This window comes from Aeromonas sp. QDB17, from assembly GCF_027705305.1.
Taxonomy (GTDB): domain Bacteria; phylum Pseudomonadota; class Gammaproteobacteria; order Enterobacterales; family Aeromonadaceae; genus Aeromonas; species Aeromonas caviae.
Window position 1 is genome coordinate 56,305 of the sequence record NZ_JAPDBP010000016.1, and the last position, 54,496, is coordinate 110,800.

Below are 54,496 nucleotides of genomic sequence, written 5' to 3' on the forward strand. Positions count from 1 at the left end.
TATTGATGTACCTTTTCGAGACCTACATCCACAGCGATGCAGATGTGATGGTCGAGCAGGATGAACTCACCGACGAACTGAGCCGGGCCGGTTTCGACAAGGACGAGATCGAGAAAGCGCTCAACTGGCTGGAGCGACTGGCCAACCTGCACGACAGCGAGCGGGAAGTCTATGTCACCGCAAGCCAGCAGGGCTCTATGCGGATCTATGCGCCGCAGGAGCTTGTTCGCCTCAGTACTGAATGTCGCGGTTTCCTGCTGTTCCTGGAGCAGGCGCAAGTGCTGAATGCCGAAACCCGTGAAATCTGCATCGAACGGTTGCTCGAGCTGGACAAGCCGGACATCGAGCTGGACGATCTGAAGTGGGTCGTCATGATGGTGCTGTTCAATGTGCCAGGCAGCGAAAACGCCTACCAGCAGATGGAAGAGCTGGTGTTTGACGAGTCGGACGGCGTCATCCACTGACAGCCCGGTGCCGCGCTGGTAGAATTCAGGCCATCTGGATTTCAAGGCGCGGCCCATGTCAAAGATCGATCACCACCTCTTCTCTGCCCACGAACATGCCTTCGAGCGCGAGCCGTGCCCGCAATGTGGTGCTGAACTGGTGATCCGCCAGGGCAAACACGGTCCCTTCCTTGGTTGTTCAGCCTATCCCGCTTGCGATTACATTCGCTCCCTCACCCCCTCTGGCCGCGATATAGAGAAAGTGCTCGAGGGGTCGTCCTGTCCGGATTGTGGCCATCCACTTGCCATCAAGAAGGGTCGTTACGGTCTGTTTGTGGGATGTACCCAGTACCCGGCCTGTCAGCATATCGAATCCCTTCAGGAGAGTGACGATACCCAAATCCTCTGCCCGGAGTGTGGCAAAGGTCATCTGGTGAGCCGCACATCCCGTTATGGCAAACAGTTCTACTCGTGTGACGCCTATCCTCACTGCAAGTATGTGGTGAATGACAAGCCGGTTCCCATACCCTGTCCCGAGTGTGGCTGGGGCATCATGGTCGAGAAGAAGGTGCGGGGAAACCTGCGCTGGGTCTGCCCGCAAAAGAAATGCTCCCACCAGATTGAGCGGGTATAATCTCGCCGCCCGTGATCAGGCAGGCGGATTGCTGGTCAGCGTGAGGTTGTGAGCCGATGCGCATCGCCCAAGTCGCCCTGCTCCTGATCGCCATCTCAAGCTCCCTGCGGTTGTTCGGTTCACTGATGCACTCAAGCGTCTGAGCAGAAATGCATGACTGAAGAGGAGCAGGGATATAGCCCATATCGCAGCAGTGATGGCCCCGATGCCGTCATGTCGGTTCAACAGACAATCCAGTGATGAGAGGCGGCAGCGTGGCTGTCGCATGTGCTTATGCCAAATGAATTTGAACAAGCGGTTGCCGCCCTTCAAGGAGAAGGGGTTATCGCCTATGCCACCGAAGCCGTGTTTGGTCTGGGGTGTGATCCTGATTCCGAAGCCGCCGTGCAGCGGCTGCTGGCCATCAAGCAGCGGCCGGTGGAGAAGGGATTGATCCTGATCGCGGCAGATCTGGCGCAATTGCAGGACTACATCGACCTGAGCCAGCTCAGCGATGAGCAGCTTGCTCGCGTGCAGGCGAGCTGGCCTGGTCCCTTCACCTGGATCATGCCCGCTCGCGCGACGACACCGTCCTGGTTGACCGGTCAGTTCGATACTCTGGCGGTGCGGGTCACAGGCCATCCCCAGGTGCAAGGGCTTTGCCGAGCATTTGGCAAACCGCTGGTGTCCACCAGTGCCAATCTCACCGGTGAGGAACCTGCTCGCCGGGTGGCTGACATTGGCGATCTGCTGGCAAGCCAGCTGGCTTACATTCTGCCCGGCGAAGTCGGGGGACAAGCCAACCCGTCCGAAATCAAGGACGCCCGTACCGGGGCCATCATTCGCCCATCCTGAGTTGGGCACGGCCCTGTTTCATGCAGGTTGTGCGATGAGGTCATGACAATACGAGAAGTGCAGGCAGTGCATGCATGATGCCTGTCTGACAGGAGATAAAATGAGCAAACCGGATGTGGCCCAGGTAAAAGCCTTCCTGCTGCAATTGCAGGATGATATCTGCCGTGGCCTGGAGCAGGCCGATGGATGCGGGCGCTTTGTGGAAGATGCCTGGAGTCGCGAAGGTGGTGGTGGCGGTATTACACGGGTGCTGCGTCAGGGGGCGGTGATCGAGCAAGGTGGGGTCAACTTCTCCCATGTCTATGGCGATGCCATGCCGGCATCCGCGACCGCACATCGTCCCGAACTGGCTGGCCGCAGGTTTGAGGCCATGGGGGTATCGCTGGTGATCCACCCGCATAATCCCTATGTACCGACCAGCCATGCGAATGTGCGGTTCTTCATCGCCGAGAAAGAGGGGGAGGAGCCGATCTGGTGGTTTGGTGGCGGCTTCGACCTGACGCCCTTCTATCCGTTCGAAGAGGACGTGAGGCATTGGCACCAGGTCTCCCATGAGCTCTGTCAGCCGTTCGGCACCGACATTTATCCCGAGTTCAAATCCTGGTGCGATCGTTACTTCTTCCTCAAGCATCGGGGCGAGACGCGCGGGGTGGGTGGTCTTTTCTTCGATGACCTGAACCGTTGGCCCTTTGCCGACTGCTTTGCCTTCATGCGTGCAGTGGGTGAGGGTTACCTCGCGGCCTACTTGCCGATTGTCGAGCGACGCAAGGAGCTTGCTTATGGGGAGCGGGAACGGGCGTTCCAGCTTTATCGCCGTGGCCGCTACGTGGAGTTCAATCTGGTCTACGACCGCGGGACCCTGTTCGGACTGCAGACGGGGGGGCGTACCGAATCCATCCTGATGTCGATGCCGCCGCTGGCGCGCTGGGAGTACGACTGGCAGCCGGAGGCTGGCAGCCCGGAGGCATTGCTCTACAGCGACTACCTCAAACCGCGCGAGTGGTTGTGACCAGAGGGGCCATGATGGCCCCTTCTTATTGGCCGATATTCGGCTTGTTCCTTCATGAGAAAACCCGTTAAATCGGGATATTGCCCTCAAAAGGAACGCCTTGATGGATCGTTATCTGGTTTTTGGCCACCCCGTGCGCCACAGCAAATCTCCCTTCATTCATACCCTGTTTGCCAGGCAGACCCAGCAAGAGCTGGAGTATGGTCTGGCAGAACCTGCTGTCGATGAGTTTGCCAGCGCTCTGAACCACTTCTTCGCCGAAGGAGGGAAGGGGTGCAACGTGACCGTGCCTTTCAAGGAGCAAGCCTTCGTGCTGGTGGAGCGGCTGAGCCCCAGGGCCAAGCGGGCGGGAGCGGTCAACACCATCAAACTGACTAATGATGGCGTGCTGCTGGGTGACAATACCGACGGCGCCGGGCTGGTCGCCGATCTCAAGGCTCACGGAGTGAACCTTGCCGGTAGCAGGATCCTGCTTCTGGGTGCTGGTGGCGCAGCTCGTGGCGCCCTGGCCCCCCTGCTGGCGGAAGCGCCGGGCGAGATTGTCGTGGTCAACCGTACCCATGCCAAGGCGGAACAGCTGGCTGTGGAGTTCAAGGATCTGGGCAGCATCACGGCTCAATCCTATGAACAGCTGGTGGGGCCGTTCGATCTCATCATCAATTCCACCTCAGCCAGTCTGCAAGGTGAGTTGCCACCTTTGGCGCCAACCCTCATCCACCCGGACATCGCGATCTACGACATGATGTATGGCGCAACGGACACAGCCTTCATCGGCTGGGCCAAACAACATGGCGCGCGCCATACCATGGATGGATTGGGCATGCTGGTCGAGCAGGCTGCTGAGGCCTTTACGGTATGGCGAGGGATCCGGCCCGGCACCAAGCAGGTATTGAGAGAGTTGCAGCGCAATCTGGGCGTCGTGTGAACCAGCTTGTACGCTCTATTGGGCTGTTGGCAGATCTGCAGATCTGATGTAGAGATTCTGCATCTCTGGATAAGGGCTCCCTCGTGATGCGGCACGGCGCGTGTGATGTGAAACGGTCGTTCTGCGGTGGGGGTGTGGCAGAACAGGTGCCATTTTTATAAAACCATTGCGTAACAATAAGTTACTTTTACTTTGCCGTCACTCGCAGAATTTTTTTGAGTTTTTTCTCAAAGCAGCGGAACTTCTGTAACGGACTGCTGACTAACTGGATAGTTGAGGAAGTGCTAGCTAGTCACCTTTATAACTCCCCGGTATTCGTACTGGGGATTTTTTTATCTGCATGAAAATTATGAATATTTTTTCTTTTCCCTACCCTTGAAACTAAATTACATAAATTACTTTCACTTTCTGCTGCTTTGCTGTACAGTTGTCGGCGTAGGGTACAGAGGTAAGATGTTCTATCTTTCAGACCTTTTATTTCACGTAATTGAATGTGGCTGAATAGCAGCCCCGATGAGTCATCGTCGGGGCGTTTTTTTATGAGTAACGTTTAGAGTAAATGCTTTAATTGTTGCCGTTCTTTGTTAGAATGAAGGCGTTTCTTGAGGAAAACCAATCGTCTTTGTTCTCGAGAACTCGCTTTTTCCCAAATTTTTGAACTCATTTCTTCAGGCCGGTTTGCAATGGCAAGACCGGCCTCATTTTTATCCCTATATTGCCTCATCGTGTAATTAAATTTCAGTTTCGTTTGTTACAGCCTTCAATTCTGATTTTTTACTCGATATCCATGAAAACGGTATCAGGTTGATGATTAGTTAATTCTTTTCGCGTCTAAACATGCTATCAGTATGATTTAAATATATTTTTTGAGGTTTTTCTTCAGAGGTGGCGAAGGCGGGGAGGGAGGGCTCGGAGATGGGGGGATCATGAAAGCCTTTCAATCAGCGGAGGTCCAACTCCGCCAATTGCAGCCAGGGAGAGGAGTCGTTTACTCCTCGTTCTGATTATCTTCGTCGTCTACTTGGGCGTTGTCTGCTTCGGACAGGTACCAGCCGCTCAGGGTCTGGGCCAGCTTCTCGACGCCGATATTGGTCAGAGAAGAGAATGCTTCAACCTGGATCTGCGGGCCCAGTTCTGCCACCGCCTGACGAACCTTGATCACCTGGTTGTTGCGGGGCCCCGGGCTTAACTTGTCCGCCTTGGTCAGCAACAGCATCACCGGCAGTTCACGGTGTGAACTCCATTCCAGCATGTTCATGTCGGTTTCCTTGAGCGGATGGCGGATGTCCATCAGGATCACCAGCCCTTTCAGGGACTCCCGTCGTTGCAGGTATTCAGCCAGTGACTTTTGCCACTTGAGCTTCATTTCCAGCGGAACCTGGGCATATCCATAGCCAGGCAAGTCAACCAGGCGTTTGCCCGGTTCCAGCTCAAACAGGTTGATCAGCTGAGTACGGCCAGGGGTCTTACTGGTACGCGCCAGGTTCTTGTGTTTGGTCAAGGTATTCAATGCAGACGATTTGCCAGCGTTGGAACGACCGGCAAACGCAATCTCGACACCCCCATCATTTGGCAGGTGGCGGATGTCGGGTGCGCTGGTCACAAAATGCACCTTATTGAAATTCAGAGTTTGTGTATCCAACGTAAATTCCCCATAGAGATAGAGGGTTATAGAGTTACTTTTTTGTGAAATAGTGTAAAATGGCGTCGCTTGAACGCGTTTATTTTAACATGCCTTCAGCGGCATGGGATCTGGAAGCCTAATAACGAGAAAGTTGGAACGCCATGAAGAACCTAGTCATTACACTTGCTCTGATGGTTGGCGTAACTGGGATGGCACAAGCCAAGGGCGATGCCGCTGCGGGACAAACCAAGGCTGCCGTCTGTGCGGCCTGTCATGGACCGGACGGCAACAGCCCAGTCGACATGTATCCCAAGATTGCTGGTCAGCACGCATCATATATCAAAAAACAATTAGTTGAACTGAAGGCTGCAGCTTCTGGCCAAACTGGTCGGGTTGCGCCCGTCATGGGACCCATGGCGTTGCCGTTGTCCGAGCAGGATATGGACGATCTTGCCGCTTATTTCTCCAGCCAGAAGGTGACGCCGGTTGCCGTGCCCGATGATGTGGTTGCCACAGGCAAGGCGCTTTATATGGGGGGAGACATGGAGCGAGGCCTGGCCGCCTGTACCGCCTGTCATGGCCCACGGGGTTCCGGCGTCGAGCAAGCGAAGTACCCCAGCCTGTCAGGGCAGCATCCCGCCTATATCAAGGCCCAGCTCACCGCTTTTCGTTCGGCGACCCGCGACAACGATCCCAATGGCATGATGCGGGATGTGGCCAAGAAGCTGACGGATCAGGACATCGAGGCGCTCTCCAAGTATGTGGCGGGGCTTCACTGATGTAGCCTGTTAGTTATCTTGTTGAAAAGAACAGGGAACCATTGTGTTCCCTGTTCTTTTTTGAGGTTGTAGCAATCGCCCGTAAACAGCCTGCGTTGCTGTAAGAGATCTTCTATATACGGGGCTGGTCGTGTCTGAAAGATTGCTCACGTATATTTTTTTATATTTTATTTTTCAATGAATTAAGAAATAGAACATCACTTTGTACCAGTTCGAAATGTGCTTTGGTTGATTGAGTCATCCGGCGAAGAAGTTACAGTAGGCAGCAAGGATTGGCCGGAGAGAGGGTGCAAGACCCGTCTTCGGTTTGACAGGATGTCGGCTCGGAGCATGCGATGAGCAATAGATGCAAAAAGCCAGGATGGTGACCGCCAGGGATGAGCGGGGCTGCGGGAGGCAACCACCCCGATGGGAGGCAGGATGTCGCCGGTTTGGGTTAGACAAACAAACACACGCACACTCAGGACTGGTCAATAAGGATCAGGATGATCCAACGAAATGATGCGCCGTGGTTCGCCCAGGGATAAGGCGATTGGCTACCAGGGAATGGAACTCGCATGATGGAAAAAGGCAGCTTCGGCTGCCTTTTTTCTATTGGGTCATTAACCCGCCAAGACATTCTGTGTCAAAATACCAGCAACATGCCCAGAGGATGCCGATCCTGCGGTGTTCAGCGACCCAACGTGGTCGAATTGGTGCGGGATCCCACTCTTGTTCCATATTTACTGTTCCCCGCTTCAGCATCCTCCCCGGACGACACGCTCCGGGGGGTTCCATTCAGTTATTTGTCGGAGTCATTCATGTCGGCCAAACAACCCAACCGCAAGCCTACCGGCAAGCGCAAAGAATCAGATGCCAGTGCTCAGGAAGGTCGTGAGCGCAAGCGCGCCGCCAAGCGCAAGGGCCTGAAGGCGGGCTCCCGCCAACAGGTCGAGCAGGCGGGCAAAAAGAGCGGCTCCAAGCAGGCCAAGGATCCACGCATCGGCTCTCGCAAGCCCATCGCGCTGATTGCCGACGAGAAGGGCAGCAAGCCGGTGGCGACCAAGCCTGCGAAAGAGAAGCGGGTGGTGATGACCCCCGAGCAGGAGCTGGCGTCCATCGAGAATGATGATCGCCTCAATGCCTTGCTGGATCGTCTGGATGCCGGTGAAACCCTGGAGGCCGCAGAGCAGGCATGGGTCGATCAGCGGGTTGACCGTTATCAGGAGCTGATGGACGAGCTCGGCATCATCGACAACGACGATGACGAAGATGGCGACATGGATTTTGATGATGCCGATTTTGATGAGCCGAGTCAGCCTGCCTCCGAAGAGGAGCTGTGGGAGCGTTTCTCTCAGGCGGACTACCAGCCTGAAGCCAAACCCGAGCCGAAGAAAAAGTGATGAGTGGATGGATGCTGGCCGCCCTGTTGGGTGGCCTGATTTTGCTGGGGCTTGCCGTCTATGCCGGCACCCTGATGGCGCGTCTCAAACGCCAGCAAGAGATGCAGCAGCACGCCATTGCGGCCCGCAACGAGCGGATTCTGGAGAGTGTCAGGGTGATCGCCCACGCGGTACGAGATGGTCAGTGCGACTACTCAGAAGGCGCCATCCGGCTGACCAATCTGCTGGATGCCTTGCAAATAAAGGGGGGCCGCGCCTTTGCCACCGAGTTCCCGGGGCTCTACGGCCTCTATGAGAAGGTGAAGGAGATGCCGACCCATGAGGCGAGGCGGGCACTCAAGCGCAATGAAGTGATGAAGATGGATCTCGAACGCAGCGGCTACGAGGCCGAGCTGGAGGCGCAGATCCTTGAGGATGTCGCCAGACTGAAGGATTTTCAGTTAAGCCGGTGAGCCCATGACAAAGACAGAGGAAGCAAGCGTGCAAGCAGAACAGATTGTGTGGGATCAGGCCCTGATCGAAAAATACAACTACAGTGGTCCGCGTTATACCTCCTATCCCACTGCGCTGGAGTTCAACGAGGGGTTCGGCTATCCGGACTTTGTCCAGGCAGCGGGCCAGTATCCTGCACGCAATCTGTCGCTCTACGTGCACATCCCCTTCTGTCACAAGCTCTGCTACTACTGCGGCTGCAACAAGGTCATTACCCGGCACCAGCACAAGGCAGATCAATACCTCGACTACCTCGAACAGGAGATCAAGGCCCAGGCCCCCCTGTTCAAGGAGAGACTGGTCACCCAGCTGCACTGGGGTGGCGGCACACCCACCTATCTGAGCGACCCCCAGACTCGTCGCCTGATGGCCATGTTGCGGGAGCACTTCCACTTCGCCGAGGAGGGGGAGATCAGCATCGAGGTGGATCCCCGCGAGATCGAATTGTCCATGCTGGATGTGCTGCGGGAGCTCGGTTTCAACCGCATCAGCCTTGGCGTTCAGGACTTCAACAAGGCGGTCCAGGTCGCGGTCAATCGGGAGCAGGACAACGACTTCATCCGCGCCATGCTGGTTCGTGCCCGCGAGCTGGGGTTCCGCTCCACCAATCTGGATCTCATCTACGGTCTGCCGCACCAGAACCGGGAGAGCTTCCATCACACCCTGGAAGAGGTGCTCAAGACCGACCCGGCCCGCCTCTCCATCTTCAACTATGCCCACCTGCCGAGCCGTTTTGCCGCCCAGCACAAGCTGAAAGAAGCGGACATGCCGGCGCCGCAGGAGAAGCTGGCCATGCTGCAGGACACCATTGCCTTCCTGACCGGCCAGGGTTATCAGTTCATCGGCATGGACCACTTTGCCAAGCCCGATGACGAGCTGGCCGTCGCCCAGCGCGAGGGCAAGCTGCATCGCAACTTCCAGGGCTATACCACCCAGGGGGATTGCGATCTGCTGGGGCTGGGGGTCTCTTCCATCAGCATGATGGGGGATGCCTATTCCCAGAACCAGAAGGATCTCAAAACCTACTATGCCCAGGTCGAGTCACTGGGCCATGCCCAGTGGAAGGGGTGCTCCCTCAATCGGGACGATCTGATCCGTCGTGAGGTGATCAAGCGCCTCATCTGCGATTTTTCCCTGAACTTCGCCGCTGTGGAGCAGGCCCACGGCCTGGTGTTCAAGGAGTATTTTGCCGAGGATCTCAAGCTGTTGCAGACCTTCATCGACGACGGTCTGGTGCGCATGACCGAAGAGGGGCTGGAGGTGGTCTCCACCGGTCAGCTGCTGATCCGCAACATCTGCATGTGCTTCGATGTCTACCTGCGCAGCAAGGCGCGCCAGCAGCAGTTCTCCCGGGTGATCTAGGCCGGGCAATGTCGTGGGACAATAAAAAAACCGCCTTTCGGCGGTTTTTTTATTGGGTTTTACCCTTGCTCAGCGTTGAGCCGCACGGGCACTCAGCTCGGCCTTCTCGGCTTCGCTCAGGAAGGCCAGGATCAGGCCGTTCTGCTGGGCGGTGCGGATTTCGCTCACCGTCATGCCGGCAGCGGGGGCAGCCACCTCGTATTCGTGAGGCAGGTCGATCCCCTCCACCGCCGGATCGTCGGTATTGAGGCAGGCCAGCACGCCGGCCGCCAGGAACTGGCGGATCGGGTGATCGGCCAGACTCGCCACTGTGGTGGTCTGGAGGTTGGAGGTGAGGCAGGACTCGATGCCGATGCGGTGTTCGGCCAGATAGGCCATCAGGGCCGGATCCTGGATGGCCTTGACGCCGTGGCCGATGCGCTCGGCTCCCAGCTCGCGAATGGCCTGCCACATGCTCTCGGGGCCGGCGGCTTCACCGGCGTGCACGGTGACCCGCATGCCTGCATCCCGCACCCGGCGGAAGTGGTCGGTGAAGAGCTCGCCCGGGAAGCCCAGTTCGTCGCCGGCCAGATCGATGGCGACCAGGCGATCGCGATGAGCCAGACAGGCATCCAGCTCCTGCTTGCACTGCTCGGTGCCGAAGGTACGGCTCATGATGCCGATGAGATTGGTCTTGATGCCGAAGTCACGGCTGCCTGCGGCCACACCGTCGATGATGGCTTCGACCACGCCCTGCGGGTGCAGTTTGTGGGTCATCGCCATGTAGGCCGGGCTGAAACGCAGCTCGGCATAGTCGATCCCGGCACGCAGCAGATCTTCCACGTTTTCGTAGGCGACCCGGCGGCAGGCATCGTAGTCGGCCAGCACGGCCACGCCCCAGTCCAGTTTCTTCAGGAAGGCCACCAGACTCGGCTCGTTCTCGACGATCTGCACGTGCGGGCGCAGGGCCTCCAGCTCATCGGCTGGCAGTCGGATGTTGTGCTGACGTCCCAGCTCGAGAATGGTCTGCGGGCGGATGTTGCCATCCAGATGGCGATGCAGGTCGGTCAGGGGGAGGGATCTGTCAATCATGGGGCACCTTCTGCGAGTCGGGTTGGAAAGCCTGCCATTCTAGGCGGGGCGCCTGAAAAAGATACCCCGTTTGCAAGCAAACGGGGTGTGATTGGTCAGGCTTTCCCTCAAGGCGTGATGGGAATCGTTTTTCCCGCGGGCTCAGGGAATGTCGAGCTCCTTGAGCTTGCGGGTCAGGGTATTGCGGCCCCAGCCGAGCAGGCGGGCTGCCTCCTGCTTGTGACCGTGGGTGTGATCCAGTGCCGTCTCCAGCATGATCCGTTCGAACTGGGGCATGGCATCCGCCAAGATATCGGTCTCCCCCAGCGCCAGCTTGGCGGCCACCCAGTCCTGCAACTGCTGCTGCCAGCCACCGGTCAGGGCGGGCTGGCCCGGCTCGGCGGTGCTGGTGATGGGGGTCAGCAGCTCGGTGGGCAGATCGCCTACCAGCACCTCCTGGCCCGAGGCCATCACCGTCAGCCAGCGGCAGACGTTCTCCAGCTGGCGCACGTTGCCCGGCCAGGGCAGGCGGCTGATGTAGGCCTGGGTATCCGGGTGCAGGCTCTTGGCCTCCACGTTCAGCTCCTTGGCGGCTCGCAGCAGGAAGTGCTGGGCCAGCTGGGGGATGTCCTCCCGGCGCTCCTTGAGGGCCGGAATATGGATGCGGATGACGTTGAGGCGGTGGAACAGGTCTTCCCGAAACTCGCCGTCGGCGACCCGCTTCTCCAGATTCTGGTGGGTGGCGGCAATGATCCGCACATCCACCTGCACCGGTTGGTGGCCGCCAACCCGGTAGAACTGCCCGTCCGCCAGTACCCGCAGCAACCGGGTCTGCACGTCCAGCGGCATGTCGCCTATTTCGTCGAGAAACAGGGTGCCACCATCGGCCTGTTCGAAGCGGCCGTGACGAATGTTGTTGGCACCGGTGAAGGCCCCCTTCTCATGACCGAACAGCTCGGATTCGATGAGATCTTTCGGGATGGCCGCCATGTTGAGGGCGATGAAGTTCTTGTGGGCCCGGGGGCTGTGCTTGTGCAGGGCATGGGCAACCAGCTCCTTGCCGGTACCGCTCTGGCCGTTGATGAGCACCGAGATGCTGGAGCGCGACAGCCGGCCGATGGCGCGGAACACCTCCTGCATGGCAGGGGCTTCGCCGATGATCTCCGGGGTGGTGGTGGCTTCCTGTTGGCGAGCCTTGCGCTTGGTACGTTGCTCCTTGAGGTGGTTCTCGGCCCGGCGTACCAGGGTGACCGCCTCGTCGATGTCGAACGGCTTGGGCAGGTATTCGAAGGCACCGCGCTGGTAGGCGTTGACCGCGCTGTCGAGGTCCGAGTGGGCCGTCATGATGATGATGGGCAGATCGGCCTGGCGGCGATGGATCTGCTCCAGCAGGCTCAGGCCGTCGATGCCCGGCATGCGGATATCCGAGAGGATCACGTCCGGTGAGCGCATCTCCAGTGAACTCAGCAGGGCTTCGCCGTCGGCGAAACTTTCGCATTCGAAGCCTTCGCTGCCAAGGGTGCGCTCCAGAACCCACCGGATGGAGCTGTCGTCATCGACGATCCACACTTTTGCTGTCATGAGGTTCCCTTATTTGCGAAGTGGTAGATAAATGGTGAATTCGGTGTGGCCCGGCCAGCTGATGCAGTCGATGCGACCCTTGTGCTGATCGATCAGGTTCTGGGCGATGGAGAGGCCCAGGCCCGTTCCCCCTTCCTTGCCGGTGATCATGGGGTAGAAGAGGGTGTCGCGAATGGCGTCGGGAATGCCGGGGCCGTTGTCGATGATCTTGATTTCGGCCGCCAGGCGATAGCGCTGGCCATGGATGGTGATCTGGAAGGCGGTGCGCGTCTTGATGCGGATGAGGCCGTCCTGATCCCCAAGGGCCTCGGCGGCGTTGCGCACTATGTTCAGGAACGCCTGTTGCAGCTGGTCCGATTCCATCTCGAATTCGGGGATGCTGGGGTCGTAGTCCCGCTCGATGCGGATCTGCGGCGGCAGCTCCAGGTCCACCAGACGGCGCACCTGCTCCAGCACGGAGTGAACGTTGTGCATCTGGTGACGGCCGGGACGCTGGGGACCGAGCAACCTGTCGACCAGCACCCGTAGGCGATCGGCCTGCTCGATGATGATGCCGGTGTATTCACGCAAGGCCGGGTCGGGCAACTCCTTTTGCAGCAGTTGGGCCGCGCCGCGCAATCCCCCCAGGGGGTTCTTGATCTCGTGCGCCAGGCCGCGCACCAGCTCCTTGGCGGCCTGCTGCTGGGCGTGTTGCTGCAGCTCCTGGCTGATCTTCTTCTGCTGATCGATCTTGCGCAGTTCTACCACCATCAGTCGCTGTTCATGATCGGCCATGGGGCTGACGCTGATCTCTACCAGCCTGGGCTCCCCCTCCACCACCAGGGTGACTTCGCTGTCGGTGAAGCCCTGCCCCGAAATGAGGCACTGTTTGAAACGCTGCAGATCGAGAGAGATGTGTTCCAGCAGGTGGGGCAGTTCGATGCCGATCAGTCGTCGTTCGCTGAGGGAAAGCAGCTGCTCTGCCGCCGGGTTGACGAATTGAATGCAGAGACGTTCATCCATGAGAATGACGGCGGTCAGCAGATTGTCCAAGAGTGTCTTGGCGTTGTCCGAGCGGGTTGGCACAGGTTTCTCCCTAAAACGGTGCTGCACACCTAGAATGCACCAATATAGTGCATCAAGTTTACCCGCATCGGTGCGTCACATCACCCCTAATTGGCCTTGGGGGCGGCTCTGGGAGCCTGATTCACCGACGCCCTGTGCAGGTAAAAGGTGGTTGGCTTAGATTTAGCAAGGATCGTACCGTCTTTGGCGAGCAACTCGAGCCGTGCCTCGTAAGCGCCCCTATCGAGGTTTTCCACCCGTATGGCCAGGCTGTTGTGAACCAGGGGCACCGCCTTGCCGTTCAGGATCAGGCGCACATCGTATTGCACCGGGACCTGGGGAGAGATCTCGCCCTGGAAGACGATGTTGCCGGTATTGTCGCGCAATGTGCTGCCCGGTTCCGGAGAGATGAGGTCGATCTCCAGAGGGGCGGCTTCCAGGGCTTTCCTGGCATCGACACCGGTCAGGCTGTTGAAGTTGTCCACCTGGACCGAGTGGGGGGCGGTGCCGATGAGCGGCGAGACCCGCAGGTCTACCTCTTTTGCGCTCTTGCCGGGAGGAGGGGCATCGGTGTAGTGGGTCACCCCCTGGGGATCGACCCAGGAGTAGACGCGGGCGGCCTGTGCGGAACAGGAGGCCATCAGCAGGAGGCTCAGCAGCCAGGGTACAGTGTTCATCCATCTCTCCTTGACGGGGTTCACCTTAATCCTATCAGAGAAAAACCACGGGGTCGGGGTGTGAACAGCCGAGGGTGGTACGGCTCCGTGAACGGGATCATCTTTCTGCACGATCGTGCCCGTTCGGCGGTATTTCCGTTGCCAGAATGAAAAAAAACCCGCCAGATGGCGGGTTTGTCATGGGAAAGCGGATTAGACGGAGTAGTACAGCTCGAACTCCAGCGGGTGCGGGGTCATGCGCACGCGGTCAACATCCTGCTGTTTCAGTTCCAGGTAGGAGTTGATGAAGTCATCGCTGAACACGCCACCACGGGTCAGGAACTCACGGTCTGCATCCAGTGCGGACAGCGCTTCGTCCAGGGAACCGGCAACGGTCGGGACTTCAGCGGCTTCTTCCGGCGGCAGATCGTACAGGTTCTTGTCCATGGCATCGCCCGGATGGATCTTGTTGATGATACCGTCCAGACCGGCCATCAGCTGGGCAGCGAAGGCCAGGTACGGGTTGGCAGCCGGATCCGGGAAGCGTACTTCGATGCGGCGGGCTTTCGGGCTCGGCACGACCGGGATACGGATGGAGGCAGAACGGTTGCGGGCGGAGTAGGCCAGCATGACTGGTGCTTCATAGCCCGGCACCAGACGCTTGTAGGAGTTGGTGGTCGGGTTGGCGAAGGCGTTGATGGCCTTGGCGTGCTTGATGATGCCGCCGATGTAGTGCAGTGCCATCTCGGACAGACCGCCGTACAGGTCGCCTGCGAACAGGTTGACGCCGTCTTTGGCCAGGGACTGGTGGCAGTGCATGCCGGAGCCGTTGTCACCGAACATGGGTTTCGGCATGAAGGTGACGGTCTTGTTGTAGGCGTGGGCCACGTTGTGGATCACGTACTTCAGTACCTGTACTTCGTCAGCCTTCAGGGTGAGGGTGTTGAAGCGGGTTGCGATCTCGTTCTGACCGGCGGTCGCCACTTCGTGGTGGTGAGCTTCGACGACCTGGCCCATCTCTTCCAGCACCAGGCACATGGCGGCACGGATGTCCTGGGAGGAGTCAACCGGGGCAACCGGGAAGTAACCACCCTTGACGAACGGACGGTGACCCTTGTTGCCGTGCTCGTAGTCGGTACCGGAGTTCCAGGCAGCTTCTTCGGATTCGATCTTCACGAAGCTGTGGCCCATGGTGTTGGAGAAGGTGATGTTGTCGAACATGAAGAATTCCGGCTCCGGCCCGAACAGCACGGTGTCAGCGATGCCGCTGGACTTCAGGAAATCTTCGGCACGCTTGGCGATGGAGCGCGGATCGCGGTCATAGCCTTGCATGGTGGCGGGTTCCAGCACGTCACAGACGATGTTCAGAGTGGTCTCTTCGGTGAACGGGTCCAGTTTGGCGGAAGCCGGGTCAGGCATCAGCACCATGTCAGACTCGTTGATGCCCTTCCAGCCGCCGATGGAGGAACCATCGAACATCTTGCCGTCTTCGAAGAAGTCTTCGTCAACCTGGTGGGAAGGGATGGATACGTGCTGCTCTTTACCCTTGGTGTCGGTAAAACGCAGATCAACAAACTTGACTTCGTGTTCCTGGATCAGGGCCAAAACGTTCTGGGCTGACATGCTAAGTAACCTCCGGTGTTAAAACTCTTTGGGTGAATGCGTCGTCACATTCACATAAGCCAGTATCGTGCCAAGTTTGTGACAGCTTGATTTCAGGGCACTTGCACCGTTTCAGGCTGTCGAGAAACCCGTTCTCATGCCGGTTGCTGCATTAAAGTGGTGCAACCTTGGATCGTTTTGGTGCACCGAGATGGTGCGCCAGCGTATCCAGGCCATCTAAGCAGCCTTTTGCTGCGGGGTCCATGATCCTGATCCTTTGTTGTGCGTGAATGTGTTGCAATTCTGCTAGGCAGATCACAAAGGCGAGAGTACAATTAGCGCCCAATTTTACCCGGTGATTTGAGGCGAGAATGTTAGAGAATTTACGCAATATTGCGATTATTGCGCACGTTGACCACGGCAAAACGACTCTGGTTGATAAGCTGCTGCAGCAATCCGGCACTCTGGATCGCACCAGCGAAGGTCAGGAACGGATCATGGACTCCAATGATCTGGAACGGGAACGTGGCATCACCATTCTCGCCAAGAACACTGCGATCCGCTGGAACGACTACCGCATCAACATCGTGGATACCCCGGGTCACGCCGACTTCGGTGGTGAAGTTGAGCGCGTGCTCTCCATGGTTGACTCCGTGCTGCTGCTGGTCGACGCCGTTGACGGCCCGATGCCGCAGACCCGTTTCGTGACCCAGAAGGCGTTCTCCCAGGGTCTGAAGCCCATCGTGGTCATCAACAAGATCGACCGTCCGGGTGCTCGTCCTGACTGGGTAATGGATCAGGTCTTCGATCTGTTCGACAACCTGGGTGCCACCGATGAGCAACTGGACTTCAAGGTTGTTTACGCCTCTGCACTGAACGGTTGGGCCACCCTGGATCAGGACGTCCCGTCCGAGAACATGGAACCCCTGTTCCAGGCCATCGTCGACAACGTGGAAGCCCCGAAGGGCGACGTTGACGGTGCCTTCCAGATGCAGATCTCCCAGCTGGACTACAACTCCTACGTGGGCGTCATCGGTATCGGCCGCATCACTCGTGGTCGCGTCAAGACCAACCAGCAGGTCACCATCGTCGGTGCCAACGGCAAACCGCGTACCGGCAAGGTCGGTCAGGTGCTGGGCTACCTGGGCCTGTCCCGTACCGAAGTGACCGACGCGCAAGCGGGCGACATCATCGCCATCACCGGTCTGGGCGAGCTGAAGATCTCCGACACCATCTGTGACAACAGTGCCGTCGAAGCCCTGCCGCCGCTCTCCGTTGACGAGCCGACCGTGAACATGACCTTCCAGGTCAACACCTCGCCGTTCGCCGGTAAAGAAGGCAAGTTCGTCACCTCCCGCAACATTCTGGAGCGTCTGAACCAGGAACTGGTCCACAACGTGGCCCTGCGCGTGGAAGAGACCGAAGATCCGGACAAGTTCCGCGTCTCCGGCCGTGGTGAACTGCACCTCTCCATCCTGATCGAAAACATGCGTCGCGAAGGTTACGAACTGGCGGTATCCCGCCCGGAAGTAATCCTGCGTACCGTGAATGGCGAACTGCAAGAACCGTTCGAAACCGTCACTGTGGACGTGGAAGAAGCGCATCAGGGTTCCGTGATGGAGCAGCTCGGCCTGCGTAAAGGCGAGATGACCAACATGACCCCGGATGGCAAGGGTCGCGTCCGTCTGGACTTCATCATCCCGAGCCGTGGTCTGATCGGCTTCCAGACCGAGTTCCTGACCATGACCTCTGGTACCGGTCTGCTGTACCACACCTTCGACCACTACGGTCCGCACAAGGGTGGCAGCATCGGTGAGCGTCAGAACGGTGTGCTGATCTCCAACGCCACCGGCAAGGCCCTGACCTTCGCCCTGTTCGGTCTGCAAGACCGCGGTCGTCTGTTCATCGGTCACGCGACCGAAGTGTACGAAGGCCAGGTGATCGGGATCCACTCCCGCTCCAACGACCTGACCGTCAACTGCCTGAAAGGCAAGCAGCTGACCAACATGCGTGCCTCCGGTACCGACGAAGCCCAGGTGCTGACTCCGCCGATCCGCATGACCCTGGAGCAGGCTCTGGAGTTCATCGACAACGACGAGCTGGTGGAGATCACCCCGAAAGCCATCCGTATCCGTAAAAAGCTGCTGACCGAACTGGATCGCAAGCGCGCCGGTCGTGCTTGATCGATAGCTGTTCATCGACAGACCAAAGAGAGGCCTTAAGGCCTCTTTTTTTATGGGCTCATGGGGCCTGAGCTGGATGGAGGCGCATCAGGCCGGTCTGCGGGTGGCCAAATGACCACCCTATCTGACACAATGTCTGCATGATCACGCTTACGAGAAACAAGATGCAGCAGCAGATCCGCGGCCGTCTGGCCCATGCACTCTCCTTCTTGCGCCACGATGGTGCCCACTTCGCCCAGTTTGTCTGGGGCCGTTTCCAGCAGGACAGATTGACGGTGACCGCCGGTTACCTGGCCTATGTCACCCTGCTCTCCCTGGTGCCCATGATCGCCGTGGTGTTCGGCATGATGTCGGCCTTTCCGGTTTTCCAGAGCCTGAAGCAGGCGATGGAGCAGTTCGTCTATCACAACTTCGTCCCCACCGCCGGCGAGATGCTCAAGGAGTACATCGACGGCTTCGTGGCCAACGCCACCAACACCACGGCCGTCGGTATCGGTGCCCTGATCGTGGTGGCCCTGATGCTCATCTCGGCCATCGACAAGAACCTCAACTACATCTGGCGATCCACCCGAAGCCGGCCCTTGGCCCAGGCATTCGCCATGTACTGGATGATCCTGACCCTGGGCCCCGTGCTCATCGGGGCCAGCATCGCCATCTCCTCCTACATTCTCTCGCTCAGGTTGTTCGCGGCTGACAGCCTGTTCGGTATCGGCTATCTGCTGCTGCGCAGCCTGCCGTTCCTCTTCTCCGTGCTCACCTTCCTGCTGATCTATACCGTGGTGCCCAACTGCCGCGTGCGGCTGACCCACGCCTTCATCGGTGCCCTGGTGGCGGCCACCCTGTTCGAGCTGGCCAAGCGCGGCTTTGCCATCTACATCACCAACTTCCCCTCCTACCAGGCCATCTATGGCGCCCTGGCGACCATTCCCATCCTGTTCGTCTGGGTGTATCTGAGCTGGCTGGTGGTGTTGCTGGGGGCCGAGACCACCGCCTGCCTCGGGGAGTACGAGAAGCCCGGTGCAGAGGAACTGGCCTGACGCCGGCCGGCCATCACACCGGATCCCGACACAAAGGCGTTGGCCCGGGCAGGGCATTTATTGGTAGCATCGACGACCGCTCATCCCGCAGGATGGGCGGTCGTGCTGTTTTGAGAGGAGAGGGATGTGATTGCACTGATTCAGCGGGTCAGCGAGGCCAGCGTAACGGTAGAGGGAGAGGTGACCGGGGCCATCGGCCAGGGGTTGCTGGTGCTGCTCGGGGTGGAGCAGGGGGATGACGAGGCCAAGGCGGACAAACTGCTGCACAAGGTGAGCGGTTATCGCATCTTCTCGGACGAGAACGGCAAGATGAACCTCAACGTGAGCCAGGTGAGCGGCAGCCTGCTGGTGGTCTCCCAGTTCACCCTGGCGGCGGATACCGGCAAGGGGATGAGACCCAGCTTCTCCGGTGGCGCCCATCCCGCAGATGCAGAGCGACTCTATGAGTACTTCGTGGCTCGCGCCAGGGAGAGCGGTGTGCCGACCGAAACCGGCCGCTTCGCCGCCGACATGAAGGTCAGGCTGCTCAACGATGGCCCCGTTACCTTCTGGCTGCAGGTATAAGGGTGGCAGGCAGAGCGGGCCTCACCGGAGGGCAGGACGCGATGCCTGCACACTTCGCAGGTTCTTCACCCTGCCGGTGCTCGCCCGCCCTGGCCATGCTGACGGGTCGCGTGCAGGATGACGTTGCGGTAGCCGGGCACGTCGTGGACGCGGGTCGGGCCTATCCACTCCTCTGCCAATCGCAGAGCCTGTGCCTGTTCGAGCCGGGTGCGGGGCAGCAGATTGATGATGAGGGTGCCGCTCAGGCGGCTGGCCAGCGCCTGATAGAGCGGGGCCTGGAACAGCAGCAGGGGGTTGCCGTCCTGGCTGAACAAATCCAGCAGCACCAGATCGTAGCTCTCCTGGCTCTGGTGCAGGAAGTGCAGCGCATCGGCGTGATGCAGCCGAGGCGAGCCCCCTGACGAGGGGAGGAAGAACTGCTGGAACAGGGTGAGGATCTCGGCATCCAGATCCACGCAGTCGTGGTGGGCATCGGGCCAGCGTGCCGCCAGGTGACGGGTGAGATCCCCTCCGCCCAGCCCCAGCTCCAGGATCCGGCTTGCCTGCTTTGGCAACTGCTCCGCGATGCTCCGTTGATGAGGCAGACAGAGGCGGGCCGGCTGGTGGAGGCTCATGGCGGATTGCACCACGCCGTCCATTTCCAGCCAGCGATGACGGGCATTTTCAAGCACCGAAACGCGGCGTTCGGGTTTGGCACTGAGGTGCAATAAGTGATCGGCTTGGTACGCTTGCAGATTGAAGTCCATGAATTTGCACGGCAAGATGGCTTTCGACCAGTGTAACTCAAGGATGTTGTTATGTACCGGGTGGTCACCCCCCAAACGGCAGCCGAGCTGGATACCTACTACAGGCTGCGCCGGGAGAAATGGTTGCGTCAGTCCTTCCATCTGCCAGTCGGCGCACACTCAAGGATCGCTTTATGTACCGGGTAGTCACCCCAGAAACACCAGCGGAGCTGGATGCTTACTATCAGTTGCGCTGGGAACTACTGCGCAAACCCTTCAATCTGCCCCTTGGCTCCGAGCGTGACGAGTACGATACCGTCGCCATTCACCGGCTGATGCTCTCACCCGACGGAACGCCCATCGCCGTGGGTCGCCTCTTTGTGGGCGGCGATGAAGCCCAAATCCGCTTTATGGCGCTGCGACCCGAATTTCGCGGCCAGGGGCTGGGCGCCCGCATGGTGGAAGATCTCGAGCAGCTTGCCCGCGACGAGAAGGTGAAACGGCTGGTGATGAACGCCCGCCAGGAGGCGGTGGAGTTCTATCGCCGCTGCGGCTTCCTCGAGGTAGGGGAAGGCCCCGTCTCCTTCGGCCGCATCCCTCACCGCCAGATGATCAAGTCCCTGAGTCCCATGCAGACCATCCAGTACCGTCCGGAGTGGTGCCAGGATCTCACCACCCGCTGGTCGCTGGGCATTCCCATCAGCGAGAAGATGGGGGTGCACATCACCCACTACGATGGCCAGACCTTCCACCTCAAGGCCAACCTGGCGGCCAATCTCAACGTCCACGACACCATGTTCGCCGGCAGCATCTACAGCCAGTGCGTGCTGGCGGGCTGGGGTCTCATCTGGTTGCAGCTCAAGGAGGCAGGGCTGGGAGGGGATACCGTGCTGGCCGAGGGCAACATCAAGTATTACCGGCCGGTGAGCGAAGAACCGGAGGCGCGGGTGGCCCGGGAGGGCATGCCCGCCGTGCTCGAGCCGCTGAGGGGCGGAGAGTCCGCCAAATTCAGCCTGCGGGTGCAGCTGTTCAGCGGCCGCAAGCTGGCGGTGGAGTTTGTCGGTCAGTACGTGGTACTGCCCATCAAGCGCGGCGCACGCTGATCCCTGATGTTCACAGCAACAAGGCCTCTTCGCGAGGCCTTGTTCGTTATTGGGCGGCCGGTGGCCGTGGGCGCCAGAGCGGGCCGCTTCGTCCCTGGGCGGGGTAGCGCACACCCGCCTCCCAGCCACAGGCGTCCTGTCCCGTGGGGAAACTCCAGCCCAGGTCGGGCGCATTGAGGGGGCCGCGCCAGCGGGCGAGCAGCTCGGCGCAGCGCCCCTTGTTCAGGACCCCGAGGTCGAGCTGCCACTGGTCTGCGGCCAGGTCGACACCCCCTTGCAGCGCCAGCAGGTGGGTGATGGTGGAGGCACCGCCTTGCTCGATCCGCACCTTGCCCTGCTCCGCCCTGGCATCCAGCTTGATCTGATAGAAGGGGGTGTCTCCGCGTTGCATCGCCTGCCACAGCGTCTGCGGTGTCAGATCGGGGGGGGTCTGCTCCCTGAACCAGTCATCCAGCAGGGGGTCGATGCCGACCTTGTCCCAGAAGGGATCCTTGCTCTCCAGGCTCAGGCTGCCCTGAAGGGTCCGGCGCCAGTTGGCCGTCTGCTCGCCGGGCTGCCCGTTGAGGTCGGCCTGCAGATCTGCCGCCAGATCCACCTTGCCCGCGAAGGAGACGGGGGAGTGCAGCAACTTGCCCCACTGCTCCAGATCCAGCTGCTTGCCCTGCAACTGCAGACGGCTCTCCTGCCCGGGCGTCCTGCCCCACTGGCCGCTCAGGTTGAGGGAGCCCTCGTCGGGCAGGGAGGTGACGAGGGTGTTGAGCTGCCAGGAGCTGGGGGTCAGCTCGCCATCCAGGGTGCCGTTGCGGGCACTGAGACCGTCCCACACCAGCTCGAACCACTTGCTCTCGATGCGGGCACGTCCCAGCAGGGGGCCTGGCTGGTTGCCCCGCAGGGCGAGATCGTTCAGGTAGAGTTGCCAGCCGGTCAGGGAGAGGGGCAGGGTGTCGTCGAAAGAGAGCACCTTGAGCTTGTCGAAGGCCAGTTTGCGGATGTCGATCTGTTGCGGGCGCCAGCCCTGCCAATCCTGCCACCACCCCTGGGGCAAACTGATGTCCATGCCGCTCAGGGCCAGATCCTTCAGGGTGAGCTTCTGCTGCTGGGTGTCGAGGGCCAGCTCGACGTTGAACTCCCCTTCGTATGCCTTGCCCCGCAGCTCGGCATCCAACTGCCGGGGGGAGAAGGCGAGCTTGCCCTCGACGGCCTCAAGCTGGAACAGGCCGCGGCCCATGTCGCCCAGGGTGCCTGCCAGATAGCCGCTGGGCTGGCTGCCCGCCTGCCAGTCGAAGGCGGTGAGCTGGCCGTTGAAGTTGTTGAGGGAGAGCTCCTGATCGATGGCATTGATGCTCACCTGGGCAAGCTGACCCCTGTCCAGGGTGATGCGGCGCAGGGGGAACTCGCCAGGGGGGATGTCACCAAGCTCGAGTCGCATGGCGCGGGCCTTGAGAGCGTGCAGTTGCAGGCTGCGCTCTGGCCAGTTCAGCACCATGCCGGTCTCGAGCAGGCCGTCGAACAGGTTGGTGGTCAGTCTGTCGGTACTGAGCACCTGCCCCTCCAGCCGCCCCTTTAGGCTGAGACGGGCCAGGGTGAACATGGGGGTCTCCAGCTGGTTGATGCCCAGGGTGAGGTTGGCCTGGGGCTGACGTCTCGGGTCGATCAGTTCCCAGTCACTCAGGGACGCACTGAGGCCGCGCAGGGTCAGGGCCTCGCTCTGCAGGTTCAGGTTGTCGATGGTGCTGTCGCTGATGGTGAGGGAGTGAACCGGCAGGCTTGGCAACTGGTTGGGGAGCGGCAGCTTGATGACAGGACGGATGAGGTCTAGGTGGGCGATGCGCACATCCCGGTTCAACCAGTCGATGTGCTCGATCTCCAGATAGAGTTTTTCCAGCTGTACCGCATCCCCATAGCGCACCTGTTCCGCCAGCAGGGTGTAGGGGTGCAGCGGATTGAACACCAGCCGGCCTATGGTGACGGGCACCCCGGTCTGCTGGCTGAGCCAGTTGGCGATGGGGCCTTTGGCGCGCTCGGCATCGAACAGGCCGAGACCGACCCAGATAAAGAGCAGCAGGAAGGCAAAGGTGTAGAGCAGGCCGCGCAGCCAGGAATTCATCAGTGCTTTCCTCCTGTTTCTGTTGCTTGGTCAGGCATTCGAGTAGTGATCCCGTAGACCGAGCCAGCATCGTATCAAGGGTTCGACACGGCTCGGGTGTTTATCCATCAGGCAAGGTGACCCTCTTCTGCATCTGCCCTGGTCAAGCATTGGAGTAGTGGTCTCGCAGGCCCAGCCAGCGGCGGATCAGGGGCTCGACATGGCTCGTGTGTTTATCCATCAGGCAAGGTGACCCTCTTCTGCATCTGCCTTGGTCAAGCATTGGAGTAGTGGTCTCGCAGGCCCAGCCAGCGGCGGATCAGGGGCTCGACATGCGCCGGGTGTTTGTCCATCAGGAAGCGCGCCATCTTCTGCACCTGAGGGATGAGCGGCTGGTCGCGCACCAGGTCGGCGATCTTGAGATCGGCCAGACCGGTCTGGCGGGTACCGAGCAGCTCGCCTGGGCCGCGCAGTTCCAGATCCCGCTGGGCGATGAGAAAGCCGTCGTTGGTCTCCCGCAGCACCCCGAGGCGGCTCTGGGCCGTCTTGGACAAGGGGGCATGATAGAGCAGCACGCAGTGGGAGGCCACCGAGCCACGCCCGACCCGGCCGCGCAGCTGGTGCAGCTGCGCCAGCCCCAGTCGCTCCGGGTTCTCGATGATCATCAGGCTGGCGTTGGGCACGTCCACCCCCACCTCGATGACGGTGGTGGCGACCAGCAGTTGCAGTATGCCCGCCTTGAACTCCTCCATCACCCGCTGTTTCTCGACCGGTCGCATCCGGCCGTGTACCAGGCCGATGTGCAGGCCGGGCAGCAGGGTTTGCAGCTCGGCGGCAGTGTCTTCGGCGGCCTGGCACTCCAGCACCTCCGACTCCTCGATCAGGGTGCAGACCCAGTAGGCCTGCTTGCCCTCCTCGCAGGCGAGCCTCACCCGCTCGATCACATCCTGGCGGCGACTGTCCGGCAGGGCGACCGTGGTGATGGGAGTGCGGCCCGGCGGCAGCTCGTCGATGATGGAGGTGTCGAGGTCCGCATAGGCGGTCATCGCCAGGGTGCGGGGGATGGGGGTGGCGGTCATGATGAGCTGGTGGGGATGCACCCCTTCCCGCTCTCCTTTTTCTCGCAGGGCGAGGCGCTGATGCACGCCGAACCTGTGCTGTTCATCGATGATGACCAGGGCGAGGCGCTGGAATACCACCTGCTCCTGGAAGATGGCGTGGGTGCCCACCACCATCTTGACGCTGCCGTCCGCGATGGCGGCCAGCGCCTCTTCCCGCGCCTTGCCCTTCTGCTTGCCCGCCAGCCAGCCCACCTTGATGCCGAGCGGCTCCAGCCACCTGGCGAAGTTGATGGCGTGCTGTTCGGCCAGCAGCTCGGTCGGGGCCATCAGCCCCACCTGGCAGCCGTTGCCGATGGCCTGCAGGGCGGCCAGCGCCGCGACCAGCGTTTTACCTGAGCCCACGTCCCCCTGCACCAGCCGCATCATGGGGTGGCTCTGCTGCAGATCCCGGCCGATCTCCGCCACCACCCGGCTCTGGGCGCCGGTGGGGGTGAACGGCAGGGCGCCGAGCAGCTGCCGGACCAGCTCGGGTGCGGGTTTGAGGGCGCGGGCGAGCTGGTTCTGAGCCTGGGCGCGTACCTTCAAGACCGAGAGGTTGTGGGCCAGCAGCTCTTCCAGTACCAGCCGCTGCTGTGCCGGGTGCTGGCCGCTCTCGAGCAGGGCCAGCGCCACCGAGGGAGGCGGGCGGTGCAGCAGCTTCAGGGCCGCGGCCAGATCGATCTGCTGGGGATAGAGGCCGGCAGGCAGCAGCTCCTCGACCCCGTAGAGGTCGAGCTGGGCCAGGGCCTGATCCGTGAGGCTGCGCAGGGTGAGCTGGCGCAGCCCCTCTGTGGTGGGGTAGACGGGGGTGAGGGCCTCTTCGGTCTGGCCGGCCTGCTCCTCGCCGAGCAGCTTGTACTCGGGGTGGGCCATCTCCAGGCCGTACTTGCCGGGACGTGTCTCGCCGAAGCAGCGGATAAGGCGGCCCTGAGCCAGGCTGTTTTTCTGGGCAGCGGTGAAATTGAAGAAGCGCAGGGTCAGGCTGCCGGTGCCGTCGCTGATACGGCACACCAGCATGCGGCGGCGCCCCATCACCAGCTGGGTGTCCTGGATCTCGCCCTCGACGGCACCGTGCAGGCCGGGCGGCAGATCGCCGATGGGCCACACCTGGGTGCGGTCCTCGTAGCGCAGGGGGAGGTGGAACAGCAGATCCTGTACCGTGGCCAGCCCCAGCCGCTCGAGTTTCTCCAGCATCTTGCTGCCGACACCCTTGAGGCTGTCGAGGGAGATTTTATCCAATTTCATCAATTAGATGCCCGAAAACACTGTAAATATGTCCAGATGATAGGGGTTGTTGCGGCCTCGATGCAAGCCGCGTTGTGCCGTTCCGGGCTGGTGGGCAAGGGAGCGGGGGGAGGGTCATCCATGAAAAAGGCCTGCCGGAAACGGCAGGCCTTTTCACTGACGGGGCGCCCTGGCGGTCAGATGATGCGCTTGAGCAGGAGGTGAGCCTTGACCCTGTGGATCCGGGCCAGCAGCTTGCGCACCTGATCCGGGTAATCCTTGATCTGCTCTATCTGGTCGAAGTGACTGATGCGGCGGGTGTGGGCCAGGATGTTCTCCCGCTCCGCACTGAACTGCTCGCGCAGGTGATGGTGCTGGTCGTGTACCAGCAGGCCGTTCTCCAGATCCAGCGCCCAGGCTCGGGGATTGAGGTTGTTGCCGGTGAGCAGGGCCCACTCCTCATCCACGAAGATCCCCTTGAGGTGATAGGAGTTCTTCTCGCAGCACCAGAGCATGAGGTTGAGCCGGCCGTTGTCGATGTAGTGCTGGTTGCGCTCGGCAAACTTGCGCAAGTTGGTCTCGTAGAGATAGGGCAGACCGCCGATGGTGGAGAACTTCTCCTCCGGGGGGATGAAGAAGTCGTTGGCGGTCTTGTCGCCCACGACGATGGTCACCTTGCAGCCGCGTTTGAGCAGCGCCTCCACGTCCTTGTTCAACTCCTTGGGGGGGTTGAAGTAGGGGGTGCAGATGAAGATCTCCCGCTCGGTAGCCCGCACAAGGTTGCGGATCATCCGGTTGAGCTGGTTGCCCCGCTTGCCCAGGCCCACCATGGGGGTCACGGCGATCTCCCGATCGTTGGGCTGGATGCTCTCGAAGCGGTACTGGCAGAGGCGCAGGCGCTGCTTGAAGCGGCGGATCGGTCCTTTGAGCTGCTTGGCGCCGGGAATGCCGGTGCGATCCAGCCGCTGGACGGCCTCGCTGCCGAGGAAGACGTCATCCACGTAGTTGACCATGCTGCGGGTCAGTGCCGGGCTGTGGATCTGGTGATAGCGATCGAAGCGGTAGCGCTCCTGCTGGTGCAGGTAGATGTCGTTGAGGCTGGCGCCGGAGTAGAGCAGGGTGTCGTCGAAGATGAAGCCCTTGAGGTGCAGCACCCCGAGCAGCTCGCGGCCCTTGACCGGCACGCCGTAGATCTCGATCTGGTGTTGGTGGCTGGCGGCCATGGCCTGGTACATCAGGTGGTTGCCTCCCTGCTTGCCCTTGCCGATCAGGCCGCGCTGGGCGCGGTGGAAGTCGACGAACACCTTGATGTCGAGAGAGGGATTGCGCTGCTTGGCGGCATAGAGGGCGGAGAGGATCTCCCGTCCCGCCTCGTCATCCTGCAGATAGAGCGCGATCAGATAGATGCGCTGGGTCGCATGGGCGATGAGCGACAGGATCCGGCTCTTGAAGTCTTTGGCGCTGCTGAGTATCTGGAACTGATCCGCGGCAACCGCGATCTGGGGTAAGCGGGTCAGCAACTGTCGATAATGTGCCGATGAATGCATAGAGAAGCCTGAAATCACGGGATGAAGCGTTCCACTCGGGGCGAAGAATAGGCAATTCTAGCAATCTGTGGCGATGGGCCCAAGCAAGAATCCGTAAAAAGTCGGTGCAATATCACATCGGGGCCGACGGATGCGGCCCCGATGTGTTTCCGTCAGAGGATGGCGCTGGCCGTGGCCACGATGAGGAAGGCGATGGTACCGAGCAGGGTCTCCATCACGGTCCAGGTCTTGAGGGTGGTCTTCTCGTCCATGTTGAGGAAGCGGCTGACCAGCCAGAAGCCGGAGTCATTGAAGTGGGAGAGCACGGTGGCACCCCCGGCGATGGCGATGACGATGAAGGTCAGGTCCAGCTCGCTCAGGCCGGTGGTGGCGGCCACAGTCGGCGCCATCAGGGCGGCGGTGGTGGTCAGGGCCACGGTGGCGGAACCCTGGGCAACCCGCAGCGCGGCGGACACCAGGAAGGCCGCGAGGATCACCGGCATGCCGGTATCGGAGAGCACGTCGGCCAGCGCGGTGCCGATGCCGCTCGCCCGCAATACGCCGCCGAACATGCCGCCGGCACCGGTGACCAGGATGACGGCGCAGACCGGGGCCAGGGCGTCGTTGCAGAACTTCTCGAGCTGCACCTTGCCCTGGCTCTGGCGGAACATCCAGAGGGCATACAGCACGGTGATGAGCAGGGCGACCGGGGTCTTGCCGACCATGCGCAGCACGTTGACCCAGTCCGCACCCTTGTCGATGACGCCCATGACGCCCAGGGTATTGAGGCCGGTATCCATGAAGATGAGCACCAGCGGCAGCAGCAGGATGGAGAGCACCTGGCCGAAGCTCGGCGCCTTGTCGGAGATCTGCTCGGCACTGGCGGTGAAGCTCGGGGGCAGGGGCAGCTCAAACTTCTTGCCGGACCAGAGCCCGAACAGGTAAGCACCCAGATACCAGGTGGGCAGCGCGACCAGCAGGCCCACGACGGTGAGCAGACCGATGTTGGCACCCAGCAGCTCGCTGGCGGCCACCGGGCCCGGGTGGGGCGGCAGGAAGGCGTGCATCACCGCGAAGGCGCCGGCGGAGGGCAGGGCATACTTGAGGACGGAGCCGCCGAACTGCTTCGCCACGCTGAAGATGATGGGCAGCATGACGATGAGGCCGGCGTCGAAGAAGATCGGGAAGCCGAACAGCAGGGAGGCCACACCGAGCGCGAAGGGGGCGCGGTGGGAGCCGAAGCGGTTGATCAGGGTATCGGCCAGTACCTTGGCGCCCCCCGTCATCTCCAGGATCCGGCCTATCATGGCACCGAGGCCGACCAGCAGCGCGACCGAGGCCAGGGTGCCGCCGAAACCGGTCAGCATGGTGGGGATCACCTGGTCATAGGTGACCCCGGTGGCCAGGGCCGTCAGCATGCTGACCAGGGTCAATGCCACGAAGGCATGTACCTTGAATCGCATGATCAGCACCAGCAACATGACAATGGCTCCGCCCGCTACCGAGAGCAGATAGGTGACATCAGGTGTGTTCATTGCTCCGTCCATAAAATTGTCCTCAAATGGTTCTAGTTGTTGTTCTGCACATTTCTGTGCTGCACTTCACATTGCGAAACGTTACCGGTAACATGTTACCGGTAACGTGGTAGCTTAGAACCCATCAGGCGAACGTTTTTTGAAAAGTGAGAGAGAGGTCAAATAATGGCGGGCAAGTGCATTATCGTGATGGGTGTGTGTGGCAGCGGCAAGTCCAGCATCGGCCTCAAGGTGGCCAATGCCCTGGGGGCCAAGTTCATCGACGGCGATGATCTGCACCCTCGCGCGAACATCCAGAAGATGGCGGCGGGCAACCCGCTCAACGATGAAGACAGGGCCCCCTGGCTGGAACGGATCCGCGATGCGGCCTACAGCCTGGAGCGCAAGAACGAGCTCGGCGTCATCGTCTGCTCGGCCCTCAAGAAGCAGTACCGCGACCAGATCCGCGAGGGCAACGACTCGGTGAGTTTCCTGTTTCTGGATGGCAGCCAGTCCCTCATTCTCGAACGGATGCGGGCTCGGCAGGGCCACTTCATGCGCGAAGCCATGGTACAAAGCCAGTTTGATACCCTGGAGCGACCGGATGGCGAGCCCGGCGTGTTTCGCATCGATATCGACGGGACCTTCGAACAGGTGGTCGACCGTGCCGTCACCGCGCTGACGCAGGCGCAATGAGCCATGTCGCGCGCCCGGCTGCAGCCGACCGCGCCCGTATATAGAGTTGGAGAGAAAGCTATGACCCATCCCGTGATCACCCAGGTGACCAACCGCATCCGCGAGCGCAGCACCGCCCGCCGTGCCCGCTTCCTGGCCCGCATCCAGCGCCAGGCCGATCAGGGCAAGACCCGCGCCTCCCTCTCCTGCGGCAACCTGGCCCACGCCGTGGCCGCCTCGAGCTGTGACGAGAAGGGGCGGATCCTCGACATGACCCGCGCCAACGTGGCCATCGTCACCGCCTACAACGACATGCTGAGTGCCCATCAGCCCTATCAGGGCTACCCGGACATCATCAAGGGCGCCCTGGCCGAGCTCGGCCACAGCGCCCAGGTCGCCGGCGGCGTGCCCGCCATGTGCGACGGCGTGACCCAGGGCCAGCCGGGGATGGACATGTCCCTCTTCTCCCGGGATCTCATCGCCCAGGCCACCGCGGTCTCCCTCTCCCACAACACCTTCGACGCCACCCTGCTGCTCGGCATCTGCGACAAGATTGCCCCGGGCCAGATCATGGGGGCGCTTTCCCACGCCCACCTGCCCACCGCCTTCGTGCCTGCCGGCCCCATGGCGAGCGGCATCAGCAACGACGAGAAGGTGAAGGTGCGCCAGCAGTACGCTGCCGGTGAAGTGGGCCGCGACGCCCTGCTCAAGATGGAGTGCGGCGCTTACCACGCGGCGGGCACCTGCACCTTCTACGGCACCGCCAACACCAACCAGCTGGTGTTCGAAGCCATGGGCCTGATGCTGCCGGGCTCCGCCTTCGTGCATCCGCACAGCGAGCTGCGCCGCGCCCTCACCGAGGAAGCGGCCCGCCGCATCAGCGCCATGATCCCGGGCTCCCCGGCCTATCGCCCCCTGAGTGCGGTGATCGACGAGCGCGCTCTGGTCAACGGCCTGGTGGCCCTGCTTGCCTCCGGCGGCAGCACCAACCACAGCATCCACATGGTGGCGCTGGCCCGCGCCGCCGGGCTGGAGCTGACCTGGGACGACCTGAGCGATCTCTCCGACGTGGTGCCGCTCCTGGTGCGCATGTACCCGAACGGCCCGGCGGACGTCAACGCCTTCGAGCAGGCGGGGGGCGTGCCCGGCCTGATGCGTCGTCTGGCCGAAGAGGGGCTGATCCACCTGGATGCCACCCCGGTCTTCGGCGAGATGCAGGACTACCTCAGCCGTCCGGCACTGGTGGATGGCAAGCTGGTGTGGCAACCGGTGGGCGAGAGCGCGGATCCGAGCGTGCTCTCCCCCTCTGGCAGCGAGTTCCAGGCCACCGGCGGCACCAAGCTGCTGGCGGGCAACCTGGGCCGCGCCGTGGTCAAGGTTTCTGCCGTCGCGCCCGAGTATCGGGTCATCGAGGCCCCGGCCCGGGTCTTCTCCTCCCAGCATGCGGTGGAGGCGGCCTACAAGGCCGGTGAGTTGAACCAGGACGCCGTCATCGTGGTGCGCCACAACGGCCCGGCCGCCAACGGCATGCCGGAGCTGCACAAGCTGATGCCGGTGCTTGGCAACCTGCAGAAGGCGGGTCACAAGGTGGCCCTGGTCACCGATGGTCGCCTCTCCGGCGCCTCCGGCAAGATCCCGGCCGCCATCCACGTCACCCCGGAAGCGCTGCACGGTGGGGCCATCGGCCTGCTCGCCGATGGCGACCTGCTGCGGGTGGATGCCGAGTCTGGCCGCCTCGACTGCCTGACCGATTTGAGCGGCCGTACCCAGGCCGAGATCGACCTCACCCTGGAACAAGAGGGGTGGGGCCGTGAACTGTTCAGCGTGATGCGTCGCGCGGTATCGAGCGCCGAGTGCGGCGCCACCATCTTTGACTAAGGAAGAGCTATGCAGAACTGGAAAGTGACCCCTGCCGAGGTGTTTGCCGCCTCCCCCCTGGTACCCGTGATGGTCATCAACGACCTGGAGCAGGCCCTGCCGATGGCCAAGGCCCTGCTGGATGGCGGCATCTCGGTGTTCGAGATCACCCTGCGCACCCCGGTGGCGCTGGACGCCATCGCCCTCATCGCCAAGGCGATGCCGGATGCCATGGTCGGTGCCGGTACCGTGCTCAACTGCGCGCAGTTTGATGCCGCCGTCGCTGCCGGTGCCCGCTTCGTCATCTCCCCGGGCATGACCCCGGCCCTGCTGGCCCACGCGGCCAAGAGCACGGCGCCGCTGATCCCGGGGGTGGCCACCCCGTCCGAGGTGATGCAGGCGCTGGAAGCAGGCTACGACCACCTCAAATTCTTCCCGGCCGAGGCGAACGGCGGCACCAAGGCACTCTCCGCCATCGCGGCGCCCCTGCCCCAGGTGAAATTCTGCCCCACCGGCGGCATCGGCCCGAAAAACGTGGCCGACTACCTGGCGCTGAAATGTGTGGCCACCGTCGGCGGCTCCTGGATGCTGCCGGCAGACGCCGTCAAGAGCGGCAACTGGGAGGAGGTGACCCGCCTCTCCCGGGAAGCGGTTGAATTGGTTAAACGCTAAGCAAATATCGTTTAGAAAAATTAAACAGGCCACCCCCGGGTGGCCTGCTGTTTTTCCGCCCCCGGAGGGGGTGGGGCGTTTGCTTCCGGCCTCGCCCTGACTTAAGGTCGGGGGCCGCCCCTCTCCCCTGGAGCCTTCATGTCCTGTCTGCATCCATCCTACCCGCAAGGGCACTTCACCGCGCTGCACTGCCACCCCCATGCCCAATACTGCTATCTGCACGACGGGGGCGGCATCATCACGGGGCGAGGGGAGGGAGAACTGCTGGTGGCGGGCCAGATCTGCTTTATTCCGGCGGGGTGGGAGCACGAGTTTCGCGTGCTGCGCCGCTCCCGGCTCTCCCTCCTCTATGTGCCGACGTCGGCCCGCACCGCCTTCGGCCCCTTGCAGGTCAGCCCGCTGCTGGCGGGCCTCTTCGCCCGCCTGCCCGAGCTGGCCGAGGAGGAGGTGAAGGGGGCCTATCTGACGGTGCTTGGCCAGGAGCTGGAGCGCGCCGACCCGCTCGCGGCGCGCATTCCCCTCACCGGTGAGCTGGACCCGCGCCTGCTGCGGGTGCTGGACAGGGTGTGCCAGGCACCCGCCATCCATCTGACGCTGACGGCGCTGGCGGCAGATTGCGGCGCCTCGGTGCGCACCCTCAACCGGCTCTTCCTCCAGCAGCTGGGGTGCAGCTTTCGCCAGTGGCGGGAGCAGGTGGTGCTGGGACGGGCGCGCCAGTTGCAGCACCGGGGGCTCACGCTGGCCCAGATCGCCGATCGGCTCGGCTACGAGGATCCTGGCGCCTTGTCCCGCGCCCTCCAGCGCCTCGCCCGGCGCGAACCGGCGGCCTGAGGGCGCGTCGTCTGCCTTCCTGCCCGCCATGGCGGTGTCTGCGGGTTGCCGGCAGTCAGCGCCGCGAGCCGATATCCGCATCCTCCTTGCTGCCTGCCAGCAGACAGGTCACCTCGTCGGTGTGGCAGATCCGATCGCCGCGAAAGGTGAAGAGGCCGCTCACCTTGCAGACCAGGGTGCCGCCGTCCTGGCGGGTGGCCCGTACCACATGGGTCGAGTGCACCCGCTCCCCCTGCGCCAGGGTGGCGACAAACTCGATGCTCGCCCCGGCCAGATGGCGGCGCAGTGTGGCGATGTGCTGGTGAAACGCCGGGTAGTCGAGCCGCTCGCCGTTCACCTCCTGGCAGTAGTCGGGGGTGAACCAGGCGTCGAGCTCCGCCAGGGGGAAGGCGGGATCACAGATGACGCGCTGCAGGCAGGCTTTCAATCGTTCGGTGTGGTGCATGGTCTGCTCCTGACAGGGGGGATGGAGGAGCCAGCATAGGCCAGGGGACGGCGAGGGGAGAGGGGGGAAGGCGCCATCATGGCGGTCGAACGCGCCATGATGGCCGGGGATCAGCCGAGGCTTTCCCCCTCATAGAGGGAGAAGCCGATGTCCTTGCACCTGGTCGCCACCGGCTGGCCGCCGAGGCGGGCCAGCAGCATGATGGCGGCTTCGCGACCTATGGTCTCGCGGGGGGTGACGATGCTGGCGAGCTTGGGGGTCATGGCGTGGCCGATGTCGAGGGCGTTGCTGCCAGCGATGGCCACCTGCTGGGGTACCGGGATCCACCTGGCCTGGCATTGCAGCAGGGCTCCCACTGCCAGGTCGTCGTTGGTGCAGAACAGGCCGTCGAGATCGGGGAAGCGCGCCATGGCCTGGGCCAGCAGCTCTCCCCCCAGGGTGAAGCTGGAGGATTGCTCCGTCAGCAGGTGCTGGCCGGTCAGACCGAAATCGGCCATCGCCTGGTAGTAGCCTTCCATTCGCAACTGGGTGCGCACGTCGAGCCGGGCGCCGAGGTAGATCACCTTGCGCCGTCCCCGGCGCAGCATCTCTGTTACCATGGCCCGGGCGGCGGCCCGGTGATCCATGCCCACCACCATGTCGATGGGGGAGAGGGGCAGATCCATAGTCTCCACCACCGGGATGCCGGCGGTGGCGATCATCTTGCGGGTGCGCTCGGTGTGCTGGGTGTCCGAGAGGATGAGCCCGTCCACGTTGTAGGAGAGGAGCGAGGCGACCTGCTCCTCCTCCCGCTCCGGGCTGTAGCCGTAGTGGGCGAGCAGGGTCTGGTAGCCGGCGGGCCGGGTCACCGCCTCGATGCCGTGGATCACCGCCGAGAAGACCTGGTTGGAGAGGGAGGGGATCAGGATGCCGATCGCCTTGCTGGTGGCGTTCGACAGCATGTCCGGCGCCCGGTTCGGGATGTAGCCGAGCTCCTCCACCGCGGCGGCGATGCGCTCGCGGGTCCCTTCGGCCACGGCGGACGGGTCGCGCAGGTAGCGGCTGACGGTCATCTTGGTGACACCGGTCAGGTCGGCAATGTCCTGCAGGGTAGGGCGGCGCTTGCGGGTGTCGTTCATCTGGGGATCCGGCAAAAAATGTTACACGTAACATTACCGTTTTTGCACGGCAATGTCAGCATATGACGCCATCAATAGGGGGCAGGGGATGATCAAGGGCAGGTGTTTCGAGGGGGTCCACTTCGAGCAGCAGGAGGTGGAGGGGGAGCAGTTCCAGGGGTGCCGCTTCATCGGCTGCCACTTCTCCTGGCTCGATCTCGGGGAGAGCCGCTTCGTCGACTGCAGCTTCTATGACAGGGAACGGGAGCTGGGATGCCTGTTTCAGGGCTGCGATCTGCGGGAGGCGAGCTTCCTGCGCTGCGATCTCACCCTGGCGGACTTCGGCCGCAGCCAGTGTCTTGGGCTGGAGATGCGCGACTGCCAGGCCATGGGGATCAACTTCGCCCACGCCAGCTTCGCCAACCGGATCACCGCCAAAAGCTACTTCTGCGAAGCCCACCTCACCGGCAACAACTTCAGCTACGCCAACTTCGAAAGCTGCCTGCTGGAGCGGTGCGAGCTTGCCGGCAACCGCTGGCAGGGGGCCAACCTGCTGGGCGCCTCCCTGGCAGGCTCGGATCTCAGCGGCTCCGAGTTCGGGCAAATCGACTGGACCAGCTTCAACCTGCAAGGGTGCGATCTGCGCCAGTGCGATCTGCCCGGCCTGGATCTGCGCCGGGTCGACCTCGCCGGGGTGCAGATCAATGAAGATCAGCAGCAGGGGCTGCTGGAGCAGATCGGGCTGGTGGTCTTCCCCTGAGCGGGGTGGAAAAGAGGTAAGTTTTCATCATCGGGGCGGGCGGTGTGGTGCCCCCCCTGGCAAGCAAAAGCCTGCGCGATGCAGACTTTTTGTCAGGTGAAGTGGTAAACGACGCGGTGTTGCTGTCTTTTGCTCCCTGCCCCCCTCGCGGGAGAAGGGCTGGGGATGAGGTAGCGGACTCCACTCGAGCACCGCCAAGGCGGGCTTAGCGTCTGGCCAGCCACTTGGTCGGGTTGATGGCCTCGCCCTGATAGCGGATCTCGAAGTAGAGGCCGGAGCGCTCCTGTCCGCCGCTGTCGCCGACCAGGGCCACGGGCTCACCCTGCTCCACCTTTTGTCCCACCTGGCGCAGCAGCGACTGGTTGTGGCCGTAGAGGCTCATGTAGCCCTTGCCGTGGTCGATGACCAGCAGCATGCCGAAGCCGTCGAGCCAGTCGGCGTAGACCACCTGTCCCGGTGCCACCGCCTTGACCTGGGTCCCTTCGCTGGCGCCGATCAGGGTGCCCTTCCACTTCAGCTCGGCGGTACGTGGCGAGCCGTAGGAGATGAGGATGGGGCCCTGCACCGGCCAGCGCAGGTTGCCACCCGTGCTCAGACCGCCGTAGCCGTTGCTGCTTGCCTTGGCGCTGTTGCGGGCGGCTGCTTGCTGCTGCGCCACCTTGGCCTGCTGTTCGGCGACGCGTTGCTGCTGGGCCGCCAGCCGCTGCTGTTCGCCGACCTGGCGCTGCTGGGCGGCGATCCGCTGCTGCTCCTCGATGCGTTTCTGTTCGGCTGCCAGGCGCTGGGCCTCCAGACGGCGCTGGCGCTCCTGCTCGGCCTTGATCTTGGCAAGGCGCTCCCGCTCGGCCCGTTCGCGGCGTTCCTTTTCTTCCTGCTGACGACGCAGCTCTTCCAGCCGCGCCTTGAGCGCCTTCTCCGCCTTGACCAGCTTGTCGAGCTTCTGCTCGTCGGCCTGCACCGATTGCTGCAACTGGTTGCGCACCTTGGCACGGCTCTGCTGGCTGGCCAGCAGGCTCTGGTGATGCTCCTGCTGCTCGCCGAGCAGGGTCTGGAGGCGGTTCTCGGTCTCTCTGGTGGCCTGCTGGTTCTTGGCCAGCTTGTCACGGGTGGCGCGCAGGGCTTCAATGGCCTCGATGCGGGCCTTGTTGAGGTAGTCGAAGTAGTCGAGGGCGCGGCTCAGCTTGGCCGGATCCTGCTGGTTGAGCAGCAGTTTGAGGTAATCGTGGTTGCCCGCCTGGAAGGCGCTTTCCGCCTGCTTGGCCAGCAACTGTTTCTGATGTTTTGCTTGTTGCTCCAGTGCCAGCTTGTCCTGCTGCAGGGACGCCAGCTTCTGCTGGTTCTGCCGGAGTTGCTGTCTGGTCTGCTCGAGTTTGGCGGCGGCAGCCGAAATGGCCTGCTCGTCAGCCTTGAGCTGGGTGTTGAGCTTGGCAAGCTCCTGCTTGCTGAGCTTGAGGGTCTGTTGCTGTTCCTTGATCTGGGACTGCATGGCCCCCAGCTGCTGGTTCGCAGCCTGGGCTGTGCCGGTACCGCCGATCAGGCAAAAAAACAGCGCGCCGACCAACAGGCCGACGCGACTGGTTTTCTGTGAAATAATTTCGCATCCCCGCATGGGGCAGGATTATTTCAGAATCATCAGGGGCTTGCCAGTCATTTCCGGCGGCACCGGCAGACCCATCAGGGTCAGCATGGTGGGGGCCAGGTCGGACAGTTTGCCACCTTCGGCGACCTCGGCTTTACGACCGAAGTAGATGAGGGGAACCGGCAGATTGGTGTGGGCGGTGTGGGCCTGACCAGTCTCTTCGTCCATCATCTTCTCGGCGTTGCCATGGTCGGCGGTGATGAGGCACTCGCCACCCACTTCCGCCAGGGCGTCGGTGATGCGACCGATGCAGTGGTCGACCGCTTCACAGGCTTTGACGGCCGCATCGAACACGCCGGTGTGGCCGACCATGTCGCCGTTCGGGTAGTTGCAGATGATGACGTCGTACTTGCCGCTCTTGATGGCCGCAACCAGCTTGTCGGTCAGCTCTTCGGAGCTCATCTCCGGCTGCAGGTCATAGGTAGCCACTTTCGGGCTCGCCACGATTTCGCGATCTTCGCCGCTGAAGCAGGCCTCTTCGCCACCGTTGAAGAAGAAGGTGACGTGGGCGTACTTCTCGGTCTCGGAGATGCGCAGCTGGGTCTTGCCCTGCTTGGCCAGCCACTCGCCCAGGGTGTTGACCAGGGCGGTGGGCGGATAGGCGCAGGCGGTTTTGATGTCGGCCGCGTATTCGGTCAGCATCACGAAGTGCAGGGCCGGGGTGGCGGTGCGGGCGAAGCCGGTGAAGTCGGTATCGACGAAGGCGCGGGTGATTTCGCGGGCGCGGTCGGCACGGAAGTTCATGAAGATCAGCGCGTCGCCATCTTCCATCGGTACAGCGTCGCCGATGCGGGTGGCTTTGACGAACTCGTCGTTCTCGTCGCGGGCATAGGCGGCGGCCAGCGCGTCGGTGGCGTTGTCAGCGGTGAATTCGCCCTTGCCCTGGGTCATCAGGTCATAGGCCTGCTGCACGCGATCCCAGCGGTTGTCGCGGTCCATGGCGTAGTAACGACCGATCATGGAGGCGAAACGACCCTTGCCCAGTCGGGCAAACAGGGCGTCGAACAGCTCGATGGAGGACTGGGCACTGCGCGGCGGGACGTCGCGGCCATCCAGGAAGGCGTGGAAGTAGATCTGCTCGGCGCCACGCTTGGCGGCCATCTCGATCATGCCCATGATGTGCTCTTCGTGGCTGTGTACGCCACCTGGGGACATCAGACCCATGATGTGCACGGCCTTGCCCTTGGTCACGGCAGCGTCGACAGCCTTGGCCAGCTCGACGTTCTGGAAGAAGTCGCCGTCCTGGATGTCCTTGGAGATGCGGGTCAGCTCCTGATAGACGACGCGACCGGCACCAATGTTGGTGTGGCCCACTTCGGAGTTGCCCATCTGGCCGTCCGGCAGACCCACGTCCAGGCCGGAGCCGGAGATCAGGGTGCTGGTGTAGTCACGGGCCAGGCGATCCAGATTGGGGGTCTTGGCAGCAGCAACGGCGTTGTACTCTTGCTTGGTGCTGTAGCCCCAACCGTCCATGATGACCAGAACCAGCGGTTTCTTAGCTGTTGACATAAGGCTATGTCCTCTCGGATAGGAATGAATTGCGGGAAGTGAAACTAGCGTAATATTACTACATCTGCCGAAATAGTCACCTGATAGCCAAGTCCCTCTCCAGCCTCGCTTTTTAACTGTTATCCCGCTGTTTTAGGCATGTTGCCGGCTTGTCTGCCTCGGCGGGTTTTCCTCTGTTTCGCCCCTCTTTTCGGCATGGCGCATCCTCTCGTTCGGCCCGGTTGGAGGAGGAAGAATCGGCAGCCATCCCTGATGGGAGCTTGCTCTCGCTTTGCCGCCAAGATGGCTGATCTTATGCAGGGCCCCATGTATACTCGGGCCCTTGTCTTGGTCCCTGGATAGTAGAAGATGCAAGAGTATTTGGATTTCGCGGCCCGCAATCCGCTGCTGACCGCAGCCTGGTTGGGCCTGGCAGGCACCCTGGTGTACACCACTGTGCGTGCTCGTTTTTCTCCGGTGAAGGCGGTCAACAACCACGCCGCTACCCTGCTTATCAACCGTGAAAATGCCACCGTCGTGGACATTCGCAGTCAGGATGAATTTGCCAAGGGTCATCTGGCCGGGGCCCATCACCTGCCGCTCGCCCAGATCCAGGCGAATAATCTGGGTCCGGTTGAAAAGCACAAGGATGCCCCCATCATAGTGGTGTGCGAGTCGGGGATGACCGCTGGTGGCGCGGGTCGCCAACTGAGCAAGGCCGGTTTCAAGCAGGTGTATGTGCTCAGCGGTGGCATGGCCCAATGGCGTGCAGACAATCTGCCGGTGACCAAAAAACGCTGATTTAAGGGCCTGCGCCCACTCATTATCTTAAAAAGGAATCAAACGAAATGGCTGACGAAATCAACAACCAGGAAGTGCAACCGGAATTCCACATCCAGCGTGTCTACACCAAGGATGTTTCCTTCGAAGCTCCGAATACTCCGCACATCTTCCAGAAAGAGTGGCAGCCGGACGTCAAGCTGGACATGGACACCAAGACCAATGTCCTGGCCGACAGCGTCTATGAAGTGGTGCTGACCCTGACTGTCACCTGCAAGCTGGAAACCGAGACCGCCTTCCTGTGCGAAGTGCAGCAAGCCGGCATCTTCACCATCGGCAACCTGCCTGAGCCGCAACTGGCCCACTGCCTGGCGGCCTTCTGCCCGAACATCCTGTTCCCGTATGCCCGCGAAGCGGTGTCCAACCTGGTGAGCAAGGGTTCCTTCCCGCAGCTGAACCTGGCACCGGTCAACTTCGACGCCCTGTTCGCCCAGCACATGGCGCAGGTACAGGCCCAGCAGGCGACTGCGGAAGCCTGATAATGGCCGACCAGATCGCAATCTCGGTCCTGGGGGCGGGGTCTTATGGCTCCGCCCTTGCCATTTCTCTGGCGCGCAACGGTCATCCGACCCTGCTGTGGGGTCACGACCCTGCCCATGTCGCCGAGCTGGAACAGGATCGCTGCAACAAGGCATTCTTGCCGGATGTCCCCTTCCCGGCCGATCTGCAACTGACGTCGGATCTGCAGGCGGCGGTGCAAGCCGCTCCCGTGCTGCTGCTGGTGGTGCCGAGCCATGTGTTCGGCCAGGTACTGGCCCGGGTCAAACCCTTCCTGCGCCCGGATACCCGGATCGCCTGGGCGACCAAGGGGCTGGAGCCGGACAGCGGCCGTCTGCTGCAAGAGGTGGCGCGGGAGGTGCTGGGGGATGCCATTCCACTGGCGGTCATCTCGGGCCCGACCTTCGCCCGCGAGCTGGCCGCCGGTCTGCCGACCGCCATCTCGGTGGCCTCGACCCACGACGACTTTGCCGACGATCTCTCCCACCTGCTGCACTGCGGCCGCTCGTTCCGGGTCTATACCAATCCGGACTTCATCGGTCTGCAGCTGGGCGGGGCGGTCAAGAACGTCATCGCCATCGGTGCCGGTCTCTCTGACGGACTCGGCTTTGGCGCCAACGCCAGAACTGCGCTCATCACCCGGGGCCTGGTGGAGATGCAGCGTCTGGGCGCCGCCCTCGGGGCCGACGCCAAGACCTTCATGGGGATGGCGGGGCTCGGGGATCTGGTGCTGACCTGTACCGACAACCAGTCGCGCAACCGCCGTTTCGGTCTGGCGCTGGGAGCGGGCAAGTCGGTTGACACCGCCATGGCCGAGATAGGCCAGGTGGTGGAAGGCTATCGCAACACCAAGGAGGTGCATCTGCTGGCGGCCCGCTGTGGCGTCGAGATGCCCATCTGCGAACAGATCTTCAAGGTGCTGTACGAAGGCAAGAACCCGAAAGAGGCGGCCATCGCCCTGCTGTCGCGAGACAAGAAGGACGAGTGATCTGCCAGCCGCAGCATGCAAAAGGCCCCGCCAGCTGGCGGGGCCTTTTCTTTGCCGCAAGGGGGCAAATCAGTAGTAGGAGTGGTCGCCGCGCTGGTGCTCGGTGGCATCCTTGACGCCGTTGAGCTCGCCCGGGAATTTCTCCAGCAGCTGCTTCTCGATCCCCTCTTTCAGGGTGTAGTCGACCATGGAGCAACCGTTGCAACCGCCGCCAAACTGCAGGATGGCCAGTTTGTCGTCGGTCAGCTCGACCAGGGTGACCTTGCCGCCGTGACCGGCCAGCATGGGGTTCACCTCGGACATCAACACGTACTCGATGCGGTCGATCAGCGGGGCGTCGTCGGCCACCTTGCGCATCTTGGCGTTGGGGGCTTTCAGGGTGAGCTGAGAGCCCATCTGATCGGTGACGAAGTCGATGGTGGCATCCACCAGGAAGGGGGCGCTCAGGGGATCGACCAGGCAGTCGAAGCCGCTGAAGGGCAGGTGCTGATCTTCCGGATCGACCGCGTCGGGTGGGCAATAGGATACGCCGCACTCGGCATTCTGGGTTCCCGGATTGACCACAAACACCCGGATGTTGGTGCCATCAGGCTGCTTCTCCAGCAACTTGCGGAAGTGGGCCTGGGCGGTGTCGGAAATGCTGATCATCACTATCCTCATAAACCTGAGTGTACGACTAGGGTATTCATGATAACTCGCTTGGCGGGGCTTGGGTAGCGTGCCGATGGCGAGCCTGTGAGCCCGGGCGTATCGGAATCATGCCGCCAGCGGCCTCCCGGGCCGGATCCCTGCCCGGTTATTTCAGGTGTCGGAGGGTACGGCAGATGGCCCACACCTCTACCGTGGTGACGCCGTGCTCATGAAGCAACCGGGTGAGCTGACCTGCGGTGGCGCCCGTGGTGACCACATCATCAAGCAGTGCCACATGCCGGTAGTGGTGAGGTGCCATTTCGAAGGCGCCACGCAGATTGCGTCGCCGCTGGCCGGCACTGAGCCGGGTCTGTTGCGGGGTCGACCTTGTCCGGCACAGTACGCGGGTGTCGCAAGGAATGCCGGTGAGTGCGCTCAGGGCATGGCCGATTTCTTCTGCCTGATTGAAGCCTCGCCACCACTGGCGCCACCAGTGCAGGGGAACCGGAATGATGACCTGCGGCGGGTTGGCGAGATCCAGATGGTCTGCCAGCAGGCGGGCAAGCAGCGGCGCGAGCAGGATCTGACCGGAATACTTCAGCCGGGGGATGAGTTGGGCATAAGGTGCCTGATAATCGCCGATCACCTGCAAACGCTCCCAGGGGGCGGGTCTGCGCTGGCAGCGTCCGCACAGCAGTTCGCTCTCGCGATGTTGCTCCGGCAGCGGTGCTGCACACATCAGGCATCGTCTGTCGTGCTGGCGCTGGGCGTGGCGGCACCAGGAGCACAACAAGGGCGTCTCGTCACAGGGTTGGCGACAGAGCAGGCACAGACCGAGCCAGTCGGACTGGGTGCCAAGGATCGGACTTGCTTTGGCGAGCAGCCGCTTTAACATGCAGGCTCCAAGCAGATAAACAGGGATCTTGAGTCTAGATGAGCGTATCGGTTGAGCGGTTTGGCCAGGGCCCGGACCTGGTGTTGTTGCATGGCTGGGGCATGAACGGGGCCGTCTGGCACGGTATTGCCCAAGAACTGGCTGCCCACTATCGGCTGCATCTGGTGGACCTGCCCGGCTTTGGCAACAGCCCCCTGCAAGCAGGGACAGACTACACCCTGCCCTGGCTGGCAGAGCAGGTGGCGGCCATATTGCCTGAAAAATGCCATCTGCTCGGCTGGTCCCTCGGTGGTCTGGTGGCGAGCCAGTTGGCGCTGACCATGCCTGGGCGCCTTCACTCTCTCATTACCGTAGCCAGCTCTCCCTGCTTCATGGCCCGCGACGAGTGGCCCGGGATTGCCCCCAAGGTGCTGGCGGGGTTCAACCAGATGCTGGCCGGCGACTTCATGCAGACCATAGAGCGCTTCCTCGCGATCCAGGCCATGGGCAGCGAGCACGCCAGAAACGACATTCGCCAGTTGCGTCACTGGCTGGCGGAGCGACCCGCTCCCCGGCTTGCGGCCCTGGAGGCGGGTCTGGGCCTGTTGGCCGAGGTCGATCTGCGGGATGAACTGATCGGCCTGGATCTGCCCTGGCTGCGTCTTTACGGCAGGCTGGATACCCTGGTGCCGAAGGCCGCCATTCCCTTGCTGGATGCGCGTTACCCTGCCAGCCACAGTCTGGTGCTGGAGAAGGCATCCCATGCTCCCTTCATCTCCCATCCAGAGCAGTTCATCACCCTCCTGCGGCGGTTCATTGACTGAGATTTGAGCGGCAGGCTTCAATAACTCGTCAGGTTGGTGGATAATTAGCCAACCCTACAGAGGAGTGTGCCAATGCGTATCGAATCAGCCATGACGGCGGGCGTGCAGGGGTTCCAACGGGCCGAGCAGTTGGCTGGCCAGGCTTCCAGCCAGATCGCCCGTCTCAATACGCCAGCGGGTGATCAGGTGCAGTTGCCGGATGAACTGGTGAATCTCAAGGTGGCCGAGCTGCATGCCGGGGCATCCGCCAAGGTGATCCAGACGGCCAGCGACATGCTGGGCACACTGATCGATATCCGGGTGTGACATGAACATCAACGTCAGTCTGCCGACCATCATTCCGAATCAACTGCAGCCGCAGACGGAATCGGCACAGACTGACAACCGCCGCGCAGAACTGGTACCCCCCAGCCGCCAGAGCGAAGCGTCCAACGCCGAGTCCGGCGTCGGTTCCCAGAAAGAGAGAGCCCGGGCCGCCCAGGCCAATCCCGCCGCCCCATCCTCGTCCACGAAAGAGAACAGCCAGACTGGCCCCGTGATGGTGGCGCACCGTTTTGTCGAGGCAACGGGGGAGGAGGGGGAGCGTCGACAACGTCAGGAGGGTGAACAGCAGGAGCAGCAAAAGCAGCAGCGTCAGGTGGCTGCGCTGGTCGAACGGGATCTCGAAGTTCGCAAGCACGAGCAGGCGCACCAGTCAGCCGGCGGCGAGCATGCGGGGAGCCCTACCTACCAGTTTTCCCGTGGGCCGGATGGCAAGCGTTATGCCACCGGGGGGGAGGTGGTCATCGACATGGGGACCATTCCCGGGGATCCCGCCGCGACCATCGCCAAGATGCAGCAGGTGCGTGCCGCAGCACTGGCTCCCGATGAACCATCGTCACAAGACATGAGTGTGGCCCGTGCCGCCTCTGGCAAGGAGGCACAGGCCCGCAAGGATCTGATGACCCTCAGGCAGGAAACCACAGGCCCGCTCGGTGCTTATATGGACAATCGAAACCAGGTGATTGCCAGGCACTATCAGCAAGCGGTGAGGCCAGCCTCCCCGCATAGCCTGAGTCAGGACGTCTGATCCCGCTCCGTGCAGGCATGAAAAAGCCCCTTTCGGGGCTTTTTTGCATTCTGGGGGCTTATTTCTTCAGTTTCGACAGGGCAGCCGCGAAGGCGTTGCCCATGGCACCCTCGGTCGGAGCGCTCTGACGGGGCGCCTGTTTCGGTCGGGTGTTGCCGGTGTGACGCGGCTCGGCCGGTTTGCGGGCAGGCTGGCCGGCTTTCTCATCCAGACGCATGGTCAGACTGATGCGTTTGCGCGGTACGTCGACTTCCAGCACCTTGACCCGGACGATGTCACCGGCCTTGACCACCTCGCGGGGATCCTTGACGAAGCGATCGGTGAGGGAAGAAATGTGCACCAGCCCGTCCTGATGGACGCCGATGTCGACGAAGGCGCCGAAGTTGGTGACGTTGGTGACCACACCCTCCAACACCATCTCGGGCACCAGATCGCTGATTTTCTCCACTCCTTCCTTGAAGGTGGCGGTCTTGAACTCGGGACGCGGGTCGCGGCCGGGCTTGTCCAGCTCGCCGATGATGTCGGTGACGGTAGGCACCCCGAACTGCTCGTCGGTGTAGTCGGTGGGCTTGAGGGTGCGCAGCAGGCTGCTGTTGCCGAGCAGGCTGTCCACGGTCTGCTCCAGCTTGGCGAGGATCCGCTCCACCACCGGGTAGGATTCCGGGTGCACCGCCGAGCCGTCCAGCGGGTTGCTGCCGCCCCGAATGCGCAGGAAGCCGGCGCATTGCTCGAATGCCTTGGGCCCGAGTCGGCCTACTTTCAGCAACTGCTGACGACTCTTGAAGGCGCCGTGTTCGTCCCGGTAGGCGACGATGTTCTGGGCCAGGGTCTGGGAGAGGCCGGAAACCCGGTTGAGCAGGGCGACCGAGGCGGTATTCACATCTACCCCCACCGCGTTCACGCAATCCTCGACCACCGCGTCGAGGCGGCGGGCCAGCTGGCTCTGGCCGACATCGTGCTGGTACTGACCGACACCTATGCTCTTGGGGTCGATCTTGACCAGCTCTGCCAGGGGATCCTGCAGCCGGCGGGCGATGGAGACGGCGCCGCGAATGGAGACGTCGAGATCCGGGAATTCCTGGGAGGCGAGCTCGGAGGCGGAGTAGACCGATGCCCCCGCTTCACTGACCACGATTTTCTGCGCCTTGGCGGCCGGGTAGCGCTCGAACAGATCGTTCACCAGGCGGTCGGTTTCCCGGGATGCGGTGCCGTTGCCGATGCTGATGAGCTCGACCTTGTGCTTCTGGCACAGCTCGCTCAGAGTCTTGAGACTCTGGTCAACCAGGCGCTTGGGTTCGAACGGATAGATGGTCGCGTGATCGACCAGCTTGCCGGTGGCATCCACCACCGCCACCTTGACCCCGGTGCGGATGCCGGGATCCAGCCCCATGGTGCAGCGCATGCCAGCCGGCGCTGCCATCAGCAGATCCTTGAGGTTCATGGCGAACACCTTGATCGCCTCGTCTTCTGCCGATTCGCGGATGCGGCCGATCAGCTCGGTTTCCATCTGCAAGGACAGTTTGATCTTCCAGGTCCAGCTCACCACCCCCTGCAGCCACTTGTCGGCCGGGCGGTGTTGCAGGTTGAGTCTGAGGTGATGGGCGATGATCCCTTCGCAGGGGCTGGTACCCTCATCGTCGCCGGCGACCAGCGCCAGGTTGAGGATCCCCTCGTTGCGGCCGCGCAACATGGCCAGCACCCGGTGGGAGGGGGCCTTGTGCAGGGGTTCGTCGTGTTCGAAGTAGTCCTTGAACTTGGCCCCTTCCTGCTCCTTGCCTGCCACTACGCGGGCACGCAGGGTGGCGTTGTGCCACAGGTAGTCCCGCAACTTCTCAAGGAGATCCGCCTGCTCGGCGAAACGCTCCATCAGGATGTAGCGGGCACCGTCGAGGGCGGCCTTGCCGTCGGTGATCCCCTGCTCGATATTGAGGAAGCGAACCGCCTCCTGTTCGGGATCCTTCATGGGGTCACCCAGCAGCAAATCCGCCAGTGGCTCCAGCCCCGCCTCGATGGCCATCTGCCCCTTGGTGCGCCGCTTGGGCTTGTAGGGGAGGTAGAGGTCTTCCAGCCGGGTCTTGCTGTCGGCGTCGTTCAGCTCGCGGGCCAGCTCGGGGGTCAGTTTGCCCTGCTCTTCAATGGAGCGCAGGATCACCTGGCGGCGATCCGCCAGTTCACGCAGGTAGCCGAGGCGGCTCTCCAGGGTACGCAGCTGGCTGTCGTCCAGACCGCCGGTCACCTCTTTGCGGTAACGGGCGATGAAGGGAACGGTCGCGCCTTCGTCCAGCAGGCGAACGGCTTCCTGCACCTGTTCCGGGCGGGCATTCAGCTCACCGGCGATCTGATGTTCTATTACGTGGCTTTGCATCGAGGGTCTCTTGGTCGGGTCCTGTCTAACTGGCCAGCGTGGGGCTATGTCGCCGATCAGGGGGTCTGTCCTGGCGATACTTTAGATACCTGCCAGGCCACTGCCGCGCGGGCCGGTTGGCGCCGCAAGGCGCCGGGTGTGAGCACTATATGGGGTCGGGCAGCGGGATGCCACCCCGGCAGAAATGACGTTTCTCATACCCGGTGGGCGGACATGCTCGGTCTCTCCTGGCCTTGTCAGCCGATTTGGCAGTCAGGGTCGGCCTGGCTTATTTGGGATAGCTGATCTCATTGACGTACCAGCAGGCGTCACCCACTGGCGTTTGCACCAAGGCTTCATCGCCCACCTCTTTCTTGAGCAGGGCACGGGCCATGGGGGAGTCGATGGAGATGTAATCCTTGCGGCCGAAGATCTCGTCATAGCCGACGATGCGAAAGCGCTTGGTCTCACCCTCGTCGTTTTCCACCTCGACCCAGGCGCCGAAGAAGACCTTGCCCTCCTGGGAGGGGGAGTAGTCGACTATGGTCAGCTCTTCCAGGCACTTGCGCAGGTAGCGAACCCGGCGGTCGATCTCCCGCAGGCGTTTCTTGTTGTACTGGTAATCGGCATTCTCGCTGCGATCACCCAGGCTCGCCGCCCAGGCTACTTTTTTGGTGACATCGGGCCTCTCCTCCCGCCAGAGCATGTCGTGCTCCTGCCGGAGCCTGGTGTAGCCTTCACGGGTAATGAGTTTGGTTTTCATGGGGTTATCACTCCCTCGCCAATTGCATCCGGTTGCCCGGGATCTTAGTCATTGTCGCCGCCCTGTCGAGCAAAAAGCAGAGCTGGCCATCCATCCTTCCCGGCTCCGGGGCCGAATGAGGGCAATAACCGGTAACATATTTATGCTTTGTGGTTGCAGGGGGCGGCTCTAGTATGAGGGGAGACAGAAAAGAGAGGTGGCAATGAGTCAGCAATACAAGGTCCTGGTGGTGGACGACGATCTGAAACTGCGTTCCTTGCTGGAGCGCTACCTCACCGAGCAGGGGTTTGTAGTGCGGGGTGTCGCCAACGGGGAGCAGGCCGATCGCCTGCTGACGCGTGAAAACTTCAGCCTGATGGTGCTTGATCTGATGCTGCCGGGGGAAGACGGCCTCTCCATCTGCCGCCGCCTGCGCGAGGCCGGCAACCAGATCCCTGTCTTGATGCTCACCGCCAAGGGGGACGAAGTGGATCGCATCGTCGGTCTGGAGATGGGGGCCGACGATTATCTGCCCAAGCCGTTCAACCCCCGTGAGCTGCTGGCCCGGATCCGCGCCGTGCTGCGCCGCCATACCGTGGAGCTGCCCGGCGCCCCTTCCGCGGCGGAGAAGATGGTGAGTTTCGGGGCCTACCAGCTCAATCTGGCGACCCGTGAACTGAGTCGTGATGGCGAACCGGTTGCCCTGACCAGCGGGGAGTTCGCCGTGCTCAAGGTGCTGGTGAGTCATCCTCGCGAACCGCTCTCCCGTGACAAGCTGATGAACCTGGCCCGTGGTCGCGAGTACACGGCCACCGAGCGCAGCATCGATGTGCAGGTCTCCCGCCTGCGCCGCCTGCTGGAACAGGACCCGGCCCAGCCCCGCTATCTGCAGACCGTCTGGGGTCTGGGGTATGTGTTCGTACCGGACGGTGAGAACGCATGAAGAAAGTGGGCAGCATGTTCTCCCGCATGCTCTGGTTTCTGGCTGCCGTGCTGGTGGTCTATCAAGTCGTCTCCTACGTTACCTTCTACAACTACCTGCTGGCGCCGACCGTCAAGCAGATCAGCCACCTGCTGGCAAACCAGGTCAAACTCATCTTCCCGGTGGACAACAACCAGCTGGCGCTCAGTGAAGATGCCGAGGCGCTGGTCTATGTGACCACTGGCAGCGACATCTATACCCAGAGCGAGGCGGAGCAGCACGGGCTGAATGATTCCAAGCCCTACCCCTATCTGGAGCAGAGCATCAGCCGCGAATTGAAAGGGGATACCAGGGTCAGGGTTGAAATCCAGGATCACTACATCATCTGGATCCAGCCTCCCCAGGCCAGCCAGATGTGGGTGCGCATTCCCCTGACGGAAATTGAAGATGACGACATCGAACCGCTCATCCTCTATATGAGCGTCTTGCTGGTGGTGACCCTGTTTGCAGCCTGGCGTTTTGCCCGTCAGCTGGTGCGGCCGCTGGAGGATCTGGAAGCGGGGGCCGTGGCGGTAGCGCGCGGCAACTTTCCCGATGCCCTGGGGGAGCAGGGCTCGCGGGAGGTGCGCCGCCTGACCCGCACCTTCAACCACATGTCGAGCTCCATCAAGGGGCTGATCGAGGAGCGCAACCTGATGATGGCCGGGGTATCCCACGATTTGCGCACCCCTCTTACCCGTATTCGTCTCGCGACCGAGATGATGTCCTCCGGGGATGAGTACCTCAAGGAGAGCATCAATGCGGACATCGATGAGTCGAACGGCATCATCGATCAGTTCATCGACTACATTCGCCCGAACGAGGGGCTCGATGCCCGGCCCGTCGACCTGACCCAGCTCATTCACGATGCGTTGCTGATGCAGACCGATCAGGGACTGGAAGTGGAGCTGCTCCTGCCGGAGGAGGCGGTGCGTGTGGCCTGCCATCCCATCAGTATTCGCCGTATCCTCAACAATCTGTCGGGCAACTCCCTGCGCTATGGCGCGACCCGGTTGCAGGCCGAGCTCAGGGATGATGGCCACTGGGTGCGGCTGCGACTCTCCGACAATGGCCCGGGGATCGCAGAAGAGGACTACTCCCGGGTGCTCAAGCCCTTCACCCAGGGCAATGTGGCGCGCACCGGTGGCGGGAGTGGGCTGGGGCTGGCCATCGTTGCCAAGATAGTCTCCCAGCATCACGGCACCATCAGGTTGGGGCGCTCCGAACTGGGGGGCTTGCAGGTGGAGATCCGGCTACCCAAGAACCAGCCGCTGGAGTGGATGGATTGAAAGCAGGGCGTATCGAGAGATGCGCCCTTTGTCTGTCAGGGGTGGGGGTCGCTCACCTTGCGGTAGCGCTTGCCATATTTGAGTTGCTGGATAAGCAGGGCGGCGACAATGAGAACCAGCCCGATGGGGGTTGCCGGGTGAATGGCTTCGCCGATCAACAGGTTGAGCAGCACCAGAGAGGCAAACGGCGAGATGAAGATGAGGTTGCTGATGGGGGCCGTGTTGGTGGCGTGGCGCAGTGCCATCAGCCAGAGCACGAAACCGAAGCCCATCTCGAACAGCCCCACATAGATGGCGCCAGCCCATCCCTGCCAGGCGGTCATGGCAAAGTCCGAGAGCAACCAGGTCGCCACGATGATGAAGGGCAGGCTGATGAGGAAGCCGAGCAGCAGGCTGACGACGGGATCCCCCTGATTGCGGGTGTTGAGGATCCAGTAACCGGCCCAGATCAGGGTCGACACCAGCGCCAGCGTGACGCCGAGGGGGCTGTCGAACTGTAGACCGAACACGTCCCCCCTGGTGGCGATCACCAGGGCGCCGAAATAGCCGAGCACGATGGCGACGCCATCGCGGCGGCGCAGCTTTTGACCGAGGAAGGGAACGGCCAGCAGGCTGAGGGTGATGGCCCAGGTGTAGTTGAGAGTCTGCGCCTGCTGGGCGGGCAGCAGATCATATGCCTTGAACAGCAGCAGGTAATAGAGAAAGGGGTTCAGGACCCCGAGAGCGAGGTAGTAGAGGGGGCGACTCTTGATGTAGTCGAGCAGTAGCGGCAGTTTGCCCTGACAGGCCACGATGCACCCCAGGGTCAGGGTCGAGGTGCAGGCCGCGACCAGCAGCAGCTGTACCGGTTCAAAGTAGGCGAGGGAGATCTTGAAGGCGCTGGCCACCGTGGACCAGAGGGCGACGGCACAGAGCCCGTACTGGTAGGCTTTCTTCTGATTCTTGAGCATGGGATGGGTTCCGCAGACAGGGGCGAGGGCGCAGTCTATCAGCCTGTTTGCAACATTGTCGTTACCATCTTGCCGAAGGCGATGGGCCGATCGCAGGGAGATCCATCCGCCACACAACATTGCGCACAATCTGTCCGCCTTCACTTGCGTGAGTGGAAAAAATCCGTATAATCCCCTCCGCTTGCCCATGAGGCAGCCAGACGATATGTCTGCTTGCTGAGCTTCCCGTTTACGAGTTGCCAGCCATACAGTCCTCCCGATATGGGAGGAAACGTGAAAAATCACACCTCTGGCGGGAGTAATCCCGGTCGGGCGGTGTTGATTTATGTTCTTTTATCTATTGGAGCTCTGTCAATGCAGAACCAAAGAATCCGTATCCGCCTGAAGGCTTTTGATCATCGCCTGATCGATCAATCCACTGCGGAAATCGTTGAAACTGCTAAGCGCACTGGCGCGCAGGTTCGCGGTCCTATCCCGCTGCCGACTCGCAAAGAGCGTTTCACCGTTCTGATCTCCCCGCACGTCAACAAAGACGCGCGTGATCAGTACGAGATCCGCACTCACAAGCGTCTGGTAGACATCGTTGAACCGACTGACAAGACCGTTGACGCTCTGATGCGTCTGGATCTGGCAGCTGGTGTAGACGTCCAGATCAGCCTGGGTTAATTACGGAAAGAGGTTGATAACAATGACAATCGGTCTTGTAGGTCGCAAAGTGGGTATGACTCGCATCTTCACTGAAGATGGCGTTTCTATCCCGGTGACTGTTATCGAAGTTGAAGCTAACCGTGTAACTCAGGTCAAATCTGTAGAAACCGACGGCTACAACGCTATTCAGGTTACCACTGGCGCCAAGAAAGCCAGCCGCGTAACCAAGCCGGAAGCTGGCCACTTCGCCAAAGCTGGTGTAGAAGCCGGTCGCGGTCTGTGGGAATTCCGCCTGAACAACGGTGAAACTTTCACTGTTGGTAGCGAGCTGAAAGTAGATCTTCTCGCTGACGTTAAGCTGGTAGACGTTACCGGCACATCCAAGGGTAAAGGTTTTGCCGGTACTGTTAAGCGCTGGAACTTCCGTACCCAGGATATGACCCACGGTAACTCCCTGTCCCACCGTGTACCTGGCTCCATCGGTCAAAACCAGACCCCGGGCCGTGTATTCAAGGGCAAGAAGATGGCTGGTCACATGGGTGCTGAGCGTGTAACGACTCAGAACCTGGAACTGGTTCGTGTTGACGCTGAACGCAACCTGCTGCTCATCAAAGGCGCAGTACCGGGTGCAACCAACGGCAACGTGATCGTCAAACCTGCCGTCAAAGCGTAACGTCTGAGGAGATAGTAATGGAATTGGTAATGAAAGACGCCAAGAGCGCTCTTGAAGTTTCCGAGACTACCTTCGGGCGCGAATTCAACGAAGCTCTGGTTCACCAGGTTGTCGTTGCATATGCCGCTGGTGCCCGTCAGGGTACTCGTGCGCAGCTGACTCGCTCTGAAGTGTCTGGTGGCGGCAAAAAGCCGTGGCGTCAGAAGGGTACTGGTCGTGCCCGTGCTGGCTCCATCCGTTCGCCCATCTGGCGTTCCGGTGGTGTGACCTTTGCTGCTAAGCCGCAAGATCACAGCCAGAAAGTAAACAAGAAGATGTACCGCGGCGCTATCCGTAGCATCCTGTCCGAGCTGGTACGTCAAGAGCGCCTGATCGTTGTTGAGAAGTTCGGCATCGAAGCGCCGAAGACCAAAGAACTGATCGCCAAGCTGAAAGAAATGGAACTGACTGACGTTCTGATCGTGACTGCTGAAGTCGATGAGAACCTGTTCCTGGCTGCTCGTAACCTGTACAAAGTTGACGTGCGTGACGTTGCCGGTATCGACCCGGTCAGCCTGATCGCTTTCGACAAGGTTCTGATGACTGCTGACGCAGTTAAGCAAATCGAGGAGATGCTGGCATGATCCGTGAAGAGCGTCTGCTGAAAGTTCTGAAGGCTCCGCACATCTCTGAAAAGAGCACCATGGTCGCAGAAAAGCAGAACACTATCGTGTTCAAAGTTGCTGTTGATGCCACCAAGGCGGAAGTCAAAGCTGCAGTTGCGAAACTGTTCGAGGTCGAAGTTGAGACCGTCCGTACCCTGAACATGAAGGGTAAGACCAAGCGCGCAGGTGCACGCGTAGGCCGTCGTTCCGATTGGAAAAAGGCTTATGTGACCCTGAAAGCTGGTCAGGACATCGACTTCATGGGCGCAGCCGAGTAAGAGGAGTTCTGAAAAATGGCAATCGTTAAGTGCAAGCCTACTTCTCCGGGCCGCCGCCACGTCGTCAAGATCGTCAACCAAGAGCTGTACAAGGGCAAGCCCTTCGCCGCTCTGCTGGACAGCAAAAGCAAGTCCGGTGGCCGTAACAACAACGGTCGTATCACCACTCGTCATATCGGTGGTGGTCACAAGCAACACTACCGTCTGATCGACTTCAAGCGCGACAAAGACGGCATTCCGGCCAAAGTTGAGCGTCTGGAATACGATCCTAACCGTACCGCAAACATCGCCCTGGTGCTGTATGCAGACGGTGAGCGTCGTTACATCCTGGCTCCGAAAGGCCTGAAAGCTGGTGATGCAATCGCCTCTGGTGCTGATGCTGCCATCAAGGTAGGTAACACCCTGCCGATGCGCAACATCCCGGTCGGTTCTACCGTTCACGCCGTTGAGATGAAGCCTGGTAAAGGTGCCCAGCTGGCTCGTTCCGCTGGTACTTTCATCCAGATCCTGGCTCGTGAAGGTAACTATGTAACTCTGCGTCTGCGTTCCGGCGAAGTACGTAAAGTTCTGGCCGAGTGCCGCGCTACCATCGGTGAAGTGGGTAACTCCGAGCACATGCTGCGTCAACTGGGTAAAGCCGGTGCTAACCGCTGGCGTGGTATTCGTCCGACCGTTCGCGGTATGGCGATGAACCCGGTTGATCACCCGCACGGTGGTGGTGAGGGTCGTAACAAGGGCATGCAGCCTGTGTCCCCATGGGGCCAGAAGGCTAAGGGCTTCAAGACCCGTAAGAACAAGCGTACCGACAAGTACATCGTACGTCGTCGTAACAAGTAATTGTTAACATAGAGGAATCACCATGCCACGTTCTCTCAAGAAGGGTCCATTTATCGACCTGCACTTGCTGAAGAAGGTAGAGAAAGCGGTGGAAAGCGGGGATAAAAAGCCGGTTAAGACCTGGTCCCGTCGTTCAATGATCATCCCGAACATGATCGGTTTGACCATCGCTGTCCATAATGGTCGTCAGCACGTTCCGGTTTTCGTTACCGAAGAAATGATCGGTCACAAACTGGGTGAATTCGCACCGACTCGTACTTATCGCGGCCATGCTGCTGATAAGAAGGCTAAGAAGCGCTAAGGGATAAATGATGGAAGCTATCGCTAAACACCGTTATGCCCGTACTTCTGCCCAGAAAGCTCGTCTGGTAGCCGATCAAGTACGTGGTCTGTCCGTAGACAAGGCTCTGAACATCCTGACCTTCAGCCCGAAAAAGGCTGCTGTTCTGGTGAAGAAAGTGCTGGAATCTGCCATTGCCAACGCTGAGCACAACGAAGGTGCCGATATCGACACCCTGCGTGTTGCCACCATCATGGTAGACGAAGGTCCCTCCATGAAGCGCATCCGCCCGCGTGCCAAAGGTCGCGCGGATCGTATCCTCAAGCGTACCGCTCACATCACTGTAGTGGTATCCGACGCTAAGGCTGGGAGATAAGCAATGGGTCAGAAAGTACATCCTAATGGCATTCGCCTGGGTATTACCAAGCCTTGGAATTCTACCTGGTTCGCGAACACCAAAGACTTCGCTGACAACCTGTACAGCGATTTCCAAGTACGCCAGTTCCTGACCAAGGAGCTGAAAAACGCTTCCTTGTCCAAGATCACTATCGAGCGTCCGGCCAAGAGCATCCGTGTGACCATTCACACCGCTCGTCCGGGCGTCGTGATCGGCAAGAAAGGCGAAGACGTTGAAAAACTGCGCAAAGCTGTAGCCGCAATCGCTGGCGTGCCTGCTCAGATCAACATTTCCGAAGTCCGCAAGCCGGAGCTGGATGGCAAACTGGTTGCCGACAGCATCACTTCCCAGCTGGAGCGTCGCGTAATGTTCCGTCGTGCTATGAAGCGCGCCGTACAGAACGCCATGCGCCTGGGTGCCAAGGGCATCAAAGTGGAAGTTTCCGGCCGTCTGGGCGGCGCTGAAATCGCGCGTACCGAATGGTACCGTGAAGGTCGTGTGCCCCTGCACACCCTGCGCGCCGACATCGACTACGCAACTTCTGAAGCCCACACCACTTACGGTGTGATCGGCGTTAAAGTTTGGATCTTCAAGGGCGAAGTTCTGGGCGGTCTGGCTGCAGTCAATGCTGCCGCTGCTCAAGAGCAAGCTCCTGCGAAGCCCAAGCGTGACAACAAGCGCCGCGCTGCCAAGTAAGGAGATTCGGTAAATGTTGCAACCTAAGCGTACTAAATTCCGCAAGACCCACAAGGGTCGTAACCGCGGTCTGGCCAATGCCGGTAACGAA

Annotated in this window: 55 protein-coding genes (2 of these 55 running past the window's edge); 35 read left to right on the forward strand and 20 right to left on the reverse strand. The window is 61.4% G+C overall.

Annotated elements, in window-relative coordinates; translation table 11 throughout:
- The 5 genes from OKC41_RS14200 to aroE form a co-directional block, all read left to right on the forward strand.
- A protein-coding gene (locus tag OKC41_RS14200) for a DUF494 family protein (protein WP_010672510.1) crosses the window boundary here: on the forward strand, nucleotides 1-464 show its 3' portion. Its footprint begins 10 nt before the window's first position; the window shows 464 of its 474 coding nt (coding positions 11-474); the start codon falls outside the window, past its left edge; its stop codon occupies nucleotides 462-464.
- A 55-nt stretch (nucleotides 465-519) separates the two neighbouring features.
- A complete protein-coding gene (locus OKC41_RS14205) occupies nucleotides 520-1,077 on the forward strand; it encodes a type I DNA topoisomerase (protein WP_080769941.1) in 558 nt (185 codons plus the stop codon).
- Between the two features lie 273 nt (nucleotides 1,078-1,350).
- Nucleotides 1,351-1,911: a Sua5/YciO/YrdC/YwlC family protein gene (locus tag OKC41_RS14210; RefSeq protein ID WP_010672514.1), complete on the forward strand. Its 561-nt coding sequence runs from the start codon at nucleotides 1,351-1,353 to the stop codon at nucleotides 1,909-1,911.
- A gap of 100 nt (nucleotides 1,912-2,011) precedes the next feature.
- Entirely contained in the window at nucleotides 2,012-2,920 is a 909-nt protein-coding gene (gene hemF / locus OKC41_RS14215; protein WP_139736788.1) for an oxygen-dependent coproporphyrinogen oxidase, read from the forward strand.
- 103 nt (nucleotides 2,921-3,023) lie between these two features.
- Nucleotides 3,024-3,845: a shikimate dehydrogenase gene (gene aroE, locus OKC41_RS14220; RefSeq protein WP_201895193.1), complete on the forward strand. Its 822-nt coding sequence runs from the start codon at nucleotides 3,024-3,026 to the stop codon at nucleotides 3,843-3,845.
- A gap of 988 nt (nucleotides 3,846-4,833) precedes the next feature.
- On the opposite strand, the gene yihA is transcribed toward aroE, so the two are convergent.
- Nucleotides 4,834-5,487 carry a ribosome biogenesis GTP-binding protein YihA/YsxC gene (yihA, locus tag OKC41_RS14225; RefSeq protein WP_042015244.1) on the reverse strand — a complete coding sequence of 218 codons (654 nt, stop codon included), beginning with the start codon at nucleotides 5,485-5,487 and terminating at the stop codon, nucleotides 4,834-4,836.
- Nucleotides 5,488-5,630: 143 nt separating this feature from the next.
- Between yihA and OKC41_RS14230 the strand changes: the two genes are divergently transcribed.
- The 4 genes from OKC41_RS14230 to hemN all read left to right on the forward strand — a co-directional run bounded on the left by OKC41_RS14230 (nucleotide 5,631) and on the right by hemN (nucleotide 9,484).
- Entirely contained in the window at nucleotides 5,631-6,248 is a 618-nt protein-coding gene (locus OKC41_RS14230) for a cytochrome c (protein WP_270672110.1), read from the forward strand.
- 800 nt (nucleotides 6,249-7,048) lie between these two features.
- Nucleotides 7,049-7,630 carry a Der GTPase-activating protein YihI gene (gene yihI / locus OKC41_RS14235; protein ID WP_039039515.1) on the forward strand — a complete coding sequence of 194 codons (582 nt, stop codon included), beginning with the start codon at nucleotides 7,049-7,051 and terminating at the stop codon, nucleotides 7,628-7,630.
- Nucleotides 7,631-7,641: 11 nt separating this feature from the next.
- Entirely contained in the window at nucleotides 7,642-8,082 is a 441-nt protein-coding gene (locus OKC41_RS14240; protein WP_039039514.1) for a DUF2489 domain-containing protein, read from the forward strand.
- Between the two features lie 28 nt (nucleotides 8,083-8,110).
- Nucleotides 8,111-9,484: an oxygen-independent coproporphyrinogen III oxidase gene (hemN, locus tag OKC41_RS14245; RefSeq protein ID WP_270672116.1), complete on the forward strand. Its 1,374-nt coding sequence runs from the start codon at nucleotides 8,111-8,113 to the stop codon at nucleotides 9,482-9,484.
- Between the two features lie 69 nt (nucleotides 9,485-9,553).
- On the opposite strand, the gene add is transcribed toward hemN, so the two are convergent.
- The 5 genes from add to glnA all read right to left on the reverse strand — a co-directional run bounded on the left by add (nucleotide 9,554) and on the right by glnA (nucleotide 15,438).
- Complete coding sequence (gene add / locus OKC41_RS14250) at nucleotides 9,554-10,555, reverse strand: adenosine deaminase (protein ID WP_167826427.1); 1,002 nt, start codon at nucleotides 10,553-10,555, stop codon at nucleotides 9,554-9,556.
- A gap of 141 nt (nucleotides 10,556-10,696) precedes the next feature.
- Nucleotides 10,697-12,115 (reverse strand): nitrogen regulation protein NR(I), encoded by a 1,419-nt coding sequence (glnG, locus tag OKC41_RS14255; RefSeq protein ID WP_161653472.1) that lies wholly within the window; start codon nucleotides 12,113-12,115, stop codon nucleotides 10,697-10,699.
- A 9-nt stretch (nucleotides 12,116-12,124) separates the two neighbouring features.
- The gene (glnL, locus tag OKC41_RS14260) at nucleotides 12,125-13,180 is read right to left on the reverse strand and encodes a nitrogen regulation protein NR(II) (RefSeq protein WP_010672524.1); all 1,056 of its coding nucleotides are present in this window, start codon (nucleotides 13,178-13,180) and stop codon (nucleotides 12,125-12,127) included.
- 86 nt (nucleotides 13,181-13,266) lie between these two features.
- The gene (locus tag OKC41_RS14265) at nucleotides 13,267-13,836 is read right to left on the reverse strand and encodes a DUF4124 domain-containing protein (RefSeq protein ID WP_010672525.1); all 570 of its coding nucleotides are present in this window, start codon (nucleotides 13,834-13,836) and stop codon (nucleotides 13,267-13,269) included.
- Nucleotides 13,837-14,028: 192 nt separating this feature from the next.
- On the reverse strand, nucleotides 14,029-15,438 hold the full coding sequence (glnA, locus tag OKC41_RS14270; protein WP_010672526.1) for a glutamate--ammonia ligase: 1,410 nt from the start codon (nucleotides 15,436-15,438) through the stop codon (nucleotides 14,029-14,031).
- Nucleotides 15,439-15,788: 350 nt separating this feature from the next.
- On the opposite strand from glnA, the gene typA reads away from it, so the two are divergent.
- The 3 genes from typA to dtd all read left to right on the forward strand — a co-directional run bounded on the left by typA (nucleotide 15,789) and on the right by dtd (nucleotide 19,201).
- Nucleotides 15,789-17,600 carry a translational GTPase TypA gene (gene typA / locus OKC41_RS14275; protein WP_201895192.1) on the forward strand — a complete coding sequence of 604 codons (1,812 nt, stop codon included), beginning with the start codon at nucleotides 15,789-15,791 and terminating at the stop codon, nucleotides 17,598-17,600.
- A 164-nt stretch (nucleotides 17,601-17,764) separates the two neighbouring features.
- A complete protein-coding gene (locus tag OKC41_RS14280) occupies nucleotides 17,765-18,637 on the forward strand; it encodes a virulence factor BrkB family protein (RefSeq protein WP_039039511.1) in 873 nt (290 codons plus the stop codon).
- A gap of 126 nt (nucleotides 18,638-18,763) precedes the next feature.
- The gene (gene dtd / locus OKC41_RS14285; RefSeq protein ID WP_010672529.1) at nucleotides 18,764-19,201 is read left to right on the forward strand and encodes a D-aminoacyl-tRNA deacylase; all 438 of its coding nucleotides are present in this window, start codon (nucleotides 18,764-18,766) and stop codon (nucleotides 19,199-19,201) included.
- Nucleotides 19,202-19,266: 65 nt separating this feature from the next.
- Here the strand turns inward: dtd and OKC41_RS14290 are convergent, their stop codons facing one another.
- Complete coding sequence (locus OKC41_RS14290; protein WP_042865392.1) at nucleotides 19,267-19,947, reverse strand: methyltransferase domain-containing protein; 681 nt, start codon at nucleotides 19,945-19,947, stop codon at nucleotides 19,267-19,269.
- Nucleotides 19,948-20,120: 173 nt separating this feature from the next.
- Here OKC41_RS14290 and OKC41_RS14295 point away from each other — a divergent pair, with 173 nt between their 5' ends.
- Nucleotides 20,121-21,029, forward strand: a complete 909-nt coding sequence (locus OKC41_RS14295) for a bifunctional GNAT family N-acetyltransferase/hotdog fold thioesterase (protein ID WP_201895191.1) — start codon at nucleotides 20,121-20,123, stop codon at nucleotides 21,027-21,029.
- 46 nt (nucleotides 21,030-21,075) lie between these two features.
- Here OKC41_RS14295 and OKC41_RS14300 read toward each other — a convergent pair whose 3' ends face one another.
- From OKC41_RS14300 to OKC41_RS14315, 4 genes are all read right to left on the reverse strand, one after another.
- On the reverse strand, nucleotides 21,076-23,136 hold the full coding sequence (locus OKC41_RS14300; RefSeq protein WP_201895190.1) for an AsmA-like C-terminal region-containing protein: 2,061 nt from the start codon (nucleotides 23,134-23,136) through the stop codon (nucleotides 21,076-21,078).
- A 254-nt stretch (nucleotides 23,137-23,390) separates the two neighbouring features.
- Entirely contained in the window at nucleotides 23,391-25,460 is a 2,070-nt protein-coding gene (gene recG / locus OKC41_RS14305; protein WP_201895189.1) for an ATP-dependent DNA helicase RecG, read from the reverse strand.
- Between the two features lie 176 nt (nucleotides 25,461-25,636).
- The gene (gene pssA, locus OKC41_RS14310; RefSeq protein ID WP_201895188.1) at nucleotides 25,637-26,986 is read right to left on the reverse strand and encodes a CDP-diacylglycerol--serine O-phosphatidyltransferase; all 1,350 of its coding nucleotides are present in this window, start codon (nucleotides 26,984-26,986) and stop codon (nucleotides 25,637-25,639) included.
- Between the two features lie 152 nt (nucleotides 26,987-27,138).
- Nucleotides 27,139-28,500, reverse strand: coding sequence for a GntP family permease (locus OKC41_RS14315; protein WP_270672111.1), 1,362 nt, complete (start codon nucleotides 28,498-28,500; stop codon nucleotides 27,139-27,141).
- Between the two features lie 165 nt (nucleotides 28,501-28,665).
- Here OKC41_RS14315 and OKC41_RS14320 point away from each other — a divergent pair, with 165 nt between their 5' ends.
- From OKC41_RS14320 to OKC41_RS14335, 4 genes are all read left to right on the forward strand, one after another.
- Complete coding sequence (locus tag OKC41_RS14320; RefSeq protein WP_039039504.1) at nucleotides 28,666-29,175, forward strand: gluconokinase; 510 nt, start codon at nucleotides 28,666-28,668, stop codon at nucleotides 29,173-29,175.
- Between the two features lie 60 nt (nucleotides 29,176-29,235).
- Nucleotides 29,236-31,032 carry a phosphogluconate dehydratase gene (gene edd / locus OKC41_RS14325; protein WP_041212168.1) on the forward strand — a complete coding sequence of 599 codons (1,797 nt, stop codon included), beginning with the start codon at nucleotides 29,236-29,238 and terminating at the stop codon, nucleotides 31,030-31,032.
- Between the two features lie 9 nt (nucleotides 31,033-31,041).
- On the forward strand, nucleotides 31,042-31,683 hold the full coding sequence (locus tag OKC41_RS14330; protein ID WP_039039502.1) for a bifunctional 4-hydroxy-2-oxoglutarate aldolase/2-dehydro-3-deoxy-phosphogluconate aldolase: 642 nt from the start codon (nucleotides 31,042-31,044) through the stop codon (nucleotides 31,681-31,683).
- A 138-nt stretch (nucleotides 31,684-31,821) separates the two neighbouring features.
- Entirely contained in the window at nucleotides 31,822-32,514 is a 693-nt protein-coding gene (locus OKC41_RS14335) for an AraC family transcriptional regulator (RefSeq protein WP_103858166.1), read from the forward strand.
- A 55-nt stretch (nucleotides 32,515-32,569) separates the two neighbouring features.
- Here OKC41_RS14335 and OKC41_RS14340 read toward each other — a convergent pair whose 3' ends face one another.
- Both OKC41_RS14340 and OKC41_RS14345 read right to left on the reverse strand, forming a co-directional pair.
- Entirely contained in the window at nucleotides 32,570-32,959 is a 390-nt protein-coding gene (locus tag OKC41_RS14340) for a nuclear transport factor 2 family protein (protein WP_041214080.1), read from the reverse strand.
- A 110-nt stretch (nucleotides 32,960-33,069) separates the two neighbouring features.
- A complete protein-coding gene (locus OKC41_RS14345; RefSeq protein WP_041212171.1) occupies nucleotides 33,070-34,077 on the reverse strand; it encodes a substrate-binding domain-containing protein in 1,008 nt (335 codons plus the stop codon).
- Between the two features lie 88 nt (nucleotides 34,078-34,165).
- On the opposite strand from OKC41_RS14345, the gene OKC41_RS14350 reads away from it, so the two are divergent.
- On the forward strand, nucleotides 34,166-34,816 hold the full coding sequence (locus tag OKC41_RS14350; RefSeq protein ID WP_128273078.1) for a Qnr family pentapeptide repeat protein: 651 nt from the start codon (nucleotides 34,166-34,168) through the stop codon (nucleotides 34,814-34,816).
- A 205-nt stretch (nucleotides 34,817-35,021) separates the two neighbouring features.
- Here OKC41_RS14350 and OKC41_RS14355 read toward each other — a convergent pair whose 3' ends face one another.
- Complete coding sequence (locus OKC41_RS14355) at nucleotides 35,022-36,425, reverse strand: peptidoglycan DD-metalloendopeptidase family protein (protein ID WP_045522399.1); 1,404 nt, start codon at nucleotides 36,423-36,425, stop codon at nucleotides 35,022-35,024.
- Nucleotides 36,426-36,434: 9 nt separating this feature from the next.
- A complete protein-coding gene (gpmM, locus tag OKC41_RS14360) occupies nucleotides 36,435-37,964 on the reverse strand; it encodes a 2,3-bisphosphoglycerate-independent phosphoglycerate mutase (protein WP_270672112.1) in 1,530 nt (509 codons plus the stop codon).
- A 348-nt stretch (nucleotides 37,965-38,312) separates the two neighbouring features.
- Between gpmM and OKC41_RS14365 the strand changes: the two genes are divergently transcribed.
- Genes OKC41_RS14365 through gpsA form a run of 3 tightly spaced genes read left to right on the forward strand, consistent with a single transcriptional unit; the run spans nucleotide 38,313 to nucleotide 40,269 of the window.
- Complete coding sequence (locus OKC41_RS14365; RefSeq protein WP_010672546.1) at nucleotides 38,313-38,744, forward strand: rhodanese-like domain-containing protein; 432 nt, start codon at nucleotides 38,313-38,315, stop codon at nucleotides 38,742-38,744.
- Nucleotides 38,745-38,791: 47 nt separating this feature from the next.
- Nucleotides 38,792-39,262, forward strand: coding sequence for a protein-export chaperone SecB (gene secB / locus OKC41_RS14370; protein ID WP_010672547.1), 471 nt, complete (start codon nucleotides 38,792-38,794; stop codon nucleotides 39,260-39,262).
- Between the two features lie 2 nt (nucleotides 39,263-39,264).
- Entirely contained in the window at nucleotides 39,265-40,269 is a 1,005-nt protein-coding gene (gene gpsA, locus OKC41_RS14375) for an NAD(P)H-dependent glycerol-3-phosphate dehydrogenase (protein ID WP_010672548.1), read from the forward strand.
- A 69-nt stretch (nucleotides 40,270-40,338) separates the two neighbouring features.
- On the opposite strand, the gene nfuA is transcribed toward gpsA, so the two are convergent.
- Complete coding sequence (gene nfuA, locus OKC41_RS14380; protein ID WP_010672549.1) at nucleotides 40,339-40,917, reverse strand: Fe-S biogenesis protein NfuA; 579 nt, start codon at nucleotides 40,915-40,917, stop codon at nucleotides 40,339-40,341.
- Between the two features lie 148 nt (nucleotides 40,918-41,065).
- A complete protein-coding gene (locus OKC41_RS14385) occupies nucleotides 41,066-41,794 on the reverse strand; it encodes a ComF family protein (RefSeq protein WP_113069449.1) in 729 nt (242 codons plus the stop codon).
- A gap of 38 nt (nucleotides 41,795-41,832) precedes the next feature.
- Between OKC41_RS14385 and bioH the strand changes: the two genes are divergently transcribed.
- The 3 genes from bioH (at nucleotide 41,833) to OKC41_RS14400 (ending at nucleotide 43,666) form a co-directional block, all read left to right on the forward strand.
- Nucleotides 41,833-42,597 (forward strand): pimeloyl-ACP methyl ester esterase BioH, encoded by a 765-nt coding sequence (gene bioH / locus OKC41_RS14390; protein WP_113069451.1) that lies wholly within the window; start codon nucleotides 41,833-41,835, stop codon nucleotides 42,595-42,597.
- A gap of 72 nt (nucleotides 42,598-42,669) precedes the next feature.
- Nucleotides 42,670-42,903, forward strand: a complete 234-nt coding sequence (locus OKC41_RS14395) for a hypothetical protein (RefSeq protein ID WP_010672552.1) — start codon at nucleotides 42,670-42,672, stop codon at nucleotides 42,901-42,903.
- Between the two features lies 1 nt (nucleotide 42,904).
- The gene (locus OKC41_RS14400; RefSeq protein WP_270672113.1) at nucleotides 42,905-43,666 is read left to right on the forward strand and encodes a putative metalloprotease CJM1_0395 family protein; all 762 of its coding nucleotides are present in this window, start codon (nucleotides 42,905-42,907) and stop codon (nucleotides 43,664-43,666) included.
- Between the two features lie 58 nt (nucleotides 43,667-43,724).
- Here OKC41_RS14400 and OKC41_RS14405 read toward each other — a convergent pair whose 3' ends face one another.
- Nucleotides 43,725-46,031, reverse strand: a complete 2,307-nt coding sequence (locus OKC41_RS14405) for a Tex family protein (protein ID WP_270672114.1) — start codon at nucleotides 46,029-46,031, stop codon at nucleotides 43,725-43,727.
- Nucleotides 46,032-46,299: 268 nt separating this feature from the next.
- Nucleotides 46,300-46,773, reverse strand: coding sequence for a transcription elongation factor GreB (gene greB / locus OKC41_RS14410; protein WP_045522388.1), 474 nt, complete (start codon nucleotides 46,771-46,773; stop codon nucleotides 46,300-46,302).
- Between the two features lie 202 nt (nucleotides 46,774-46,975).
- Here greB and ompR point away from each other — a divergent pair, with 202 nt between their 5' ends.
- Together ompR and envZ are read left to right on the forward strand one after the other, a co-directional pair.
- Nucleotides 46,976-47,695 (forward strand): two-component system response regulator OmpR, encoded by a 720-nt coding sequence (gene ompR, locus OKC41_RS14415; protein ID WP_010672556.1) that lies wholly within the window; start codon nucleotides 46,976-46,978, stop codon nucleotides 47,693-47,695.
- On the forward strand, nucleotides 47,692-49,002 hold the full coding sequence (gene envZ / locus OKC41_RS14420; protein WP_010672557.1) for a two-component system sensor histidine kinase EnvZ: 1,311 nt from the start codon (nucleotides 47,692-47,694) through the stop codon (nucleotides 49,000-49,002). The genes ompR and envZ overlap by 4 nt, the downstream gene beginning before the upstream one ends.
- Nucleotides 49,003-49,037: 35 nt before the next feature.
- On the opposite strand, the gene OKC41_RS14425 is transcribed toward envZ, so the two are convergent.
- Entirely contained in the window at nucleotides 49,038-49,952 is a 915-nt protein-coding gene (locus tag OKC41_RS14425; RefSeq protein ID WP_183149188.1) for a DMT family transporter, read from the reverse strand.
- A 354-nt stretch (nucleotides 49,953-50,306) separates the two neighbouring features.
- Between OKC41_RS14425 and rpsJ the strand changes: the two genes are divergently transcribed.
- The 9 genes in view from rpsJ to rplP are tightly spaced (at most 22 nt apart) and all read left to right on the forward strand, a layout consistent with a single transcriptional unit that may run on beyond the window.
- The gene (rpsJ, locus tag OKC41_RS14430; RefSeq protein ID WP_005307944.1) at nucleotides 50,307-50,618 is read left to right on the forward strand and encodes a 30S ribosomal protein S10; all 312 of its coding nucleotides are present in this window, start codon (nucleotides 50,307-50,309) and stop codon (nucleotides 50,616-50,618) included.
- A gap of 22 nt (nucleotides 50,619-50,640) precedes the next feature.
- Complete coding sequence (gene rplC, locus OKC41_RS14435) at nucleotides 50,641-51,273, forward strand: 50S ribosomal protein L3 (protein WP_010672559.1); 633 nt, start codon at nucleotides 50,641-50,643, stop codon at nucleotides 51,271-51,273.
- 17 nt (nucleotides 51,274-51,290) lie between these two features.
- On the forward strand, nucleotides 51,291-51,896 hold the full coding sequence (gene rplD / locus OKC41_RS14440; RefSeq protein WP_005340616.1) for a 50S ribosomal protein L4: 606 nt from the start codon (nucleotides 51,291-51,293) through the stop codon (nucleotides 51,894-51,896).
- Entirely contained in the window at nucleotides 51,896-52,195 is a 300-nt protein-coding gene (gene rplW / locus OKC41_RS14445) for a 50S ribosomal protein L23 (RefSeq protein ID WP_342690021.1), read from the forward strand. The genes rplD and rplW overlap by 1 nt, the downstream gene beginning before the upstream one ends.
- A 15-nt stretch (nucleotides 52,196-52,210) precedes the next feature.
- A complete protein-coding gene (rplB, locus tag OKC41_RS14450) occupies nucleotides 52,211-53,032 on the forward strand; it encodes a 50S ribosomal protein L2 (protein ID WP_010672560.1) in 822 nt (273 codons plus the stop codon).
- 22 nt (nucleotides 53,033-53,054) lie between these two features.
- Entirely contained in the window at nucleotides 53,055-53,333 is a 279-nt protein-coding gene (gene rpsS, locus OKC41_RS14455) for a 30S ribosomal protein S19 (protein ID WP_005307960.1), read from the forward strand.
- Nucleotides 53,334-53,343: 10 nt separating this feature from the next.
- The gene (gene rplV, locus OKC41_RS14460; RefSeq protein WP_010672561.1) at nucleotides 53,344-53,688 is read left to right on the forward strand and encodes a 50S ribosomal protein L22; all 345 of its coding nucleotides are present in this window, start codon (nucleotides 53,344-53,346) and stop codon (nucleotides 53,686-53,688) included.
- A gap of 3 nt (nucleotides 53,689-53,691) precedes the next feature.
- Nucleotides 53,692-54,405, forward strand: a complete 714-nt coding sequence (gene rpsC / locus OKC41_RS14465) for a 30S ribosomal protein S3 (protein WP_005331168.1) — start codon at nucleotides 53,692-53,694, stop codon at nucleotides 54,403-54,405.
- Between the two features lie 13 nt (nucleotides 54,406-54,418).
- Nucleotides 54,419-54,496, forward strand: the beginning of a protein-coding gene (rplP, locus tag OKC41_RS14470; protein ID WP_010672562.1) for a 50S ribosomal protein L16. It continues 336 nt past the right edge of the window; 78 of the gene's 414 nt are visible here — the first part of the coding sequence; its start codon is at nucleotides 54,419-54,421; the stop codon falls past the right edge of the window.

Excerpts from the sequence above, each read along its gene's own strand:
- typA (WP_201895192.1), top strand. The coding sequence starts at position 15,789 with ATGTTAGAGAATTTACGCAATATTGCGATTATTGCGCACGTTGACCAC.
- OKC41_RS14210 (WP_010672514.1), top strand. The coding sequence starts at position 1,351 with ATGCCAAATGAATTTGAACAAGCGGTTGCCGCCCTTCAAGGAGAAGGG.
- ompR (WP_010672556.1), top strand. The coding sequence starts at position 46,976 with ATGAGTCAGCAATACAAGGTCCTGGTGGTGGACGACGATCTGAAACTG.
- OKC41_RS14345 (WP_041212171.1), bottom strand. The coding sequence starts at position 34,077 with ATGAACGACACCCGCAAGCGCCGCCCTACCCTGCAGGACATTGCCGAC.
- greB (WP_045522388.1), bottom strand. The coding sequence starts at position 46,773 with ATGAAAACCAAACTCATTACCCGTGAAGGCTACACCAGGCTCCGGCAG.
- OKC41_RS14395 (WP_010672552.1), top strand. The coding sequence starts at position 42,670 with ATGCGTATCGAATCAGCCATGACGGCGGGCGTGCAGGGGTTCCAACGG.
- OKC41_RS14300 (WP_201895190.1), bottom strand. The coding sequence starts at position 23,136 with ATGAATTCCTGGCTGCGCGGCCTGCTCTACACCTTTGCCTTCCTGCTG.
- OKC41_RS14355 (WP_045522399.1), bottom strand. The coding sequence starts at position 36,425 with ATGCGGGGATGCGAAATTATTTCACAGAAAACCAGTCGCGTCGGCCTG.
- OKC41_RS14240 (WP_039039514.1), top strand. The coding sequence starts at position 7,642 with ATGCTGGCCGCCCTGTTGGGTGGCCTGATTTTGCTGGGGCTTGCCGTC.
- rplD (WP_005340616.1), top strand. The coding sequence starts at position 51,291 with ATGGAATTGGTAATGAAAGACGCCAAGAGCGCTCTTGAAGTTTCCGAG.
- rpsS (WP_005307960.1), top strand. The coding sequence starts at position 53,055 with ATGCCACGTTCTCTCAAGAAGGGTCCATTTATCGACCTGCACTTGCTG.
- rplV (WP_010672561.1), top strand. The coding sequence starts at position 53,344 with ATGGAAGCTATCGCTAAACACCGTTATGCCCGTACTTCTGCCCAGAAA.
- glnA (WP_010672526.1), bottom strand. The coding sequence starts at position 15,438 with ATGTCAGCCCAGAACGTTTTGGCCCTGATCCAGGAACACGAAGTCAAG.
- OKC41_RS14280 (WP_039039511.1), top strand. The coding sequence starts at position 17,765 with ATGCAGCAGCAGATCCGCGGCCGTCTGGCCCATGCACTCTCCTTCTTG.
- OKC41_RS14320 (WP_039039504.1), top strand. The coding sequence starts at position 28,666 with ATGGCGGGCAAGTGCATTATCGTGATGGGTGTGTGTGGCAGCGGCAAG.
- OKC41_RS14385 (WP_113069449.1), bottom strand. The coding sequence starts at position 41,794 with ATGTTAAAGCGGCTGCTCGCCAAAGCAAGTCCGATCCTTGGCACCCAG.
- OKC41_RS14230 (WP_270672110.1), top strand. The coding sequence starts at position 5,631 with ATGAAGAACCTAGTCATTACACTTGCTCTGATGGTTGGCGTAACTGGG.
- OKC41_RS14315 (WP_270672111.1), bottom strand. The coding sequence starts at position 28,500 with ATGAACACACCTGATGTCACCTATCTGCTCTCGGTAGCGGGCGGAGCC.
- rplC (WP_010672559.1), top strand. The coding sequence starts at position 50,641 with ATGACAATCGGTCTTGTAGGTCGCAAAGTGGGTATGACTCGCATCTTC.
- OKC41_RS14205 (WP_080769941.1), top strand. The coding sequence starts at position 520 with ATGTCAAAGATCGATCACCACCTCTTCTCTGCCCACGAACATGCCTTC.
- OKC41_RS14330 (WP_039039502.1), top strand. The coding sequence starts at position 31,042 with ATGCAGAACTGGAAAGTGACCCCTGCCGAGGTGTTTGCCGCCTCCCCC.
- OKC41_RS14350 (WP_128273078.1), top strand. The coding sequence starts at position 34,166 with ATGATCAAGGGCAGGTGTTTCGAGGGGGTCCACTTCGAGCAGCAGGAG.
- aroE (WP_201895193.1), top strand. The coding sequence starts at position 3,024 with ATGGATCGTTATCTGGTTTTTGGCCACCCCGTGCGCCACAGCAAATCT.
- OKC41_RS14425 (WP_183149188.1), bottom strand. The coding sequence starts at position 49,952 with ATGCTCAAGAATCAGAAGAAAGCCTACCAGTACGGGCTCTGTGCCGTC.
- gpsA (WP_010672548.1), top strand. The coding sequence starts at position 39,265 with ATGGCCGACCAGATCGCAATCTCGGTCCTGGGGGCGGGGTCTTATGGC.
- OKC41_RS14290 (WP_042865392.1), bottom strand. The coding sequence starts at position 19,947 with ATGGACTTCAATCTGCAAGCGTACCAAGCCGATCACTTATTGCACCTC.
- OKC41_RS14295 (WP_201895191.1), top strand. The coding sequence starts at position 20,121 with ATGTACCGGGTAGTCACCCCAGAAACACCAGCGGAGCTGGATGCTTAC.
- rplB (WP_010672560.1), top strand. The coding sequence starts at position 52,211 with ATGGCAATCGTTAAGTGCAAGCCTACTTCTCCGGGCCGCCGCCACGTC.
- OKC41_RS14335 (WP_103858166.1), top strand. The coding sequence starts at position 31,822 with ATGTCCTGTCTGCATCCATCCTACCCGCAAGGGCACTTCACCGCGCTG.
- yihI (WP_039039515.1), top strand. The coding sequence starts at position 7,049 with ATGTCGGCCAAACAACCCAACCGCAAGCCTACCGGCAAGCGCAAAGAA.
- rpsJ (WP_005307944.1), top strand. The coding sequence starts at position 50,307 with ATGCAGAACCAAAGAATCCGTATCCGCCTGAAGGCTTTTGATCATCGC.
- add (WP_167826427.1), bottom strand. The coding sequence starts at position 10,555 with ATGATTGACAGATCCCTCCCCCTGACCGACCTGCATCGCCATCTGGAT.
- OKC41_RS14265 (WP_010672525.1), bottom strand. The coding sequence starts at position 13,836 with ATGAACACTGTACCCTGGCTGCTGAGCCTCCTGCTGATGGCCTCCTGT.
- nfuA (WP_010672549.1), bottom strand. The coding sequence starts at position 40,917 with ATGATCAGCATTTCCGACACCGCCCAGGCCCACTTCCGCAAGTTGCTG.
- gpmM (WP_270672112.1), bottom strand. The coding sequence starts at position 37,964 with ATGTCAACAGCTAAGAAACCGCTGGTTCTGGTCATCATGGACGGTTGG.
- secB (WP_010672547.1), top strand. The coding sequence starts at position 38,792 with ATGGCTGACGAAATCAACAACCAGGAAGTGCAACCGGAATTCCACATC.
- edd (WP_041212168.1), top strand. The coding sequence starts at position 29,236 with ATGACCCATCCCGTGATCACCCAGGTGACCAACCGCATCCGCGAGCGC.
- glnG (WP_161653472.1), bottom strand. The coding sequence starts at position 12,115 with ATGACAGCAAAAGTGTGGATCGTCGATGACGACAGCTCCATCCGGTGG.
- OKC41_RS14365 (WP_010672546.1), top strand. The coding sequence starts at position 38,313 with ATGCAAGAGTATTTGGATTTCGCGGCCCGCAATCCGCTGCTGACCGCA.
- rpsC (WP_005331168.1), top strand. The coding sequence starts at position 53,692 with ATGGGTCAGAAAGTACATCCTAATGGCATTCGCCTGGGTATTACCAAG.
- pssA (WP_201895188.1), bottom strand. The coding sequence starts at position 26,986 with ATGCATTCATCGGCACATTATCGACAGTTGCTGACCCGCTTACCCCAG.
- hemF (WP_139736788.1), top strand. The coding sequence starts at position 2,012 with ATGAGCAAACCGGATGTGGCCCAGGTAAAAGCCTTCCTGCTGCAATTG.
- OKC41_RS14340 (WP_041214080.1), bottom strand. The coding sequence starts at position 32,959 with ATGCACCACACCGAACGATTGAAAGCCTGCCTGCAGCGCGTCATCTGT.
- OKC41_RS14400 (WP_270672113.1), top strand. The coding sequence starts at position 42,905 with ATGAACATCAACGTCAGTCTGCCGACCATCATTCCGAATCAACTGCAG.
- OKC41_RS14405 (WP_270672114.1), bottom strand. The coding sequence starts at position 46,031 with ATGCAAAGCCACGTAATAGAACATCAGATCGCCGGTGAGCTGAATGCC.
- envZ (WP_010672557.1), top strand. The coding sequence starts at position 47,692 with ATGAAGAAAGTGGGCAGCATGTTCTCCCGCATGCTCTGGTTTCTGGCT.
- recG (WP_201895189.1), bottom strand. The coding sequence starts at position 25,460 with ATGAAATTGGATAAAATCTCCCTCGACAGCCTCAAGGGTGTCGGCAGC.
- bioH (WP_113069451.1), top strand. The coding sequence starts at position 41,833 with ATGAGCGTATCGGTTGAGCGGTTTGGCCAGGGCCCGGACCTGGTGTTG.